This is a genomic window from Janthinobacterium sp. MP5059B, assembly GCF_001758645.1.
Classification (GTDB): domain Bacteria; phylum Pseudomonadota; class Gammaproteobacteria; order Burkholderiales; family Burkholderiaceae_D; genus Janthinobacterium; species Janthinobacterium lividum.
Map to the genome: position 1 here is coordinate 1 of NZ_LRHX01000007.1, position 56,951 is coordinate 56,951.

Below are 56,951 nucleotides of genomic sequence, written 5' to 3' on the forward strand. Positions count from 1 at the left end.
ACCGACCAACGTCACGGCCGACATCGGCAAGGCCAGCGTCACCGTCGCTGGCGTGGCTGCGGCAAACAAAGTGTATGACGCCACCACGGCCGCCACACTGACAGGAAAGGCCAGCGTGCTGGCGCTGGGCGACGATGAACTGCGCGTGACGGGAGGCAATGCCCGCTTTGCCGACAAGAACGCCGGAACAGGCAAAACCGTCACCGTCGACGGCTTTGTCTTGCAAGGCGCGGATGCGTCCAACTATGTACTGGTGCAGCCGAGCAACGTCACGGCCGACATCGGCAAGGCCAGCGTCACCGTCGCTGGCGTGGGTGCGGCAAACAAAGTGTATGACGCCACCACGGCCGCCACCCTGACGGGCACGGCCAAAGTAACGGCGCTGGGCGATGACCAGCTTGGTGTGACGGGCGGCAATGCCCGCTTTGCCGACAAGAACGCCGGAACAGGCAAAACCGTCACCGTCGACGGCTTTGTCTTGCAAGGCGCGGATGCGGCCAACTATGAGCTCGTGCAACCGGGCAAGGTCACGGCCGACATCGGCAAGGCCAGCGTGGTCATCACTGGCGTGGCTGCGGCGAATAAAGTCTACGACGCCACGACGGGCGCCACCCTGACGGGCACGGCCAAAGTAACGGCGCTGGGCGACGACCAGCTCGGCGTGACGGGCGGCAATGCCCGCTTTGCCGACAAGAATGCCGGAACAGGCAAAACCGTCACCGTCGACGGCTTTGTCTTGCAAGGCGCGGACGCGGGCAACTATGAGCTCGTGCAACCGGGCAAGGTCACGGCCGACATCGGCAAGGCCAGCGTGGTCATCACTGGCGTGGCTGCGGCGAATAAAGTCTACGACGCCACGACGGGCGCCACCCTGACAGGCACGGCCAAAGTAACGGCACTGGGCGGCGACGAATTGCGCGTGACGGGCGGCACGGCGTCCTTTGCCGACAAGCATGCCGGCAGCGCCAAGACCGTCATCATCGATGGCTACAGCTTGCAAGGCGCGGACGCGGCTAACTACACCATCGTCCAGCCCGGCAACATCACGGCCGATATCGCCAAGGCCGGCTTGCTGTACACGGCCACGGCTACCAGCCTGACGGGCGGCCGCACGCCCGATGGCTTGAGCGGCAAGGTCAGCGGCTTGCTGGGCGGCGATACCCTGGCCGATGCCACCAGCGGCACCCTGGCCTGGACCAGCCCGGCCACGGCCAGCAGTCCGGCTGGCAATTACGCCATCAGCGGCAGCGGCCTGGCTTCGAACGACTATGCCTTCGTACAAGCCGAGGGCAATGCCGGCGCCCTGACCCTGACGTCGGCCAGCCTGCCGCCGCCGGCCCAGGCAGCCGTGGTGCAACTGCAAGCGCAAGTGCTGGGCAGCTTTGCCGATACGCGTCCCGGCACGCTGGCTGCCGCGCCCACCATCACCGTCACGCAGACGGATGCCCCGGCCGGCACGGCTGCCGCCAGCAATGCCTCGCCAAACACCACCATGCAGATCGGCAGCCGCGGCCCGGCCCTGCAAGTCGTCCTGGGCGGCGTCAAGCTGCCCGCCAACATGCTCAACGTAAATCAATAACACCATGACTCATTCATCGACTCCGCGACACCTGCTGCAACAACCGTTGCTGTCCCTGCTGCTGCTGGCCTTCGCGCCATGCGCCGCCGCCCAGACCACCCCGGTCGTGCCCGACGCGGGTGCCATCCTGCGCCAGTTGCAACCGGCCACGCCCGCCAACGCCCCCCCCGGCGCGCCGGCGCTGCGCATCGAACAGAAAGAGGGCGCGCCGCTGCCCGCCAGCGTGCCATTTCTCGTCACGCAGATCGACATCAGCGGCAATAGCGCGTTCGACACGGCCACCTTGCAGGCGCTCGTCGCCAGCGCCCAAGGCACGACCCTGTCCCTGGAGCAACTGGGCGAACTGGCGGCCCGCATCACCGGCTACTACCGCGCCCATGGCTATCCGCTGGCACGCGCCATCGTGCCTGCCCAGACCATCCGCCAGGGCATCGTGCGCATCGAGGTACTCGAAGCGCGCTATGGCCAGGTGGGCATCGCCAACCAGAGCGACGTCAGCGACGCCTTGCTGAATGCCACGCTGGCGCCGCTGCAAGCGGGCCAGACCATCAACCAGGCGGAACTCGACCGCAGCTTGCTGTTGCTGTCCGACATACCGAACGTGGCCATCACGGCCACGCTCAAGCCCGGCGCCGAGGTCGGCAGCTCCGACCTGCTGGTCGATGCCTGGTCCGGCCCTGGCGTGACCGGCAATGCTTTCCTCGACAACAATGGCAACCGTTACACGGGCCGCGCCCGCCTTGGCGCCACCGTGTACCTGTACAACCCGCTGCACCAGGGCGACGTGGCCAGCGCCAGCGTGCTCAGCTCGGGCAAGGGCATGTCGTATGCGCGTCTCGGCTATGACCTGCTGCTGAACGGCGCCGGCACGCGCGCCGGGGTCGCCATGTCCGCCTTGCGCTACCGCCTGCAAGGCGCCATGCGCCCGCTGGAGGCGCATGGCACGGCCCAGGTCGCCAGTGGCTGGCTGCGCCATCCGCTGCTGCGCAGCCGCGATGCGAACATATCCATCCAGCTGCAATATGATCAGGTGCACTTGCGCGACCGCATCGACGCCAGCGCCATGCGCAGCGACCGCCGCCTGGACAACTTGAGCGCGACCCTCGGCGGCGACGTCCGCGATGCTGCCCTGGCCGGCGCCATCACCAGCTGGAGCGTGGCCGCGACAGCCGGCAAGCTCGACATCACCGACCCGCTGGCGCGCCTGAACGACGCGTTCAGCGCACGCAGCCATGGCAATTACGCGAAATGGAACGTCAACCTGTCGCGCCTGCAAAACCTGGACCAGCGCAATGCCGTGTATCTGACCGTCGCCGGGCAGTGGGCGGACGGCAACCTCGACTCGTCCGAAAAGATGAGCGTGGGCGGGCCGTACACGGTGCGCGCCTATGACGTGGGCGCGGCAGCTGGCGACCTCGGCTATTTTGGCAGCGCGGAATGGCGGCATGAACTCAGCGCCAGCGAAGCGGGACAATGGCAAGCCGTGGCCTTCCTCGACAGCGCGCGCTTGACGGTGAACCAGCAGCGCTGGTCGGCAGGCCCGAACAGCGCGCGCCTGCACGGCGCCGGGCTGGGCGTGAACTGGGCGGGCGGGCAGCAGTGGAATGCCCGCGCGTACGTCGCCAAGCCCATCGGTGGCACGCCAGTCCTGCTGGCGGCGCGCAGTTCGGCCCGCCTGTGGGTCGAACTGAATCGCCGCTTCTGATGCGGCAGCAACAGCCGCAAGCCGGGCTTGCGGCTGTTGCTTGATCCAATACACGACTTACCCAGCAGCTATTCACCGTCTGTGCACGGTTTTTCCACAGGCTTACCCACAGCAATATCCGGGGAGTGAGTGGTAAAAATGCAGTTATCCCCACTTGTACCCACGCTATCCAGCGCTTATCCGCAGACTTACGCACAGAGTTATCCACAATACGCAGAAAAAGGCGATTGCATCGCTAGTAAGCCGCTGGAATCAGCGGGAAAGGCAGCGACAAGCGCATGGCGGGCCAGATTGAAAAACTTGCCAACAGCTTATGCGCAGGCTTGCACACAGGCTTATGCCCCACTTGTGCAGTGGCTTGCCCACAGAGTTATCCACACATAAAAAAAGGCAGGCCGGGCGGCCTGCCTGTGTGCAAGGGCTGACTGCGCCGCTTACTTCTTGATTTTCACGGGACGCGTCCAGCCGTCGATGGTCACTTGCCGCGCGCGCGAAACGGTCAGCTTGCCGGCCGGCGCATCTTTCGACAAGGTCGTGCCGGCGCCCAGGGTGGCGCCCTTGCCGACGGTGACGGGGGCGATCAGCTGGCTGTCGCTGCCAATGAAGGCATCGTCTTCAATCACCGTGCGGAACTTGTTTACGCCATCGTAGTTGCAGGTAATCGTGCCGGCGCCGATGTTGACCTTGGAGCCGATGGTGGCGTCGCCGATGTAGGCCAGGTGGTTGGCCTTGCTGTGCGCGGCGATCTGGCTGTTTTTCACTTCGACGAAGTTACCGATGTGCACGTCTTCCGCCAGGACCGTGCCCGGGCGCAGGCGCGCGTACGGGCCGATGATGGAAGCGGCGCCGACGACGGCGTCCTCGATATGGCAGAAGGGCTTGATGTGCGCGCCAGCGGCCACCGTGGCATTGATGAAGACGTTGTTGGCGCCCACGCGCACGCCATCGCCCAGTTCGACTCTGCCTTCGAACACGCAGCCGACATCGATGGTGACATCGCGGCCGCAAATCAGTTCACCGCGCACGTCGATGCGGGCCGGATCGAGCAGGGTCACGCCCCGTTCCAGCAGCGCTTGCGCGATATTGTTCTGGTGGATGCGTTCGAGCTGGGCCAGCTGCACCTTGCTGTTGACGCCCGCCACTTCCCACACGGCGGCCGGGTGGGCCGAAGTGACGGCCACGCCATCGGCGACAGCCTGGGCAACGATATCGGTCAGATAGTATTCCCCTTGGGCATTGTCGTTCGACAAGGCCGACAGCCATTGTTTCAGCTGTACGGTGGGCGCGACCATGATGCCGCTGTTGATTTCCTTGATGGCGCGCTCTTCTGGCGTGGCATCCTTTTCCTCGACGATGCGCACGATGGCGCCGTGCTCGCGCACGATGCGGCCCAGGCCAAAGGGATCGTCCTGTTCCACGGTCAGAATGGCCAGCTTGTCCTGGCCCGCCGCCTGCACCAGCTGCTGCAGGGAAACGGCGCTGGTCAGCGGTACGTCGCCGTACAGGATCAGGGTCGGCACGCTGTCATCGAGCAAAGGCAGCGCTTGTTGCACGGCATGACCGGTGCCCAGTTGCTGCGCCTGCTCGGCGGCGTCGATCTGCACGCCATGGTTCACCTTGTAGCCGTCGAGCAACTTCAGCACCGCTGCGCCCCCATGCCCGTAAATCACGCATAATCGGGACGGCGCCAGGCCACGCGCCGTGTCGATGACGTGCGACAACAGCGGCTTGCCCGCCAACGGGTGCAATACCTTGGGCAGTGCCGACTGCATGCGTTTGCCCATACCGGCAGCGAGAATGACAACGTTCATAGACCGTCTTTTATAAGTTAAGAATATGAAAAAGTTTAACACGCAGGCCCCGTTTTCCACGCCTTCCAGCCGCTTTATGTATGCCATGCTGGCCATCGTGCTCGTCGTCATGGCCGGCTGCAGCGGCTTGCGTCTGGCCTACAACAATGGCGATACCGTACTGTACTGGTGGCTGAACGCGTATGTCGACCTGGACCGCGACCAGAAGGGCTGGGTGCGCGACGATATCGACAAGCTGTTCGACTGGCACCGCAAGACGCAATTGAAGGATTACGTGGAAATCCTGCGCACGGGCCAGAAGCAGCTGCAAGGCAATACCACGCAGGCAGACCTGATGACGGACTACAGCGAGATCAAGCAGCGCACCCAGGCACTGCTGCTGAAAGCAGCGCCCGAGCTGGCCGACCTGGCGCGCTCGCTCAAGCCCGAGCAGATTGCGCAGATGGAAAAGAAGTTCAAGTCGAACAATGATGATTACCGCAAGAAATACCTGAGCGGTGACCAGGAAAAGCGCCAGAAACTGCGCTACAAGAAAGCCATGGAGCAATTCGAACTGTGGTTCGGCAGCTTCAGCAGCGAACAGGAAGCCATCATCCGCAAGGCATCCGACGCGCGTCCTCTGAACAATGAGATCTGGCTCGACGAACGCATGCGGCGCCAGCAGAATGTGTTGAACTTGGTCAAGAAAGTCCACCAGGAAAAACTCGGCAAGGAAGCCAGCGCAGCCCTGATCACGACCCTGATCAAGGACAGTTTCGAGCGCCTGGAACATTCGGAGCGCAAGGCCTTCTTCGATGCCTACGAAAGCAGCACGGCGCAGATGGTTTTGACAGTGATCAAGATCTCCACGCCGGCGCAAAAGGCCCACGCCGTCAAGCGCATGCAGGGCTGGATCGACGATTTCAATTCCCTGGCCACGCAACCCAAATAGAGCGGCAGCGCCAGCAGGGGGGAGGGGGCCATATGCTATAGTGGCCGCCACCGAATTGAAGAAATCCCCATGCAAAAGAAAATAAAAAAACCCGCCAAAGTCCCCGTCCACCACGCACCGCCACCGAACCAGGTACGCATCATCGGCGGCCAGTGGAAGCGCTCCGTGCTGCCTGTTTTGCAGGCACTGGGCTTGCGCCCGACGCCAGACCGCGTGCGCGAAACCGTGTTCAACTGGATCAACCACTTGCGCGACGGCGACTGGGCCAACGCCCAGGTGCTGGACCTGTTCGCCGGCAGCGGCGCGCTGGGTTTTGAAGCGGCCAGCCGCGGCGCCGCGTCCGTCACCATGGTCGATACGCATACGCCCGTGATCCGCCAGCTGGAAGAGAACAAGGTGAAATTGCGCGCCGACAACGTGCAACTGCTGCGCGGCGACGCCCTGCTGACGGCGCAAGGCCTGGCATCGCGCGGCCAGCGTTTCGACCTGATCTTCCTCGATCCGCCCTACCAGCAGGATTTCCTGGCGAAAGTGCTGCCCTTGTGCGCCAACCTGCTCAAGAAAGGCGGCATGGTGTACGCGGAATCGGGCTTGCCGCTGGTCTTCGATGCAGCCAGCGCACTGGAAAAACCGGAGTGGATGGCGCCGTGGGAAGTCATCCGCGCCGACAAGGCGGGCACCGTCTATTATCATTTGCTAACTTACAACAAAGTGCCGGCAACTGCCTGAATCTGCCTATAAATGAGGCAAAAAGGCTCCCTGGCCCGAGGCGCAGCACCAAGGTGGTCACCAATTTCAGGCATAATGCGCGTCTATATTGGTGCATCGTCAGGGAGCCGCAATGGTTGTAGCCGTTTATCCAGGAACATTCGATCCGCTCACGCGCGGTCATGAAGATTTGGTGCGCCGCGCATCGGGTCTGTTTGACAAGCTGATCGTCGGTGTGGCCGACAGCAAGAACAAGCAGCCGTTTTTTTCGCTCGACGAACGCCTGGAAATCGCTAACGAAGTGCTTGGCCATTACCCAAATGTGCAAGTGGAAAGCTTTTCCGGCCTGCTCAAGGATTTCGTGCGCAAGCATGAAGCGCGAGTCATCGTGCGCGGCTTGCGCGCCGTCTCCGATTTCGAATACGAATTCCAGATGGCGGGCATGAACCGCTACCTGCTGCCCGATGTCGAAACCATGTTCCTGACACCGTCCGACCAGTACCAATTCATTTCGGGCACCATCGTGCGCGAAATCGCGGCGCTGGGCGGCGACGTCTCCAAGTTTGTCTTCCCCTCGGTGAACCGCTGGCTGCAAAACAAGATTGCCGCCAACGCTGCATCATCGCAATAAGTAAGAGTGAAATCATGGCATTACTGATCACCGACGAATGCATCAATTGCGACATTTGCGAGCCCGAGTGCCCGAATGACGCGATCTACATGGGCGCGGAAATCTACGAAATCGATCCCAACAAATGCACCGAATGCGTGGGCCACTTTGACGAGCCGCAATGCCAGCAAGTGTGCCCCGTCAGCTGCATCCCCTTCAATCCCGCCTGGCGCGAAAGCCCGGAGCAATTGATGGCCAAGTACGAACGCCTGCAGGCGGAACTCCCCGCCGCAAAAACCTGAGCATTTCTCCCGCGCCACTTCTGGGCCACTTCTGCGTGGCGCCAGCTTCTGCCAACTGTTCTACACTGTGTGCTGACTTATCCACAGCCCATGGTTTCCACGGAGGTAGAAGATGCAAATATGCACATCGCGTTTGGGCCGCTCCCTCGCTGCCGTCGGCCTGTGCGCCGCCCTGGCACAAGCAGCGCTGGCCGTCGAGATCGGCGGCGTCAAGCTGGACGACACGGTGCAGCTGGCCAGCCGCGAGTTGAAACTCAACGGCGCCGGCGTGCGCTACAAGGTCATCTTCAAGGTCTACACGATTGCGCTGTACCTGCCGGAAAAGAAAACCCAGCTGGCCGACATCCTGGCGCTGCCCGGGCCGCGCCGCCTGGAAATCGTCATGCTGCGCGACATCACCTCGGACGAGCTGGGACAAGCCTTCATGCAGGGCTTGAAGCGCAGCTCCGACCAGGCCGACCGCACGCGCCTGCTGAGCCAGACGATGCAGTTCGGCGCCATGTTCGAAATGGTGCCCGGCCTGAAAAAGGGCGACATTCTCACCGTGGACTGGCTGCCGGAAGAGGGCACGTTGTGCAAGCTGAACGGCAAACAGGTGGGCGACATGGTGCCGGACCTGGCCTTCTATAATGCGCTGCTGAAAATCTGGATCGGCGCCCACCCGGCCGACACCTTGTTGCGCGCGCATTTGCTGGGCGACATGGCCTGAAGCGGTCTGAACGAAAACGCGGGCGTAAAAAAGCCGGCTCGCGCCGGCTTGTCATCTGCAACAGTTGATCGCTCAGGCGCGCGTCGACAGGGCACGCAGCTCGGCGGCATTGCTTGGCGACACGCCATCCATCTTGCCCAGGGTGCGTTTCAAGGCTTGCGCTTCGCGCATCTGCTGGCGCGCCAGGCGCTCTTCGCGGCTCAGCTTGGGACGCACCAGCAGCACCATGGCGCGGGCGATCCCCACCAGCAAAGGCTTGAACAGCAGGGCGAAGGCGCCCACGGCCACGATCACCAGCACGAGTTGCAGGGCATTCAGCAGGGAAATCTCCAGCACGGGTGCGGATACTGCGTACAGGGCGGAGGCGAAGGTAGACATAGTGTTCCAGTGCATTATAGAATTTGCCAGTACTATAGTGCAGTGCAACATATAAATCTAATTCCATTTCTTGATACCAATTATATGAATCATGAATGGAAAACTGTAATATTTTTTTACGAGTGAAAATATTCGTGCCCGGCGCGGTTTACACTCTTAAGTAATCAATTCAACTTTTATCTTGGGCTTTCCATGAGTTTTCTGACGCTGGATCTGAACTTGCTGCGTGTTTTCGACGCCGTCATGACGGAACAAAACCTGACGCGCGCAGCCGGCCACCTGGCGATGACGCAGCCGGCGGTATCGAACGCCATCAAACGCCTGCGCGAGAGCCTCGGTGACGAATTGCTGATCCGCACGGCGTACGGCGTGAAACCCACGCCCCGCGCCGAAGCGCTGTGGCCATCCGTGCGCTCGGCCCTGGCCAGCCTGGAAGCGGCCGTCACGCCGGAAACCTTCGACGTGTCGAAAACCCACGCCACCTTCCGCATGGCCATGGCCGATGCGACGGCAGCGTTCTGGCTGCCTTCGCTGATGCGCTCGATCGAACGGGAAGCGCCCGGCGTCAACGTGCGCATGATGCCGCTGACCACGCGCGAACCGCGCCCGATGCTGCTGCGCGGCGACATCGACCTGGCCGTAGGCTTCTTTCCCGGCGTGGCGGCGCAACTGTCGAGCGAAACGGGTTCGCCCATCCGCCATGAACGCCTGTATTCCGGCAAATATGTGTGCGTGATGCGGCGTGGCCATCCGCTGGCCGACAAGGAATTGACCCTGGATAACTACTGCGCGGCGAACCATTTATTGGTGAGCTTTTCAGGCCGCGCGCATGGCTTGATCGACGAGGCGCTGTCGCAGATCCACCGCGAACGGCGCATCCTGTTGACGGTCAACCAGTTCTTTACCGCTGGGCGGGTCGTCGCCAATTCCGACCTGATCACGGTCTTGCCGCGCCACCTGATCGCCTCGACAGGCATGACGGAATCGCTGCTGTACAAGGATTTGCCATTGACCCTGCCAGCCGTCCACCTGGACATGCTGTGGCACGAGCGCGACGCCCGCAGCCCCGCCCACAAATGGCTGCGCAACCATCTGGAAAGCATGAACACGCCCACCCTGCGCACGGCCACGGCAGCCGGCGGCGGCGTGGCGCCCAAGCCGCATATTGAATAAGTGTTCTACCGGCACAAAAAAACGCCTGATGAAACATCAGGCGTTTTTTTTATGCGTGACTGCTGGAGCGGTAACCGATTCTGAAACCGCCCCAGTGCTTGCCATCGACGTGGATGGGCACGGATAAATCGTGCATGACTTCGCCCGTGTCGCGTTTATAGGTCTGCAACAGGAACGCCCTGGTGTTGCTGCCGCAGCGCTTGCCCGTGCGGTCGCTGAAGATGCGTTTGGTGCGGTTATTCACGATATCGGTGGCGTAGTCTCCCGTCAGCGGCTGGGAAAACTTCTTGTTGTGCGTCGGGAAATATCCATTGTTGTCAACGGCACCCGCGTAGGCCAGGTGCGGCAGGGCGGCCAGCACGCCTTCCTGCACATCCGGCAGCACTTTGTCCGTAAACGCGTCGAACTTCGTGTTGTGCTTGGGCGGATTGGTATTCGGGATGGGGCGGTAGTGGCGGTCGAACAGGGCTTCGCGCGTGATGCGCCCCGACGCGATGGCTTGCTCGAAAAGTTTGCCCACGTCGCGCGCGGCGCGCTGGGCCGCCTCGCGGATCTCGTCGTGCGGCGTGGCCACGCTCGATTCGCCGAGGGCGCCGGCGATCACTTCGGCCCGCTCGGCCAGGGCCATGGCCGACTGTGTGGCGCGCGGCAATTCGGCGTTCGTCGACAGCATGCTGTCGCGGATTTGCAGGATGGCATCGGCGATCACTTGCGTCGTGTCGACGTGTTCGCGCGAGGCGCGGGCGATTTGCCCGATCTCGTCTTCCGACACGCCCGACGATTCCTCGATATGGCTGAGCGATGCATGCACGCTTTCCACATTGCGCGCCGCTTCCGTGACGCCGGCCGCCAGCGAACTCATGCCACGCGCAGCTTTTTCCGACTGTTCATTGATTTCGCGCACCATCACGCTGATTTCATCGGAGGCTTCCTTGGTGCGCTGCGCCAGTTGCCGCACTTCCCCGGCCACGACGGCAAAACCGCGTCCATGTTCGCCGGCACGCGCCGCCTCGATGGCGGCGTTCAGCGCCAGCAAGTTGGTGCGCGCGGAAATATCGGAAATGGCTTCCGTGAAACCTGTGATGCGTTTGGATTTTTCCTGCAAGCTCAGCATGGTACTGGAAGCGCCTTGCGCTTCTTCGCGTGCCTTATTGATGCGCTGCAAGCCCTGGTCCACTTCGGCGCGCGCCGCCACGCTTTCCACGCGCACGCCGGCGGCCACCTTGGCGGCCCGCTCCGCATTGGCGGCGATCTTTTCCGTCATTACGGCATTTTGTACGGAACTGTCGGCGATGTCGCTGGCCGTGCGCACATCGAGTTCCACCTTCTGTTTGACGGAATCGACAAAATACGAGGTTTCCGCCGCGCCGATCATGATGGCATCGATGGCGTTGCCCACCGTGTCGGCGAACTGATGCAAGCCTGGCTCGCCGCGCGCACGGCCGGCAAACGCCAGCAGCCCCGCGCCGATGGCGGCGGCCACGCAGGCGATCAGATACGGATGGTCGCCGCCCGAGAGCAGCAGCAGATAGGCCAGGCAACAGGCCACGGCCATGGCCAGGATCGTGAATACAAAGAAACGCACCAGCTGATGCTGCAACTGCTTCATTTGTCCCCCGCTGCGCGAACCCGTCACGTCCCGTTGAGGGGACGTGCCGTAACCGTATGCGGGTGGGCACGATTGCCCACCTTGCACCCTGAACGTAACGTCTGCGCGGCGTTTCAGGCGGCTACCGGGTAGCAGAATTGTAGTTCTACCCTACAACATTTGTTCCGATAGCTCAATCAGAAAAGTAGGGCGGCTACACCAAGGTCACTTAATTGGCAATTTGGTGGTGTTTTTGACCTCTTCCATGACGGCATAAGTGTGGGTTTCCCGCACACCTTTCTGCAACAGCGTCTTGCCCAGGAATTCGCGGTAGGCAGCCATATCCTTGACGCGCGCCTTGACCAGGTAATCGAAACCGCCGGCCACCATATGACATTCCAGTACCTCTGGAATGATTTGTACGCTATGCTTGAAGGCATCGAACACTTCCGGTGTCGTACGATCAAGCACGACTTCGATGAACACCAGCAGCGACACGTCGAGCAGCTGCGGGTTCAACTGCGCCGTATAGCCCATGATGTAACCGGATTCGTGCAACTTGCGCACGCGCTCCAGGCAGGCGGCAGGCGACAGGTTCACGCGCGCGGCCAGCTCCACATTGCTGATGCGTCCATCGCTCTGCAATTCCATCAAGATTTTCTTACTGATCTTGTCCAGCATTCCTATCACCCCCCAAATTAATATTATTTGGTTAAATTGTCGCATCAAAAACTATCTATTGCTAGTCCCCTGTATTACCAGAATTAATCCATAAGAATCCCCTTTACAATCGAATCATCTTAACGTCCGACTTTCTGTATTTTTTTGCACCAAAAAAGAGCAAGAATTACGTCAGTTTTCGTCCCTTTTTCCTTGTAAAGAGCACTTATGCACCCTGCAGGCCCCTCGGCTTTTACCCCGATTCCTTTTGCTGCGTTCCAGGCAGAAATCCTGCCCGAAGCGACACCACAACGCGCCGCCATCACCTCCGCCTATAGGCGCGATGAGGTTTCCGCCGTGCAGTGGCTGTTGCAACAAGTCCGCCCCAGCAGCACCGAAACGACAGCCGAAGGACAAGCGCTGGCGCACCGCCTGGTCTCGAACGTGCGCCAAAAACGCACACGCGCCTCGGGCGTCGATGCACTGATGCACGAGTTCTCGCTATCGTCGGAAGAAGGTGTTGCATTGATGTGTCTGGCTGAAGCGCTGTTGCGTATACCCGACAGTCAAACGGCCGATCGCCTGATCGCCGACAAAATCAGCAAGGGCGACTGGAAGAAGCACCTGGGTGAATCGCCATCGCTGTTCGTCAATGCCGCCACCTGGGGCTTGCTGATTACGGGCAAACTGGTCAGCACCAGCAGCGAATCGGGCCTCGGTTCGGCCATGAGCAAGCTCATCGCCAAAGGCGGCGAGCCGCTGATCCGCAAGGGCGTCGACCTGGCCATGCGCATGCTGGGCAACCAGTTCGTGACGGGCCAGACCATCGAAGAAGCGTTGAAGAACAGCCGCGAGAATGAAACGCGCGGCTACCGCTACTCGTACGACATGCTGGGCGAGGCGGCACTGACGCAGCAGGACGCGGCCAGCTACTACGCCTCGTACGAAACGGCGATCCATGCCATCGGCAAGGCGTCGAACGGGCGCGGCATCAAGAACGGCCCCGGCATTTCCGTGAAACTGTCGGCCCTGCACGCGCGCTACAGCCGCGCCCAGCGTGCCCGTGTCATGGAAGAATTACTGCCGAAAGTCAAAGCGTTGCTGTTGCTGGCAAAACAGTACAACATCGGCTTCAACATCGATGCGGAAGAAACAGACCGCCTGGAACTGTCGCTCGACCTGATGGAAGCACTTGCCTTTGATACCGATTTGGCCGGCTTCGACGGCATCGGCTATGTGGTGCAGGCGTATCAGAAGCGCTGCCCGTTCGCCATCGATTACCTGATCGACCTGGCGCACCGCAGCGGCCGCAAGTTCATGGTGCGCCTGGTGAAGGGCGCGTATTGGGATGCGGAAATCAAACGCGCGCAAGTCGATGGCCAGGAAGGCTATCCCGTCTACACGCGCAAGGTCTACACGGACGTCTCCTACCTCGTGTGTGCGCAAAAACTGCTGGCCGCCAGCAGCCTGATCTATCCACAATTTGCCACCCACAACGCGCAAACCCTGTCGACCATTTATACCTGGGCGAAACGCGACGGCATTACCGACTACGAATTCCAGTGCCTGCACGGCATGGGCGAGACCCTGTACGACCAGGTCGTCGGCCCCGACAACCTCGACAAGCCGTGCCGCATCTACGCGCCCGTCGGTTCGCATGAAACCCTGCTGGCCTACCTGGTGCGCCGCCTGCTGGAAAACGGCGCCAACTCGTCGTTCGTCAACCAGATCGTCGACGAAAACGTGGCCATCGATAGCCTGATCCGCGATCCCCTGGAACAGGCGCGCCTGCAGGGCGGCTTGCCGCACCCGTCGATTCCGCTGCCGCTGGACATGTTTGGCAGTGAACGCAAGAACTCGGCCGGCCTGGACCTGTCGAATGAAGACACCTTGCGTACCCTGGCCACCGGCCTGGCGCAGCAACAGTCATGGCAGGCTGCGCCGCTGATCGATGGCGCCGTCAGCCTGAATGGCCCCACGCACATGCTGCACAACCCGGCCCAGCATGACGATGTCGTGGGCAAGGTCATGGAGGCCGGTCCGGCCGACGTGGAAACGGCCCTGGCCAGCGCCAGCGCGTACGCCATGGATTGGCAAACGACAGAGCCGTCGCTCCGCGCGCAAGCTTTGCAGCGCGCGGCCGACCTGTTCGAAGAACACCACATCGAGCTGATGGCCCTGGCCGTGCGCGAAGCGGGCAAGTCCCTCCCGAATGCGATCGCGGAAATCCGCGAAGCCGTCGACTTCCTGCGCTACTACGCGGCGCAGGTGGAACACGCGCCGAACACCCTGGCGCTCGGTCCCGTCACCTGCATCAGTCCGTGGAACTTCCCGCTGGCCATCTTTACGGGCCAGCTGGCCGCCGCCCTGGCCGCAGGCAACGTGGTGCTGGCCAAGCCGGCCGAGCAGACGCCGCTGATCGCCCACCGCGCCGTGCAATTGCTGCATGCGGCAGGTGTGCCACGGGGCGCGCTGCAATTCTTGCCTGGCAGCGGAGAGATCGTCGGTGCCGGCCTGTGCAACGACGCGCGCGTGAAAGGCGTGATTTTCACGGGTTCGACGGAAGTGGCGCAATTGATCAACCGCAACCTGGCCGCCCGCGCCGTGGCCGAAGGCATCGACATCCCCCTGATCGCCGAAACGGGTGGCCAGAACGCCCTGATCGTCGATTCGTCCGCCTTGCCGGAGCAAGTGGTGCAGGACGTGATGTCGTCCGCTTTCGACAGCGCCGGCCAGCGCTGCTCGGCCTTGCGCGTGCTGTTCCTGCAAACGGAAATCGCCGACAAGACCATCCATATGCTCAAGGGCGCCATGCAGGAATTGCGCGTTGGCAATCCTGACCGCCTGGCGACCGATATCGGTCCCGTCATCGATGCGGAAGCGCAAGGTAATCTGCTGGCGCACATCAACAAGATGAAAACCATGGCCATCGACCACTATTCGCTCGATTTGCCGACCGTCAAAGGCACGTTTGTCGCCCCGACCGTGCTGGAAATCAAGTCGCTGGCGCAATTGACGCAGGAAGTCTTCGGCCCCGTGCTGCATGTGATCCGCTACAAGCGGGCCGACTTGCCGCAACTGGTGCAATCGATCAACGACAGCGGTTACGGTTTGACCCTGGGCATCCATACGCGCATCGATGAAACCATCGATTTCATCACCAAGCGCGCGCATGTGGGCAATATTTATGTGAACCGCAATATCGTCGGCGCCGTCGTCGGCGTGCAACCCTTCGGCGGCGAAGGCAAATCGGGCACGGGACCGAAAGCCGGTGGCCCCCTGTACCTGAAACGCCTGCAGCGCAATGCGCCTGCCGGCGCGCAGCACCAGCGCCAGGCGCCACCGGCCCTGGATGCGCTGACCGTCTGGGCGAAGATGCATGGCCACGACAAGGTCGGGCAACTGGCACAGGACTATGCGCGCACCACCTTGCTGGGCAGCAGCACCGTCTTGCCAGGCCCGACCGGCGAGCGCAATACCCTGAGCTTTGCCGCGCGGGGCACGATTCTGTGCGCGGCGGCAACGTCCGGCACCTTGATGAACCAGCTGGCCGCCGTGCTGGCCACCGGTAACCAAGCCCTCGTGCTGGCGCAAGCGCCGGATCTGATTCCCGGCGATTTGCCGGCCGCGCTGAAGGACCGCATCCAGGTCGTCAGCAGCCTGGATGCGGTCAAGCATGATTTCCAGATCGCCATGATCGAGCCTAGCCTCGATGGCCAGCTCAAACCGTTGCTGGCGGCACGGGAAGGGGCCCTGGTGGCCACTATCGCCACCACGCAGGAGGGTGCCATCCCCCTGTGGCGCCTGGTCGCTGAGCGGGCGCTGTGCGTGAATACGACGGCAGCAGGTGGAAATGCCAGCTTGATGATGTTAAGTGTCTAAATTTTAAGCAGATAGTTAACGCGGAAGGGCAGAACCAGTGGTTCTGCCCTTTTTTTATGCACGCTAGCTGAAAAATCAGCAAGCCAGGCGCTGGCACAATTGCTGGATCACCGTAAACGCATACGGCGAGGCGACGGTCTGCACGAAACGCATGAAGTCGACGGCCGCCTCTTCGTTGGCATTGTCGGAAATGGTGCGCATGACGGTAAACGGCACGCCCAGTTCAAAACACACTTGCGCCACGGCGGCGCCTTCCATTTCGACGGCCAGCAGGTCGGGGATATCTTCTTTCAGCTGGTTCACATGCGCGGCGCTGCTGATGAACTGGTCGCCGCTGGCGATCAGGCCGCGGTGCACCTGTGCGTGCTGCAAGCCAAATTCCACGATATGCGCTGCCTTGAGCACGCTGGAGACATCGTCACGCAAGAAATCTTCGGCTGCACCAGCCAGTTGCGTGCTCAATTCCAGGTCCGTGGCAAAACGCTGCAAGCCTGTCAGCGGCACTTCGAAGCGGGGAAACAGGGGACGGGCGTCCATATCGTGCTGCAACAGCGCTTCGGCCACCACGATATCGCCGACTTTCACGCGTTTATCCCCGCTGCCGGCCACGCCGGTGAAGACGATGTGGGTAACTCCGTACTTTTCCACAAGGATAGAAGCTGTCATGGCAGCGGCAACCTTGCCCAGACGCGACAGGACGCACACAGCGTCGATATTCCACAGGGTTCCCAGGGTGTAGTCGCGCATGCCGTGTGAACGCCTCTGGGGGCCTTGCATGGCTTCTACGAGCCCCTGCTGTTCTTCGTGCAAGGCACTGATGATGCCTAAACGCATTTTTTTGTGTGAATTCATGCTGTTTTTACAGGTTTTTGGGGATTGCAAAACGGTTTACACGGTGAAAACAGCCGTTTCGGCAACTTTTCCACCGTTCGCGTTTGTCTCTGTGTTTTAAATAAAGATGTATACATAAAAATAGTAGTGATAGTAAACGGCCATTTTTTTGTGGATAAGTCGGTATACCGTATAAGAATCATCGACTTGGCGCTCAAAAAAGTAGGCGCACAAGCATTGTATCCAGCAAGGACTTGTTTGGGATAAAAATCGGGCTGTGGACAAAGATTGACTTTTCCCACATCTCATCCTGTGGATATGCAGGCACTTATCCACAGCAGCAAGCAAAAATCATGGTTTTTCTTGCTGTAGTGGCATGGTTGACGTGCTTCGTCTGCCTTGATCCTTGCCTGGCAATCCAGGTTGAGCAACCACGAACGTTGTTCTTTCACGGACCTTCGCATCCAGGTGATTCCTGGAAGACGGTTTTGCAGTGGGTCGCGATGTCGCCGTTGGCTTTTTTTTTTGACGTTTTTTGCATGCTTTTGGGAAATATCCCCGGACTTCCGCTTTTTTTATCGGTTTACAATAGATCTATATATAAAAATAGTAGTAATAGTAAACGCGTTTTTTTCTGTGGATAAGTCGCTTTTTTTCAACAGGATCAACCGTTTACGCGCAAAATAAAGCGTGCATAATCGCTGTATCACGCGAGGAGCAAAATTGTATAAAATGCGGGCCTGCGCATAACTTCGTGTTTACTCACAAGTCATCCTGTGGATATCAAGTGACTTATCCACAACCGTCTCAAATTTCCCCTCTCTTTCATATCGAACCGCTTGCTGGCACTGTGCCCGCTCAAGCCTGTTGACGTTCCCATTTTGCAAAACGGTTTGGCAGTGCTGTGCGCGTGATGTTGGCCACGCCGGTTTTCGTCGCGCAGTTGTTGGCTCGAATTTTTTTTGTCAGCAAAGCCGCTCGTCGGCTTTTTTTTTGAAGACAAGCTTGCGAACCCTTTCAAAGACGAAGGGCAGGCAAAGCGCGCGTTGTCGGGTTTACCTTAACAAGTTCATATACAAGAATAGTAATAGTAGTTAACGGGCACATCTTCTGTGGATAAGTCCCGATTTATCCTTGTAAACAATCGCTTGGCGTGCGGATAAGCGCTGAGTAAGGGGTGTATCTGCCTGGGACGGTTTCTGGACAAAAAAAAGCCGCTGAAAAAATTTTTCGTTTACGCACATATCGTACCTGTGGATATCCATACGGTTATCCACAGCTTGATGACCCTGTTTTTGAGCTTGCCGTGACGCTCGCGCATATCGCTGGCCACGATTAATGTCGCCCTTGCCCAGCACTGGTGGTAATCTCAAGGCGGCTCAGCAGCCATGCATGCATGAAGAAAGACAGACTCTGGTAAAGGGACGCGGTGGGGAGACACGCCGCGCGACAGCTTGATGGCATACCGAAAGGAGCTTCATTGGAATCGGCAGGCGAATACGACTACATCATCGTGGGCGGCGGCACGGCAGGTTGCGTGCTGGCCAACCGGCTCACGCGCGACAAGGATGCCAACGTTTTACTCGTGGAAGCGGGCGGCAAGGATGATTACGTGTGGATCCATATCCCCGTCGGCTATCTGCATTGCATCGGCAATCCCCGCACGGATTGGCTGTATTCCACGCAGGCGGACGCGGGCCTGGGCGGGCGCAGCCTGATCTATCCACGCGGAAAAGTGCTGGGCGGCAGCTCTTCCATCAATGGCATGATCTATATGCGCGGCCAGGCCGGCGATTACGACCACTGGGCCGATTTGACGGACGACGCTTCCTGGCGCTGGGACAAGGTCTTGCCGCTCTTTAAAAAAAGCGAGGATTACTACGGCGGCGCGTCGGAAAACCATGGCGTCGGTGGTGAATGGCGCGTGGAAAAACAGCGCTTGTCGTGGGATATCCTGAACGCGTTCCGCGATGCGGCGCAGCAGGTCGGCATCCCGAAAACCAGCGATTTCAATGGCGGCGACAATAGCGGCAGCGCATATTTCGACGTCAACCAGCGCCGCGGCATCCGCTGGAATACCTCGAAAGCGTTCCTGAAACCGGCATCGCGCCGCCCGAACCTGACGATCATGACGGGCTGCCACGTGGAACGATTGCTGCTGGAAACGACGGAGTCGGGGCCGCGCTGCACGGGCATTGTATTTACGGGCGGCGGCACGCAGTGGCAGGCGACGGCCCGGCGGGAAACCTTGCTGACGGCGGGCGCCATCGGTTCGCCGCAATTGCTGCAATTGTCCGGCATTGGCCCGGCCAGCTTGCTGCAGCAACATGGTATTGCGCCCGTGCTGGACGCTGTTGGCGTGGGCGGCAACCTGCAAGATCATTTGCAGCTGCGCATGGTCTTTAAGGTGCAGGGCGTAAAAACCTTGAATGTGATGGCCAGCAATATCGTTGGAAAAATGCAGATCGGCTTGCAGTATGCGCTGTTCCAGAGCGGGCCCATGTCGATGGCACCGTCGCAGCTGGGGGCGTTCGCCAAGTCCGATCCGCAGCAAGCCACGCCGAATCTGCAATACCACGTGCAGCCGCTCTCCCTGGACAAATTCGGCGAACCCTTGCATGCGTTTCCCGCGTTTACGGCCAGCGTCTGCAATTTGCGACCCACTTCGCGCGGCCATGTGCAGATCGCCTCGGCCGACAGCTATGCGGCGCCGAAGATCGTGCCCAATTACCTGAGTACGGAGCAGGACCGTACAGTGGCGGCCCACGCCTTGCGGCTGACGCGGGCCATCGTGGCCGCGCCGGCGTTAAGTAAGTTTGCGCCGCAGGAATACAAGCCCGGCGTGCAATTCCAGAGCCAGGAAGAGCTGGCGCAGGCGGCCAGCCAGATCGGTACCACCATCTTCCACCCGGTGGGTACTTGCCGCATGGGCCTGGCCAGCGATGGATCTAGCGTGGTCGACAGTCAGTTGCGCGTGATCGGCGTGGCTGGCTTGCGCGTTGTCGATGCATCGATCATGCCCTACATTACTTCTGGTAACACGAACTCGCCCACTGTGATGATCGCGGAAAAAGCGGCGCAAATGATACACGCGGCCTGGAAATAGCAGGAAATAGCTGGGTAAAGGCGCGAGTTTGCGCCATTCGGGCTGGCGCAAAATCCCCGTAGTTATACTGTATTGTGCGTTAAATTTAAGTTGTGTATTATAAAAATGACTAAGTAGTACAAAAAGTACAACTAGGAGACACGATGTCAAACGTAATCTTGGAAACAAGAAATTTGACCAAGGAATTCAAGGGTTTCACCGCTGTGAGCGAGGTGAACCTGAAGGTAGAGCGGGGCCATATCCACGCCTTGATCGGTCCGAACGGCGCCGGCAAGACCACGTGTTTTAACTTGCTCACCAAATTCCTGGTCCCCACTTCAGGACAGATCCTGTTCAATGGGAAAGATATCACTGCCGCCAAACCCGCCCAGATCGCGCGTATGGGCGTGATCCGTTCCTTCCAGATTTCCGCCGTCTTCCCGCATTTGTCGGTGCTGCAAAATGTGCGCATCGGCTTGCAGCGCCAGCTGGGCACGTCGTTCCACTTCTGGCAAAGCGAACGTTCCCTGAATCAGCTCAACGACCGCGCCATGGCCTTGCTGGCCGAGGTCGACCTGACGGAATTTGCCGACACCATCACGGTCGACATGCCGTACGGACGCAAGCGGGCGCTGGAAATTGCCACCACCCTGGCGATGGAGCCGGAAATGATGCTGCTCGACGAACCGACGCAAGGCATGGGTCATGAAGACGTGCATCGCGTGACGGAACTGATCAAAAAGGTGTCGGCTGGCCGGACGATTCTGATGGTGGAACACAATATGAGCGTGGTCTCGGGCATCTGCGACAAGATTTCCGTCCTGCAGCGCGGCGCCATGCTGGCCGAAGGCAGTTACGCGGAAGTGTCGCGCAATCCGCACGTGATGGAAGCGTACATGGGCACCACCCACGCGGAACTGGAAGGGGCGCATTGATGGCGACACAAGCGAATCGCGGCGCACCCGCGCTGGAAATTGCACAGCTGCACACCTGGTATGGCGAATCGCACATCCTGCATGACGTGAACTTGAAAGTGGAGCAGGGTGAAGTGGTGACTTTGCTGGGCCGCAACGGCGCCGGCCGCACCACCACCTTGCGCGCCATCATGGGACTGACGGGGGCGCGCACGGGCTCGATCAAGGTCAACGGTGTCGAAGCGATAGGTTTGGCCACGCACAAAATCGCCCACCTGGGCATCGGGTATTGTCCTGAAGAGCGCGGCATTTTTTCCTCGCTGTCGACGGAAGAAAACCTGCTGCTGCCGCCGACCCTGGCCAGCGGAGAGAAGGGCATGTCGGTGGAAGAAATCTACGCCATGTTCCCGAACTTGCAGGAACGCCGCCACAGCCAGGGCACGCGCCTGTCGGGCGGGGAACAGCAGATGCTGGCCGTGGCGCGCATCCTGCGCACGGGCGCGCGCCTGCTGCTGCTCGATGAAATTTCCGAAGGCCTGGCGCCCGTCATCGTGCAAGGGCTGGCGCGCATGATCACCACCCTGAAAGCGAAGGGCTACACCATTGTCATGGTGGAACAGAATTTCCGGTTTGCCGCGCCACTGGCGGACCGGTTTTATGTGATGGAGCACGGTCAGATCGTCGAGACTTTTGCTGCATCCGAACTGGAGGCCAAGATGCCGGTATTGACCGAGCTGCTTGGCGTGTAGTCCCCATGTAGTACGCGTACATCTGGTACGCGTTATCGTCCAGCAATCGACTGAATAGCAAACAATAATCCCAACGGAGACACTATGAAACGTAACGCTATCGCCATTGCCACCGCCACTCTTTGCGCCCTGGGCTTTTCCGCCGCTGTGCACGCCCAGGTATCGGGCGACACGATCAAGATCGGTTTTATTTCCGACATGTCGGGCGTGTACTCCGACGTCGACGGCCTCGGCGGCGCGGAAGCCATAAAGATGGCGATCGCCGATGCCGGCGTCGTGCTGGCCGGCAAAAAGGTGGAATTCATTTCTGCCGACCATCAAAACAAGGCCGACATCGCCGCCTCGAAGGCGCGCGAATGGTTCGACCAGCAGGGCGTCGACATGCTGATCGGCGGCACCAATTCCGGCGCCAGCCTGGCCATGGCCAAGGTCGCGGCGGAAAAGAAAAAAATCTTCATTGCCATCGGCGCCGGTTCCTCGCGCCTGACGAATGAAGAGTGCACGCCTTACACCGTGCATTACGCCTACGACACGGTGGCGCTGGCGCGCGGTACGGGCGGCACCATCGTCAAGCAGGGCGGCAAGAACTGGTACTTCATGACGGCCGACTACGCGTTTGGCCATTCGCTGGAAAAAGACACGGCCGAGGTCGTCAAGGCGGCCGGCGGCAAGGTGCTGGGCAGCGTCAAGCATCCGCTGGGCGCTTCGGATTTCTCTTCCTTCCTGCTGCAGGCGCAATCGTCCAAGCCGCAAATCCTCGGTCTGGCCAATGCGGGCGGCGACGCCATCAACAGCATCAAGGCGGCCAACGAGTTCGGCCTGACGAAATCGATGAAACTGGCCGGCTTGCTGATCTTCATCAATGACATCCATTCGCTGGGCCTGAACCTGACGCAAGGCATGTACCTGACGGATGGCTGGTACTGGGACTTGAATGCGGACACGCGCGCCTGGTCGAAACGCTATTTCGCCAAGATGAAGAAAGAGCCGTCGATGCTGCAGGCGGCCGACTATTCGGCCGCGGCGAACTACCTGAAAGCCGTCAAGGCGCTGGGGACGGATGACACCGAGAAAGTCATGGCTTACCTGAAAAAGACCAAGATCAACGACATGTTTACCCAGAATGGCGAAGTGCGTCCCGATGGCCGCATGGTGCACGATATGTATTTGATGGAAGTCAAGAAGCCATCCGAGTCGAAGTATCCATGGGATTACTACAAGGTGGTCGCCACCGTGCCCGGTGCGCAAGCGTATGTGACCAAGGCCGAATCGAAGTGTTCGTTGTGGAAGTAACGCTGTAGCAACCTCCACAGAGTACCCGCCGCTGCGCGGGCGCTCTGTCCTGCACGCTTCGCCCGCAGGGTACGCCTTGCGCCGCCGCACCCGTTTGTGGCGGCGTGTTTCCCTTGATACCACACCGTCGTCCGGCGGTGCTTTTTATACTGTGATGCCATGGAAATTTTCGGCGTTCCAATACAAGCGATGATGAGCCAGCTGCTGCTGGGTCTCGTCAACGGCTCGTTCTATGCCATGTTGTCCCTCGGTCTGGCCGTTATCTTCGGCTTGCTTAATGTGATTAATTTCTCGCACGGCGCCATGTACATGATGGGCGCCTTCCTGGCCTGGATGGGCCTCAGTTATTTCGACATCAGTTACTGGGCCATGCTGGTCATCGCCCCGATCCTGGTCGGCCTGGTTGGCATCCTGATCGAAAAGACCATGCTGCGCTGGTTATATAAACTCGACCACCTGTATGGCTTGCTGCTGACCTTTGGCATCACCCTGATCATGGAAGGCGTGTTCCGCTCCTTCTATGGCGTCTCGGGACAGCCGTATGCCGTGCCTGAAGCGCTGGCTGGCGCGACGGACCTGGGTTTCATGATCCTGCCGAACTACCGCGCCTGGGTGGTGATCGCCTCGCTCACCGTGTGCCTGGCTACCTGGTTCTTCATCGAAAAAACCAAGCTCGGTGCCTACCTGCGGGCCGGCACGGAAAACCCGAAACTGGTGGAGGCGTTCGGCATCAACGTGCCGCTGATGGTAACCCTGACGTTCGGCTTCGGCGTGGCGCTGGCCGGTTTCGCCGGCGTGCTGGCGGCGCCGATCATCCAGGTCTCGCCGCTGATGGGCTCGAACCTGATCATCGTCGTGTTTGCCGTGGTGGTGATTGGCGGCATGGGTTCCATCATGGGCTCCATCCTGACGGGCCTGGGCCTGGGCGTGATCGAGGGCCTGACCCGCGTGTTCTACCCGGAAGGCTCTGCCACCGTGGTGTTCGTCGTGATGGTCATCGTGCTGCTGCTGCGTCCCGCCGGCCTGTTCGGCAAAGAAAAGTAATCCTCATCAGTCATGTATTGGAGCTACCACGATGAATAAAAATGTAGGTTACGCCATTGCCTTGCTGCTGGCGTTGGCGGCCCCGTTTTACGGCTATCCCGTCTTCCTGATGAAGTTGCTGTGCTTTGCCCTGTTTGCCTGTGCTTTCAACTTGCTGATCGGCTACACCGGCTTGCTGTCGTTCGGCCATGCGGCCTTCTTCGGCGGCGCCGGCTATGTCACCGGCTACGCGCTACGCACCTGGGGCTGGCCAACGGAACTGGGCTTGCTGGCCGGCGTCGCCACGGGCGCCTTGCTGGGCCTGGTGATCGGCGGCCTGGCGATCCGCCGCCAGGGCATCTACTTTACGATGATCACCCTGGCGCTGGCGCAGATGGTGTACTTCCTGGCCTTGCGTCTGCCCTTTACGGGGGGCGAGGATGGTTTGCAGGGTGTTCCACGTGGAACCTTGCTGGGCACGATAGACCTGGGCAATGACACCGTCTTGTACTACGTCGTGCTGGCCATTTTTGTCGCCGGCTTCGCCCTGATCGTGCGCACCATCCACTCGCCATTCGGTCAGGTCCTCAAGGCGATCAAGGAAAACGAACCGCGCGCCATCTCGCTGGGCTACGACGTCAACAAGTACAAGCTGATGGCCATCGTGCTGTCCGCTTCGCTGGCCGCGCTGGCCGGCGCCACCAAGACCCTGGTGCTGGGCTTTGAAACCCTGACCGACGTGTACTGGGGCATGTCGGGCCTGGTCGTGCTGATGACTTTGGTAGGCGGCATGGGCACCTTGTCCGGTCCCATCCTCGGCGCCGTCTTGATCATCGCGCTGGAAAACAAGCTGGGCGATGTCGGTACCTATCTGGCCACGCACACGGGCATCGAGTGGTTCGGCACCCTGGGCGAATCGGTCGGCATGGTCACCGGCGTGATCTTCGTTATCTGCGTACTGATGTTCCGGCGCGGCATTGTCGGCGAAGCCATCGCGCGCTTCGGCGGCAGGGCTGCCAAGGCCGCGGTCTGATTTTCAAGCAACGCCGGACGGATCGTCCGGCGTTTTTCATTGTGCGTCCACTGTTACTTCAACGGAGAGAACCACCATGCAAACGACGATCACGCGCGCGGGGAGCAGCCTGTGCACCTTGCTGGCGTTGGCAGCCTGCGGCAGCAACCATGCGCCGGAAGAGCTGAACCAGATGCCCGGCTACCTGGGCACCATCACGCGGGCCGACTACGACGGCAAGAGCAATGATCTGCTGACGGCCGGCCTGGGCAAGACGGGGCTGGCGGGAGCAACGCCCGCGTATGCAAACGTGGAACAACCGACGCCGCTCGAACTGCGCCGCAATGCCATCTACGCCAATTACCGCGCCGTACTCGACATTGCCGCCAACAGTGGCTACGGCACCCTGTACGGACCGAACGTGGATGCGTCCGGGAACGTGGGCACGGGCGAGGGCCTGGTCGCGGGCAGTGAATACATCGCCTATGCCGACGATGGCTCGGGAAAGAAGAATGTCACCTTGATGGTGCAGGTGCCGGCCAGCTTCGATCCCGACCATGCCTGCATCGTCACGGGCACGTCCAGCGGCTCGCGCGGCATCTACGGCGCCATCGGCAGCTCGGGTGAATGGGGCTTGAAAAAAGGCTGCGCCGTGGCGTATGCCGACAAGGGCTCCGGCACGGGCTTGTACGTGTTCGAGGACGACAGCGTCAACCTGCAGAACGGCGTGCGCGCGGGCAGGGTGGCCGCCGGCAAGAATGCGCTCTTCGCGCCCGACTTGAGCGACGCCGACCGCCTGGCCTGGTCCGGCGCGAACCCGAATCGCATCGCCTTCAAGCACGCGCACTCGCAGCAGAATCCCGAGAAGGATTGGGGCAAGGTGACCTTGCAGGCGGTCGAGATGGCGTATTACGTCTTGAACGAGCGCTACGGCGTGCTGGCCCGCGACGGCAGTGCGCGCATCGTGCGCCTGACGCCGAAGAACACCATCACGATTGCCTCGAGTATTTCCAACGGCGCCGGCTCGGCCTTGCTGGCGGCGGAACAGGATACCAAGGGCTTGATCAGCGGCGTGGCGGCCAGTGAGCCGCAGATCCAGCCGACGGCGTCAAGCGCCTACAGCGTGCGCCAGGGCGGGGCGGTGGTCGCCAATCCCGGCCGTGCGCTGTTCGACTACGCCACCTATGCGGCCTTGTATCAGCCGTGCATCGCTTCCGTGGCCGGCAATGCGGGACGCTGCACGGCGCTGGTCAGCAAGGGTTTATTGAACGGCGCTGACCTGGCCGCCCAGCAGGCGGACGCGAAGCAGCGCTTGCGCGCGTATGGCTGGCTGCTTGATTCCGATCCGCTGCAGGCGGCACACGCGGGCACGAATATCCTCGTGGCTGTCACGTATGCGTATGCCTACGGCAAATTCTCCGTCACGGACAAGGTGTGCGGTTTCACGTTTGCGCAGACCGATCTCAGCGGCAATCCGGTCGCATTCACGTCGGCGCAAAAGGCGGCCAGCTTTGCCGCGCAAAACGGCATCCTCGGCAATGTCGTGTATGAAAACAGCGTGGGCGGCGCCAGGGTGTACACGGCCGGCGTGTCGTCTTCCAGCGGCCTGGCGGACCAGTCGCTCGACGGCTTCCTGTGCCTGCGCAGCCTGGCGACGGGGCGCGATACCGTCAGTGGCGCCAACTTGCAAGGCACGCTGGCCGGGCAAAGCGTGCGCGTGCGGGCAGGCATGGCGGAGGTCGCTGCCAGCGGCAAATTGAATGGCAAGCCGGCCATCATCGTGCACGGCCGCAGCGATACCCTGATTCCCGTCAATCACGCTTCGCGCGCCTATCTTGGCCTGAACGCCGCCGTGGAAGGGAGCAATAGCCGCCTGCGCTATATCGAGGTGACGAACGCCAACCATTTCGATTCCTTCAGCAGCGCTTTGCCGACCCTGATCGTGCCCCTGCACGTGTACCTGAACCGGGCGCTCGATGCCATGTATGTGCACTTGAATGCCAAGCAAGCCTTGCCGCCATCGCAGGTGGTGCGCACGGTGACGCGCGCCGATGCGTCAACCCTGATCACGAATGTCAACGTGCCAGCGATCGCCACGGCGCCGGCGCCCGGCAATGCCATCAGCGTGACGGGGACGGTCGTCGACATTCCCAACTAGGCGGTATCGCTTGTGGAACTTGCGGCCACGTTTCACGTGGCCGTTTTTATTCCCAGGCCGTATCGGGGATGTTGCCCAGCCCCTGGAAGACAGGCTTGGAAAACCAGTAGCCCTGCATCAGGGAAATGCCGCAGCTGGCCAGGAAATCGCGCTCGGCGCGTGTCTCGATGCCTTCGGCCAGTACGCGGATACCGAGCTCGCGGCACAGGCTGGCGATGGCCCGCACGATCGCCTGGCGTGGCGCGTGCATATCGATCCCGCGCACCAGATCCATGTCGATCTTGATGATGTCGGGCTGGTATTCGGCCAGCAGGTTCAAGCCCGCATAGCCGGCGCCGAAATCATCGATGGCCGTCTGGAAACCGAAGCGCCGATAGGCGCGGAAGATCTCGACCAGATGGGGACGGTCCTGCACCCGTTCGCCTTCCGTCACTTCAAAGATGATTTTATGGGTGGGGAAGCGGTGCAAGGTGGCCGCTTCCAGGGTGCTGCGGATGCACACTTCGGGACGGTAGACGGCGTTGGGCAAGAAGTTGATCGACAGAAAGCCCGGCATATCCAGCTTTGCTGCGCCGGCCACGGCCTTGACGCGGCAAGCCTGGTCGAAGCGGTAGCGGTTGGCGTCGTTGACTTGCGCCAGCACGCTGGCCGCGCTTTCGCCGTTGGGCCCGCGCACCAGCGCCTCGTGCGCATAGATACTGCGCGTGGCCAGGTCGACGATGGGCTGATAGGCATACTCGAAAGCAAACGGCAGCGGCGCGCTGTCGTGGCAGCCTGCACAGGCACCGTGTGGAAAGCTGGTGGCGTCAGGATGAATCGGGATGTCGAGAGGTGTCATGGTGCTAGTTTAGGCGGACGGGTTGGCTGATTCCGTCTGCTGTCTCACAGTGCGGCAGCATAGATGGCGCGCGCATCGCTGTGCGTGACGGGCCGGGGGTTGTTCCCCAGCAAGCGCGTCTGCAGCATGGCTTCATCGGCCAGACGGTCCAGGTCGCTGGCCGCGATGCCCACTTCGCGCAGGGTGCGCGCGATGCCCGTCGCCAGGGCAATCTCCTGCAGGGCGTCGATCAGGACCATGGCGCGCGCTTCCTCGCTGCCCGTGATGCCCGGTTGCAGGACGGCTGCCAGTTGCGCATACAGGGGCGCCGCGTGGGATAGATTGAAACGCAGCACGTGCGGCAGCACCAGCGCATTCGACAAGCCATGCGGCACGTGGAACAGACCTCCGATGGGATAGGCGAGCGCATGCACGGCGGCCACGGGCGCATTGGCAAACGCCTGGCCGGCCAGCATGGCGCCCAGCAGCATGGCCTGGCGCGCCGGCAAGTTGCTGCCATCGCGGCAGGCGGTGACCAGGTTGCTGGAGAGCAGTGACAAGGCTTGCGTGGCCAGCATGTCGGACAATGGGTTTTTCAACAGGCGGCTGGTGTACGCTTCGATCGCATGCACCATGGCATCGATGCCGGTGGCGGCCGTCACGGCGGGTGGCAAGCCCAGGGTCAGGCTGGCGTCGAGGATGGCCAGATCCGCATACAGTTGCGGTGCGACCACGCCCATCTTGCTGGTGGCGCCCGTGGTGACGATGGCGATGTGCGTGACTTCCGAGCCCGTGCCGGCCGTGGTCGGTAATAGCACCAGGGGCAGGCGCTGGCCGTGGACATTGCCGATGCCATACAGTTGGGCCAGTTCCTGGTGGCCCGGTGCCAGCACGGCGATGAGCTTGGCCACATCCAGCGAGCTGCCCCCACCGAGGCCGATAATCAGTTCCACGTGAAACATCCGGGCCTGGGCCACACCGGCCAGCACGATGGCTTCCGGCGGATCGGCTTGCACTTCGGAAAAGACGTGGACCTCGATGCCGGCCGCCTGCAGGTTGTGCAAGGAGGCATCGGCCAGACCCGTGCGCAAAAAGCCTGCATCGGTGACGAGCAGGGCGCGGCGCACGGTGGGGAAGTGATGGGCGATATGCGCACCCAGCTGGGCGGCGGTGCCCGGTTCAACGATCAGGTGCGGCACGGTGCGGAACTGGAAGGCGGACATGCAGACTCCTGACAGTGATGGCAGAAGCCCAGCTTACTCCGCTTTCCCGCCCCGCGCCTGTTTCACGTGGAACAAAAAGCGGGGACTACTCCCACTCCAGCGCGCCGCGTTTCCATTCATAGGCCAGGCCGATGGCCAGTATGCTCAAGAAACCCATGACGGCCCAGAAACCGGGCAAGCCGAGTTCATTCACGTTGGCCGCCCACGGCATCAGGAAGATCACCTCGATATCGAACAGGATGAAGAGAATGGCGACCAGGTAGAAACGGATGTCGAACTTCATGCGCGCGTCGCCGAACGCTTCGAAGCCGCATTCGTACGGCGACAGTTTTTGCGGATCCGGTTTGTGCGGGCCCAGCGTGCGCCCCAGCAGCATGGGCACGATGCCGACCAGGATGCCGATCAGAATGAACAGGAGGACGGGGAAATAGTTTTCGAGAAGCATGGGGATTCCTCTCAGTGGCTGGACGACAGTTTCATCAGCACGATGCCGCACACGATGAGGATGGCGGCGCATACGCGCATGGTATTGAGCTGCTCGCCCAGAAAAACGATGCCGACGATAAAGGCGCCGACGGCGCCGATGCCGGTCCAGATCGTATAAGCCGTACCAAGGGGCAGGGTGCGCATGGCCAGCGACAGCAAGCCGAAGCTGGCGATCATCATGACGATGGTGACAACGGAGGGGGTGAGTTTGGTGAAACCCTCGGAGAGTTTCATCGAGTATGCCCACACGACTTCAAACATGCCGGCAATGAGTAAAAGTATCCAGGCCATGGCGGCTCCTTATACAGAGCGGGCCGTCCCGGTGTGTTCCCATGATGGGGGAGGCCGTCCTCCTGGATGATCGTCCCGCAGGCCACTGGCGTGGTCACGTTGGCGGACGATGCGGCAATTGTAGCAAACATTTCACGCCACCGCAGCCCTCCGCTTGCCCACGCTGCGTGTTCCACGTGAAACAGAAATCGTCGTTGACTTGCTCCTGCTGAGTAAAAATTAAGCAAAAAATGGGCTGCGCAAGGTTGCGCTTGCAAAAAGACTCTATAATCGGAGCTCTCATCCCGCATTTTTACTTGCACTGTTACCTATTTATCATGTTATTTCCTACAGAATTCGACGTCATCGTTGTCGGTGGTGGTCACGCCGGTACCGAGGCGGCCCTCGCTTCCGCCCGCATGGGGCAGAAGACGCTATTGCTCACGCATAATATTGAGACATTGGGCCAGATGTCGTGCAACCCTTCCATCGGTGGCATCGGCAAGGGCCACCTGGTCAAGGAAGTCGATGCCATGGGTGGCGCGATGGCGATTGCCACCGACGAATCCGGCATCCAGTTCCGCATCCTGAACTCCTCGAAAGGCCCGGCAGTCCGCGCCACGCGCGCCCAGGCCGACCGTATTTTGTATAAGGCCGCCATCCGTACGCGCCTGGAAAACCAGACTAACCTGTGGCTGTTCCAGCAAGCCGTCGATGATCTGATCGTCGAAGGCGACCGTGTCGTCGGCGCCGTGACGCAGATCGGCTTGAAGTTTCTCGCGCGCGCCGTGGTGCTGACGGCTGGCACTTTCCTCGACGGCAAGATCCACGTGGGCTTGAATAACTACTCGGCCGGCCGCGCCGGCGACCCGCCCGCCATCTCGCTGTCGGCCCGCCTGAAAGAGCTGAAACTGCCGCAGGGCCGCCTGAAAACCGGTACGCCGCCGCGCATCGATGGCCGCACGATCGACTTTTCCGTGATGCAAGAACAGCCGGGCGACCTCGATCCCGTGCCCGTGTTTTCCGTGATGGGCAACACGTCCATGCATCCGCGCCAGGTACCGTGCTGGGTCACGCACACGAATAGCCAGACGCACGACATCATCCGCGCCGGCCTCGACCGCAGCCCCATGTACACGGGCGTGATCGAGGGCGTGGGCCCCCGTTATTGCCCGTCGATCGAAGACAAGATCCACCGTTTCTCGGGCAAGGAATCGCACCAGATCTTCCTCGAGCCGGAAGGCTTGACGACGCATGAATTCTATCCGAACGGCATCTCCACCAGCCTGCCGTTCGACGTGCAGATCGCCCTCGTGCAATCGATGAAGGGCATGGAAAATGCTCACATCCTGCGCCCCGGCTACGCCATCGAATACGATTACTTCGACCCGCGCGGCTTGAAGGCCTCGCTGGAAACGAAGGCTGTCGCCGGCCTGTTCTTTGCCGGCCAGATCAACGGCACCACGGGCTACGAGGAAGCGGCCGCGCAAGGCATGCTGGCGGGCCTGAATGCGGCCTTGCTGACGCAGGACAAGGAAGCCTGGGTACCGGGCCGCTCCGAGGCCTATCTGGGCGTGCTGGTCGACGATCTGATCACCCAGGGCGTGCAGGAACCGTACCGCATGTTTACCAGCCGCGCCGAGTACCGCCTGAGCCTGCGCGAAGACAATGCCGACATGCGCCTGACGGAAATCGGCCGCGCCCTGGGCTGCGTGGGCGACGCCCAATGGCAAGCGTTTGAAACGAAGCGCGAAGCGGTGGCGCTGGAGCTCGAGCGTCTGCGTTCCACGTGGGTCAACCCGCGCATCCTGGCGGCTGCCGAATCGGAACGCATCGTTGGCCAGGCTATCGAACGCGAGTATTCGCTGGCGGACTTGCTGCGCCGCCCGAACGTGGCCTACGACACCCTGATGAGCATGACGGGCATGGAAGGCCAGGCCCTGGCGGGTCCCGGCGTGGAAGACCCCGCCGTGCGCGAGCAGGTGGAAATCCAGCTCAAATATGCGGGCTACATCGAGCGCCAGAGCAAGGAAATCGAGCGCCACGAACACTATGAAACCCTGGCCTTGCCGGAAGGTTTCAATTATCTGGATATCGGCGCGCTGTCCGTCGAAGTGCGGCAAAAACTCGACAAGCAGCGCCCTGAAACCCTGGGCCAGGCATCGCGCATTTCCGGTGTGACGCCGGCGGCGATTTCACTGCTGCTGGTGCACCTGAAAAAGCGCGGTTTTGGTGCCGCGCAGACCACCACTTTAAAGGACGAGGTTGTTGAATGAAGCAGTTTGACCGGGCCGCACTGGCCCAGATTTTGAATGAAGGCATCGCCGCGCTGGGGCTCGACCTGAGCGCGGATCAGACGGAAAAACTGCTCGATTACCTGGCCTTGCTGGCCAAATGGAACAGCGTGTACAACCTGACGTCGGTGCGCGATCCCATGCAGATGCTGACCCTGCACGTACTCGATTCGCTGGCCGCCGTGCCGGCGTTCGCGGATGCAAAGAATGTGCTCGACGTGGGCGCCGGCGGCGGCTTGCCGGGCATGGTCCTGGCCATCGCGCGCCCCGATGTGAAGGTGTCGATGATCGACACGGTGCATAAGAAGACGGCATTCTTGACGCAAGTGAAAGCGGAACTGGGCCTTGCCAACGTGACCGTGTACACGAAACGGGTGGAACAGCTGGAAGTGCAGCAGAAATTCGACGTGATCACCTCGCGCGCCTTTGCCGACCTGTCCGACTTCGTCAACTGGTCGAACCATGTGCTGGCCGAGGGCGGGCAATTCATCGCCTTGAAAGGGGTGGCACCGCCAGACGAGCGCGAGCGACTGCCAGCGGAATGGCAAGTAACCGAGCTACGCGCAATCGCGGTGCCAGGGCTAAATGCAGAGCGTCATCTGGTCTTTATAGCAAGCATTTAAACGCCAGAAAATTAAACGATATAAATCATATAAATGGTTTATACGGTATAAATAATATAAACCGTATAAACGATTTATATCGTATAAATGAAATAAACAGTATAAATCGTTTCGGCCAGATGCCGGGGCGCACGATGAAGTTTGCATCTCTTTACAACTAGAAGATACATGGCCAAAATTTTTTGTGTAGCAAATCAAAAGGGTGGTGTTGGTAAAACCACAACAAGTGTCAACCTCTCCGCCGGTCTGGCCAAGTTGAACCAGCGCGTGCTGCTGGTCGACCTCGACCCGCAGGGCAATGCGACCATGGGCGCCGGCATCAACAAGGCCGGCCTGAAGGCATCGACGTATGAAGTCATGCTGGGCGAGTCCGATGTCAAAACGGCACGCCAGCGTTCGGAAGCGGGGCGCTTCGATGTCTTGCCGTCGAACCGCGAGCTGGCCGGCGCGGAAGTGGAGATGGTCGAGCTGGACAACCGCGAACGCCGCCTGAAGGATGCGCTGGCCGAAGTGGACGGCGAATACGACTTCATATTAGTAGATTGCCCACCGGCATTATCGATGCTGACCCTGAACGGCCTGTGCGCCGCGCATGGCGTGATTATCCCGATGCAGTGCGAGTACTACGCGCTGGAAGGCTTGTCCGACCTGGTCAACACCATCAAGAAGGTGCATGCGAACCTGAACCCGGACTTGAAGATCATTGGGCTCTTGCGCGTGATGTTCGATCCACGCATGACATTATCGCAACAAGTGTCGGCGCAGCTGGAACAGCACTTCGGCGACAAGGTTTTCAATACCATTATCCCGCGCAATGTCCGCCTGGCCGAAGCGCCATCGTACGGCTTGCCCGGCGTGACCTTCGACCCCAGCTCGAAAGGTGCCCAGGCATATATCGCCTTCGGCGCCGAGATGGTCGAACGCATCAAACATATGTAAACAAGGGGCGAGCGTCTGCACGATTCGATGTAAGCGCTTACTCTGAAAACACGATTAGGACAGCATGGCTACGAAAAAATTAAAAGGACTGGGTCGCGGACTCGACGCTCTGTTGGGCGGCGGGGGCGGCGACTTTGCCAGTCCGGACACGCATCAACCGTCGAACTTGCCCGTGTCGCAAATGCAAGCCGGCAAATACCAGCCGCGCACGCGCATGGACGAGGGGGCCTTGAATGAACTGGCCGCCTCGATCAAGGCGCAAGGGCTGATGCAGCCTATCCTGGTGCGCCCGATCGGGCAAGACACCTTGAGCGGCTTGATCAAATATGAAATCATCGCTGGCGAACGCCGTTTCCGCGCGTCGCAACTGGCCGGTCTGACGGAAGTGCCGGTGCTGGTGCGCGACGTGGACGACCTGGCCGCCGCGGCCATGGCGCTGATCGAGAACATCCAGCGCGAAGACTTGAATCCCCTGGAAGAAGCGCAGGGCATCCACCGCCTGATCGCCGACTTCAGTTTTACGCATGAGCAAGCGGCCACTGCGCTGGGACGCTCGCGCAGCGCCGTGTCGAACCTGTTGCGTTTGATGAACCTGGCCGCTCCCGTGCAGACCATGCTGATGGCCGGCGATATCGACATGGGCCATGCGCGCGCGCTGCTGGCCGTCGATGCGGCCAGCCAGATCACCTTGGCCAACCAGGTCGTGGCCAAGCGCCTGTCGGTGCGCGAAACGGAAAAGCTCGTGACGCGCTCGGTCGAGGAAGCGGCCAACCCGGTCGAGCCGCGGCAAAAGGAAAAGTCCGGCGACATCGCGCGCCTGGAAGAAGAGCTGTCCGATGCGCTGGCCACGCCCGTGGTATTCAAGATGGGCAACAAGGGCCGTGGCCAATTGGTGATTGATTTTGCCGATCTTGACGTGCTCGATGGTTTGTTGACCCGCTTGCGTGGTTAAATAGCAAGCTGCAAAGGCAGGGATCATGCGGGTGTGGACAATCCGGCCATGCTTTCCAGATGCACCACGTGATTCCTTGATAACACGGCTGGAAGCGGCCAGACAAGCGACTTTGCCATATAGTGGTGCAAATGGCGGCGAATAGTCGGTAAAGCGTCAGTTTCACGCAGCAATTGCCCTGCTGCGGTGCAGCAACGTTTGACTCTATAGATCAAAGCCAACTATAATCCCGTGTCTTTGCGTGTGTAGATTTTTCTGGGAACTTGGCAATTGAGTGATTCACAACAAAGTATTGCCAAACCAGTCTACAAAGTAGTTGCATTGCAGCTAGCAATCGCTATCAGCTTTGCCACGGTCACCCTGTTTTTCGGTGGCAGTGTCAGAGGCTGGTCCGCCGCATACGGCGGCGCTATCGCAGTCATCGGTAGCCTGGTGTATGCCCTGCTGGTGGTTCGCGGTTCTAGCGACGCCAACAAGGCATTCCGGGCGCATTTGCGCGCAGAAGTGGTGAAAATATTTATCACAGCGGTGCTGTTTATATTGGCACTGGTGTTGTTTCAGTCGGCCGCCTGGTTATGGCTGATCTTGGGTTTCGCGGTGGCAACCTTAGCATACTGGTTTTCATTGCTCGCTGTTTAATCATTGGTTTTGGGGCCTGTTGTGCTCTGAAACGACAAATCTAAATTCATTATGACCACAGAACACGCTATTGAAGCGGGCCATGCTGCCCCGGCCAACGCCACAGAATACATCAGTCACCATCTGGCCCACCTGAGAAGTGCCGACGGCATGATCAATCTGGATACGTTCTGGATTTCGGCCATTCTGGGCTTTGTTTTCCTGGCTGTTTTCTATATGGCGTCGCGCCGCGCGACGGCTGGTGTCCCTGGCAAGTTGCAAAACTTCGTCGAAATGGTCATGGAAATCGTCAATGACACTATTAATGGGGCCTTCCACGCGAAAAGCAAGGTCATCGCGCCGCTGGCCATCACTATTTTTGTGTGGGTCTGGTTGCTCAACGCGATGGACTTCCTGCCGGTTGACCTGTTGCCGAAGATTCTGAGCTGGTTTGGCGTGCATAAACTGCGCGCCGTGCCGACCGCCGACGTCAACCACACCTTCGCCATGTCGCTGTCGGTCGTGCTGTGCGTGATCGCCTTCTCGATCAAGGCCAAGGGCCTGGGCGGCTGGATCAAGGAACTGTTCACGGCACCGTTCCATGCGAGCGGCCTGATCGGCACGATCGCCCTGGCACCTGTCAATTTCCTGCTGCAAATGGTTGAGCTGGTTGCAAAACTGATCTCCCTGTCGCTGCGACTGTTCGGCAATATGTACGCCGGCGAACTGATTTTCATCTTGATCGCGTTGTTGCCTTGGTGGGCACAGTGGGCGTTGGGTGGTCCATGGGCAATTTTCCATATCTTGATTGTAACTTTGCAAGCTTTTGTGTTTATGGCGTTGACGGTTGTGTATCTGAGCCTTGCGGTTGAGAAACATTAATCATTAACTTTATATTTTGTTTTTTTAGTATCTTTCGTTTTTAAATTTAGGAGAATTTTATGCAAGCTCTGATCGCACAAGTACAAAGCATGACCGTTCTGGCAGCAGCAATCATCATCGGCCTGGCCGCAATCGGCACCGCTCTGGGCTTCGCTATCTTGGGTGGCAAATTCCTGGAAGCTTCGGCACGTCAACCAGAACTGATGCCACAACTGCAAACCAAACTGTTCGTTATCGCTGGTCTGCTGGATGCTATCTCGATGATCGGCGTTGGTGTTGCTCTGCTGTACACGTTCGCTAACCCGTTCCTGTCCGCTCTGACGGCTGTTGCTCAGTAATTCGCTCCAACCCTAGGAGAAACTTTTAGTTAGGAGCAAAGGTATGGACATCAATATGTCGCTCATCGGCCAGATGATCACCTTCGCGGTGTTGGTCTGGTTCTCGATGAAGTTCGTATTTCCAGCGCTGAACAATGCGCTGGATGAGCGTGCCAAACGAATCGCGGATGGATTGGCTGCGGCCGATCAAGGTCAAGCTTCGATGGCTGTCGCTGAAAAGCGTGCGCAAGAGGCATTGAACAGTGCACGTGAAGAAGCGTCGCAACGCGTTGCGGACGCTGAAAAGCGCGCGCAGCTGGTTGCTGAAGAGATCAAGCAAAATGCACAAGCTGAAGCTGCGCGTATCATTGCGCAAGCCCAGTCGGACGCCGAACAGCAACTGTCGAAAGCACGCGAACAATTGCGCGCTCAGGTGGCTGACCTGGCTGTCAAGGGTGCCGAGCAGATCTTGAAGCGTGAAGTTAACGCTACGGCTCACGCCGAAATGTTGCAGCGTCTTGCTGTCGAGCTGTAATCATGGCAGAACTCGCAACCGTCGCCCGTCCCTACGCGGAAGCTTTGTTCCGCGTAGCCCAAGCTGGTAAGGAGTCAAGCAACCTCGCGGCGTGGTCCGAGCTGGTGTCCGAACTGGCACAGATCGGTAGCCACCCCGAGGTACAGGCGTACGCGCGCAATCCGAAAGTTTCGGAAAGCGACGTCGCCGCCACCATCCTGTCGTTGTTGAAATCGCCGCTCAATGAGGAAGTGAAAAACTTCGTCACGATGTTGATCGAAAATGGCCGCATCAGCCTGCTGCCGGAAATCGGCGCGCAATTCCATACGTTGAAAAACGGTCTGGAAGGTGCGGCTGACGCCGAGATCACGAGCGCTTTCGATCTGAGCGAAGGCCAAACGGCCGAGCTGGTCGCAACGCTGGAAAAGAAATTCAGTCGTAAGCTCAACCCTGCCGTCACAGTGGATCCATCGCTGCTCGGCGGCGTGCGCGTGGTCGTTGGCGACCAAGTGCTCGATACCTCGGTGCGCGCCAAGCTGCAGCAACTGCACGCTGCACTGGTGTCGTAAGACACGCGCTTCGGCAGGCCAGCTAAGACAGACCCTTACCCCTCGCGCAAGCTGAGAGAAACACTTTTAGGAGTTAGTATGCAACTCAACCCATCTGAAATCAGCGAGTTGATCAAGAGCCGGATCCAAGGTCTTGACGGCGGCGCTGAAGTGCGTAATCAAGGCACGGTTATTTCCGTCGCCGACGGTATCTGCCGCATCCACGGTTTGTCGGACGTGATGCAAGGCGAGATGCTGGAATTCCCAGGCAATACGTTTGGCCTGGCAATGAATCTGGAACGCGACTCCGTCGGCTCCGTGATTCTGGGTGCCTACGAGCACATCTCCGAAGGCGACACGGTGAAATGCACCGGCCGCATTCTGGAAGTGCCAGTCGGTCCTGAGCTGCTCGGCCGCGTTGTCAACGCGCTGGGTCAGCCAATCGACGGCAAAGGCGCCATCGAGACGAAACTGACGGCCGCGATTGAAAAAATCGCTCCGGGCGTGATCGCCCGTGAGTCCGTTTCGCAACCAATGCAAACCGGCCTGAAGTCGATCGATGCGATGGTTCCAGTTGGCCGCGGCCAGCGCGAACTGATCATCGGCGACCGTCAAACCGGCAAGTCGGCTGTGGCGATTGATGCGATCATCAATCAAAAAGGCCAGGGCATGAAATGTATCTACGTCGCGATTGGCCAAAAAGCCTCGTCGATCAAGAACATCGTGCGCTCGCTGGAACAGCACGGCGCGATGGAATACACCATCGTTGTCGCCGCTTCCGCTTCGGAATCGGCCGCCATGCAATACATCTCGCCGTACTCCGGTTGCGCCATGGGCGAATACTTCCGTGACCGCGGTGAAGATGCACTGATCGTCTACGATGATCTGTCCAAACAAGCTGTTGCATACCGTCAAATCTCGCTGCTGCTGCGCCGTCCACCAGGTCGCGAAGCGTACCCAGGCGACGTGTTCTACCTGCACAGCCGCCTGCTGGAACGCGCAGCACGCGTGAACGCCGACTACGTCGAGAAGTTCACCGACGGCGCCGTCAAAGGCAAGACCGGTTCCCTGACGGCGCTGCCGATCATTGAAACGCAAGCTGGCGACGTGTCCGCATTCGTTCCAACCAACGTGATTTCGATTACCGACGGTCAGATCTTCCTGGAAACCTCGCTGTTCAACGCCGGTATCCGTCCTGCCATTAACGCCGGTATTTCCGTATCGCGCGTCGGTGGCGCCGCCCAGACCAAGGTCATCAAAAACCTGTCCGGCGGTATCCGTACCGACTTGGCGCAGTACCGTGAACTGGCTGCGTTTGCGCAGTTCGCTTCGGACCTGGATGAATCGACCCGCAAGCAGCTGGACCGCGGCGCGCGCGTAACGGAATTGCTCAAGCAAGCCCAATACTCGCCACTGTCGATCTCGCTGATGGCCGTATCGCTGTTCTCGGTGAACAAAGGCTTCATGGACGACGTGCCAGTCAAGCAAGTGCTGTCGTTCGAAGCTGGTGTCCACGCTTACATGAAGACCAAGCAAGCTGCTCTGCTGGCCAAGATCGAAGAAACCAAGCAACTCGACAAAGACAGCGAAGCAACTCTGTCGGCGGCCATTGCTGATTTCAAGAAATCCGGCGCATATTAAGCGGCCAGGCGGCGCCCACTTCGAGTGAGGCGCCGCCCTACGCGCAGAAGGAGTAAGGACTCATGGCATCAAGCAAAGAGATACGAGGCAAGATCAAGAGCGTAGAGAATACGAAGAAGATCACCAAGGCGATGGAAATGGTCGCCGCGTCCAAAATGCGCAAGGCGCAAGACCGGATGCGGGCCGCTCGTCCCTACAGTGACAAGATTCGGAATATCGCCGCCAATCTGGCGACCGCCAATCCGGAATACACGCACCCGTTCCTGGCAGCTGCCCAGGGTACGCAAGCGAAGGCAGTGGGTTTCATCGTTGTCACGACCGACAAGGGTCTGTGCGGCGGCATGAACACCAACATCCTGCGCCAGGTGACGTCGAAGTCGCGCGAGCTGGAAGCAGCTGGCAACCGGGTTGAAGCAGTTGCCATCGGTAACAAGGGTTTGGGTTTTTTGAATCGCATCGGCGTCAAGATCATTGCGCACGCCATTCAAACCGGCGATACGCCCCACCTGGACAAACTGATCGGACCTGTCAAGGTCATGCTCGAAGAGTTCCAGGCAGGCAAGATCGATGCAGTGTACCTGTGCTACACCAAATTCATCAACACGATGAAACAGGAACCAGTCGTGGAGCAATTGCTGCCCCTGACGGCCGACAAGATGGTCGCCGACAAGGGTGCCCACTCGTGGGATTACATCTACGAGCCGGACGCGCAAAGCGTGATCGACGAATTGCTGGAGCGCTATGTAGAAGCGCTGGTGTACCAGGCAGTCGCGGAGAATCTGGCGTCCGAGCAATCGGCACGGATGGTCGCGATGAAAGCTGCAAGCGACAACGCGGGTAGTGTGATCGGCGAATTGAAGCTGATCTACAACAAGACCCGCCAAGCTGCGATTACCAAAGAACTCTCCGAAATCGTCGCCGGTGCGGCTGCGGTTTAAACGAATTTAACTATATTGAAGGAACGAACATGGCTGATGGCAAAATCGTTCAGTGTATCGGCGCTGTGGTGGACGTTGAGTTTCCCCGCAACGCGATGCCTAAGGTATTTGATGCCTTGAAGATGGCAGGCTCGGAACTGACCCTGGAAGTACAACAGCAGTTGGGCGACGGCATTGTCCGTACCATTGCACTCGGTTCGTCCGATGGCTTGCGTCGCGGCATGATGATTCAAAACACCGGCAAACCTATCATGGTGCCAGTCGGTAAAGCAACCCTGGGTCGCATCATGGACGTGCTGGGCAACCCGATCGACGAATGCGGCCCAGTGTCGCACGAGCAGATCGCGTCGATCCACCGCACCGCTCCTGCATACGACGAACTGTCGCCATCGCAAGAACTGCTGGAAACCGGCATCAAGGTGATCGACCTGGTGTGCCCGTTTGCAAAAGGCGGTAAAGTTGGTCTGTTCGGCGGCGCTGGCGTAGGCAAGACCGTCAACATGATGGAACTGATTAACAACATCGCCAAGGCGCACAGCGGCGTGTCCGTGTTCGCCGGCGTGGGTGAGCGTACCCGTGAAGGTAACGACTTCTACCACGAGATGGCTGACGCGAAAGTGGTCGATCTGGAAAACCCGGAGAACTCCAAAGTCGCGATGGTCTACGGTCAGATGAATGAACCGCCAGGTAACCGTCTGCGCGTCGCGCTGACCGGCCTGACGATCGCTGAATCGTTCCGTGATGAAGGCAAGGACGTTCTGTTCTTCGTCGACAACATCTACCGCTTCACGCTGGCTGGTACCGAAGTATCGGCACTCCTGGGCCGTATGCCGTCGGCTGTGGGTTACCAACCGACCCTGGCTGAAGAAATGGGCCGTCTGCAAGAGCGTATCACGTCGACCAAGACCGGTTCGATCACCTCGATCCAGGCCGTCTACGTTCCAGCCGATGATTACACCGATCCGTCGCCTGCTACCACGTTTGCTCACTTGGATTCGACCGTTGCGCTGTCGCGTGACATCGCTTCCCTGGGTATCTACCCAGCCGTGGACCCACTGGATTCGACCTCGCGTCAGCTGGATCCGTTGATCGTTGGTCAAGAGCACTATGACACCGCGCGTGCCGTGCAAACGACCCTGCAACGCTACAAGGAATTGCGCGACATTATCGCGATTCTGGGTATGGACGAGCTGGCACCGGAAGACAAACTGCTGGTCGCCCGCGCACGTAAGATGCAGCGTTTCCTGTCGCAGCCTTTCCACGTCGCTGAAGTCTTTACCGGCGCGCCTGGTAAATACGTTTCGCTCAAAGACACGATCAAGGGCTTCAAAATGATCGCTTCGGGCGAACTCGATCACCTGCCGGAACAAGCGTTCTACATGGTCGGCACGATCGAAGAAGCAATCGAAAAAGCCAAGAAACTTAACTAAGTTAAGTCTGGGCCTAACCCCGCCCCTTACATGGCGGGGTTCTTCAACCCGATAGGACACACATGGCACACACAATTCACGTTGACGTGGTTTCCGCTGAAGAACTGATTTTTTCAGGCGAAGCAGAATTCGTCGCGTTGCCGGGTGAACAGGGCGAGCTGGGTATCTACCCACGCCACACGCCTTTGATTACCCGCATCCGTCCGGGCGCGGTCCGCATCAAGGTAGTCGGCCAGGCTGAAGAAGAGTTCGTCTTCGTTGCCGGCGGCCTGCTGGAAGTGCAACCGGATACCGTGACCGTCCTGGCCGATACCGCGATCCGCGGTCACGACCTCGACGAAGCGAAAGCGCTGGAAGCGAAGAAGTTGGCGGAAGAAAATATCCACAACAAGGATTCGGGCATCGACTACGCGCAAGCGCAAGCCGAGCTGGCCAGCGCGATTGCGCAGCTGGCAGCGATCCAGAAGCTGCGCAAGATGTAATCCATCTGCGCCGCACAAGAAAGGCAGCCTGCGGGCTGCCTTTTTTTCAGCAAAAATTAGCGGCGCTTGTCCTTTCCCCTTTCCAGCCCCGCCTTCAATATCGTCTTCCACTTGGCGCGCGCGGCAATGCGTTCGAGCGGCGTTTCCTCGCTGCGGCGCGCGTCGCGCAGCAGCTTGTGATAATTACGCAGGCGGTCCCCATCGACGGCGCCGCGCACGGCGCAACCGGGCTCGCTGGCATGCTGGCAATCGCGGAACTGGCATGTCGCTGCCAGCGCCGCGATATCGTCGAACGTGGCAGCCAGCGTTTCCGCATCGGCGTCCGCGCGCCAGCTGCGCAAGCCCGGCGTGTCGATGATGCAGGCGCCGCTGGCGCACAGGTGCAGCGAGCGCGCCGTCGTCGTGTGCCGGCCACGGCCGTCGCCATGGCGCACGCCGTTGGTTGCCTGCTGCGCCGCAGCCAGGGTGTTGGTCAGGCTGGACTTGCCCGCGCCCGATGAACCTAGCAGTACCAGGGTCTGGCCGGCATCCAGCCAGGGTTCCAGGATGGCCACGTCATACGCATGGCGCGTATCGATGGCAAACAGCGGCACGTGGGGCGGCAGGCGCAGTTTGAGCTGCGCCAGCTTGCCCGGCACGTCATCGGCCACGTCGGCCTTGCTCAGCACCACCACGGGGCTGACCTGGGCCGCCAGCACGATGGCCAGATAGCGTTCCAGCCGGCGCGGGTTGAAGTCTTCGTCCAGTCCCATCACCAGCAGGGCCGTATCGACATTGCTGGCGAGCACTTGCCGCCGGCCGTCATTGCCGCGCCGGCCGATCTGCGTGACTGGGGATAAGTGCGCCGTTATCCACAGCATGCCGTAACCATCGTGTTCGGCGGCGACCCAGTCGCCAACGGCAAGGATGGTGTCTTGCGCCTGCAGCTCGTGCAGCAGGCGCGGCAGGACCTGCGCCCCGTGTTCCAGGATGCCATCGTGCACACCGATGCTGTCGCGGTGCACGGCGCTCACGCGCAGCAGCTGCGCGGCGGGGGAAGAGATGTCGAGTTGGGTGGCTGCGCTGGCGATGGCCTGCTGCAGCCCGATAAGGCGTAGTTGCGCAAAATCGAATGTGATCATGGTAGCGTGATTCCAGATTCTGTCGTCCGCGTGCGGACATGTAGCCTGCGCGTGCAGGCACCGCCAGTCGCCATGACTGGCACGAAAGAAGAGGGAAGTCGGCTACGCGATCACGCGTATGGGGAAGGGCGTGCTAAGGGAGTTAGCGGGGAAAACAGTGATCAGGCAGCCGACAGCACGGCAGTATCCGAATGGCGCATGTTGTCTACTCCTGAGGTGTGATGGAAAACGCCAGTGTGCCAGCGGCGCGCGCCGCCGTCAATGGAAGGTGTGGCTCAGCTGCACATGCCGTAGGTCGGATTAGTCCGCAGGGCGTAATCCGACACATTGTTGGTGCGATTGTTGAATTAGCTGCACATGCCGTAAGCGCTGCGCTCGGGGAAATAGCGGTAGGTAAACGTGCGCACCGGGTAGCGCTTGCCGGCGACGAGCATGTCGGGCATGGACAGGTCGAAACGCTGCGGCAGCTGGCGCGGCAGTTGCAGGCGCAGCCGCCACTGGGTTTCTTTGCTGTTGCCGACGCGGCAAACATGATGGGCAGCTTTTCGATGACGTCGACGATTTCCGCCTTCTGGTTCATGCCGCGCTGGTAGATGGTCAGCACTTTCGCCTCGGCGAACGGCTGCTGTTTCGGCTCTTCCAGCAGGAAGGACAGGCGCGTAAAACTGGCTTGCGTGCCGACGGGTAAAGTAAAAATCAGTGCCAGCTCCGTGCCGCCTTCCTTCAGCGTGACGGGTGGCGTGGCATACACGCTGATACCGCGCGGCAGCTCGAAGCGCGAGCCCTCCGTCCACGTCTTGCACTCGGGCGTGGTGGCCTGGTACAGGCTGGGCGCCGTGTAGTCATCGCAGGCGGAAACCAGCAGCAGCAGGGGCAGGGCAAGGAGGGCGGAACGGCGCATGGGAGTCACGGTAGGGGGAATGAGCCGACAGTGTAAGCGATCCCCACGCGATCCACCAGCGACGCTAGGCTTGCTCGGGCGGCGCGCGCCGCACGGATTGCAGCTGGCAGTGCGCCGCCTGCAAGGCATCCTTGATGGCATCGAGCGCCAGTTGCGGCCGGGCCGCGCCGCACATGAAGATATCGACGGCGGCAAAGCTGCATTCCGGCCAGGTGTGGATGGAGATGTGCGATTCAGCCAGCAGCACCACGCCGGTGACGCCCTGGCCGGCGCCAAAGCTGTGGAAATGGCTGTGCAGCACCTGCGCGCCAGCCGTGATGGCAGCGTCGCGCAGCAGGCGCTCGAGCGTGGCGCCGTCGCGCAGGCGTGCCGGCGCGATGCCCGACAAATCGGCCAGCAAGTGGGTGCCCAGGGGCAGATGCGGTGTGGCTGCCATGCCTATTTGTGGCTGCCGCCGCTGGAGCCGCCGCCATAGCTGCCGCCGCCGCTGCCCGTGCGCGAACTCCAGCTGCTGCCGCTGCTGCTGCCGGCCACCTTGAACATGCGCACCCAGTTGGCGGCCGTGACACTGAAGGTCACCATCAGGGCATAGATCACGTATTTACTCATGGGGGATTCTTTGCATTCTTGTCGAGAAAAGCGGCAGGCAGGAACAGCGCCAGGCAGCCCAGCAAACTCCACATCAAGGTGCTGGAGAACGAGACAAACATGGGAATCGCATTCAAGACCAGCACGATGATGATGAAGACCTTGGCGATGCCGCGATGGCTCAGCTGGATATTCTGCACTTTGGCGCCGCCATGGAAGGCGCTGCCGAACCAGGCGGCCATCTGGTCATAGGCGACGGGTACGGAGCGCGACCAGGTCATTTCCTCGCCGGTGAGCTCCGCCGCCAGCTTGGTCTGCCCCTGCTCGAACTCAAACACGCGCGTGCTGTCGCCGACGGCCACCTTCCAGTTGAAGGCGCCCGCCGCATACACGACCTGTGAGCCGTAGTCATACAGTTTGCGGTAGGTGGCGCCATCGAGCGTGCAGGTATCGGCGTCCAGCGACGCCCAGTTGGGCCAGTTCGGCAGCACGTTCGAGCGCGACCAGCCATCGTCCGTCTCCACCAGCCAGAAGAAGCCGGCGCGCGCGTTGTACAGCAGGTATTCATTCCACTCGCTGCCTTCGTCGTCGGCGCGGCGCATCATGCCGATCACCGTGAAGTCCACATTGCTGATCTTCGCGCTGGCGCCCAGCTCCAGCGTGATGTCGGCGTTGTCGTGCACCTGCTTGCCGATGGCCAGCACCTGCGCTTCCGGGCCGCTGGCGTCGAGCTGCGCATGGCAGGCGGGACACACCAGCTGCGCCGCCGCGCCGGGTACATAGCCGATGCCGCTGCCGCAGGACGGGCAGTCGAGCGCGTCGAGCTTGCCGCGGTACTTGCCAGCGCTCCTGGCGATGGCGTCGTCGTCGCGCAGCAGCTGGCACTGCAAGCCCTCCAGGGTGACGGCAACGCCCTGGTAGACGACGGGTTGCGGGCCATCCGTGTAGTCGAGCGTGACAAAGCTGGCGTAGTTGCGGAAGTCCGCCACTTGGATGCGCCAGCCGGCGCCCACCTTGAACGGCAATTCTCCCTGGCCGGCGATGCATTCGGCGCTGCGGATCTCGGCCGCCGTGTACGGTTCGCCGCAGATCGTGTAGCGCCTGCCCGGCGTCAGCTCGGCAAAGGCGGGCAGGGCGTCTTGCGTGCTGCGTACGCGCGTCAGCGTGTACAGGCCGGACGAGTCGCCCAGCCACGCCGTGCTGGCGTCGTCGAACAGCAGATACCACTCGTTCCACGTGCCGGCGCTGTAGCGCTGCTGGATGCGGCCGACGACGGTGAAGTGCACGCCATCGTGCACGCCGGCCGTGCCGATCTGGATCGGCGAATAGTCTTCCAGGACGGCCGACATCTTGCCCACGTCCTTGACGGAATCGGCGTCCTTGAGGATGGTGCTGTGGCAGTATTCGCACACGGCGAGTACGGAAGCGTGCGAGCGGAAGTGGACTTCCGCGCCGCAGCTGGGACAGGAAACAGTTTGCATGCAGTCGCGCTTAGCCGATCAGTTTTTTCAGCAGTTCAGCCTTGGCGCCGTCGTAGTCGGCCGGCGAGATGAGCCCCTTGTCGAGCAAGCCCTTGAGTTTTTCCAGGCGCGCCTCGATCGGTTCTTCCACGGGGGCCGGTGGCGCCGCAGGCGGCGCGGCCGGGGCAGGCGCCGGCTGCTGCAGCGCACCGCCCATGCTTTGCGCCATCACCTGGCCGATCGACAGCCCGGCACCCAGTCCCGCGCCGATGCCGGCCATGCCGCCTTCGTTCTGCGCCGCCAGCGGGATCGCATTGGCCACCTGGAATTTCGTAAAGCCGCTCATCTTGTCGGCGCCCAGGCCGCCCTTCATGCCGGCCGAGATGCGCTCGTCCAGCGCCGCCTGCAATTCCTCGGGCAGGCTGATGCTGGCCACATTGAATTCATCGAGACCCACGCCATAGCGTGCAAAGGCCTGCGCCAGGCCATCCTTGACCTCTTGCGCCATCAGCGCCTGGTTGGCCGCCATGTCGAGGAAGGGGACATTCGCGCCGCCCAGTGAGCTGGCCATGCTCGACATCAGAATGCCGCGCAATTGATCTTCCACTTCGTCGCGCGTATAGACTTCGCGCGTGCCGCTGATCTCGGTGAAGAAGGTGCGGGCGTCGGCGATGCGGTACGAGTACATGCCGAAGGCGCGCACGCGGATCATGTCGAAATCCTTGTCGCGGATGGTGATCGGCTGCGGCGTGCCCCATTTGCGGCCCGTCTGCACGCGGGTGCTGAAGTAATACACGTCCGACTTGAAGGGCGAATCGAACAGCTTGTCCCAGTTTTTCAGGTTGGTCAGCAACGGCAAGGTCTGCGTCGTCAGCTTGTGCGTGCCGGGACCGAAGACATCGGCGATCTTGCCTTCATTGACGAAGACGGCCACCTGCGATTCGCGCACATTCAGGATGGCGCCGTTCTGGATCTCGAAATCCTGCATGGGAAAACGCCAGGCCAGTACGCCTTCCGTTTCTTCGTTCCACTGCAGTACGTCGATAAACTGCTTCTTGATAAAGCTGCCGAGGCTCATGATGGTGTCCTTGAATGAGGTAAAACGTCAGGAAATGCAGGCGGCGTTGATGGCGCCGATCGACAGGGAAATGGCGGCCAGCAGGCCGCCGAAGGCGCTGTTGTTCGATTCGATCTGGTCTTTCGACATGCGCAGCAGGCGCGTGGTGACCACATAGGCGAGCAATTGCACCACCATGGCGCCAAAGGCCCAGGCGAAGAACTGCTGGTAGTCGGCCGTGTGCATCAGGGACGAGGCGATGGTGGCGGAAAAGCCCAGCATGGCGCCGCCCAGCGACAGGGCCGCTGCCTGGTTGCCCTGGCGAATCAGCAGCACTTCGTTATACGGCGTGACGCGCGTGTAGATGATAAAAAATACAATCAGCAGCCCGGCGGCCAGTAAAAGATGGATCAGATAGTTTAGGATGGCGGGCACGGCATTCCTCACAATGAGTATTTGATAACGTCAACGCATATTAGAACAAAAAAAGTCCAATGAACAAAAAGATTCTGATTTTGTCCGTCTTCGTGGTCGCTTCCTGCGGCCTAGCGTATGAGCTGATTGCCGGCGCCATGTCCAGCTACCTGCTCGGCGACTCCATCCTGCAGTTTTCCACCATCATTGGCTGCTACCTGTTCGCGATGGGTGTGGGCGCTCACTTTTCCAAGTATGTAAAGGACGACGACGTGCTTTCGCGCTTCGTCGACATCGAACTGGCCGTGGGCTTGATCGGTGGCCTGTCGGCGGCCATCCTGTTCATGACCTTTTCGTGGATGGCCGCGCCATTTCGCACCTTATTGTATGTGATGGTGTTCCTGATCGGCGCACTGGTCGGCATGGAAGTGCCGCTGGTGATGCGCGCCCTGAACACGCGCCAGACGGAATTTTCTGAACTGGTCAGCCGCGTGCTGACATTCGATTACCTGGGCGCGCTGGCCGTGTCCCTGCTGTTCCCGCTGGTGCTGTCGCCGTACCTGGGCCTGGTGCGCACGGGCTTCCTGTTCGGCATGCTCAATGTGGGCGTGGGCCTGTGGAGCATTTATGTGTTCCGCGCTGAGCTGAAAAATCTCACAGGACGTTTGCTGCGCGCCTGTGCCGTGATGCTGTTGCTGATCGCCGGCTTTGCCATGTCGGACCGCATGGTGGCCTGGGGCGAACACGGCCTGTTCGGCGACCAGATCGTGTATTCCACCACCACGCCCTACCAGCGCCTGGTGATCACGCGCTGGAAGGACGATACGCGGCTGTACATCAATGGCAACCTGCAGTTTTCCTCGCGCGACGAGTACCGCTACCACGAAGCGCTAGTGCACCCCGTGCTGGAAGCGTTGCCGTGGGCGCGACGGGTGCTGGTGCTGGGTGGCGGCGATGGCCTGGCCCTGCGCGAAATCCTGCGTTATCCACAGATCGAACACGTCACCGTCGTCGACCTCGACCCGGCCATGACGGCCGCGTTTACCACGCGCCCGGAACTGGCAAAGCTGAATAACAATTCGTTCTCGGACAAGCGGGTTACGGTCGTCAATGCCGATGCCGCCGTCTGGCTGCGCAACAACGGCGACATGTTCGACGCGGCCATCGTCGATTTCCCCGACCCGTCCAGCTTCGCGCTTGGCAAACTGTATTCGGTGCCGTTCTACGACCTGGTGAAAAAGCACCTGGCGGCCAAGGGCCTGATGGTGGTGCAATCGACGTCGCCATTCTTTGCGCCGCACGCCTACTGGACCATCAATTCGACCCTGCGCGAAGTGGGCATGCGCACCTGGCCCTATCACGCCTACGTGCCCTCGTTCGGCGAATGGGGTTTTATCCTGGCCTCGCCCCAGCTCGACTATAAACCGCCCACCAGCTATCGCCTGCCGATGCGCTACCTGAATGCGGACACCACGCGCGAGATGTTCATCTTCCCGCCCGACATGCAGCCGCTGCCCATGGCGCCGAATCGCTTGAATACCCAGTCGCTCGTGCATGAATTCGAGCAGGACTGGAACCGGGTGATCCGCTGATGCAGCGCCGCTCCTTCATGCTGTGGGCCGCCGGCGGCACGGCAGCGGCAGCCGCTGGCATCGGCAGCATCGCCGCGTATCTGCGCTGGCAGGAAATCACGCCCAAGGTGCTGTATCCGGGCCGCAGCGAGGGGCATTACTTGCGCAAGCTGCTGCGCGAGCGCACGGCGCTGCCGGCGCCTTCGGCAACCGTCACCACGGATGTCGCCATCCTCGGCTCCGGCATCGCCGGCCTGACGGCGGCCTGGCGCTTGAATAAACTGGGGCACAAGGATTTCCTCATGATCGATGGGCCGCAGCCGTATGGCAACGCGGCCGGCGGGCAGTTCGGCGACCTGGCCTATCCGACCGGCGGCCATTACCTGCCGCTGCCTTCGCCCGAATCGACCCATGTGCGCGAGATCCTGTTCGATTTGGGGATCATCCAGCGCGATCCGCAGGCGGAAAAGCCGACTTATGACGAGCGCTACATCCTGCACGCGCCGGAAGAGCGCCTGTTGTTCAACGGTCACTGGCAGGATGGCTTCATTCCCACCGAAGGCGTTTCCGCCGAAGAACTGGCGCAGCACGAGCGCTTCTTTGCCGACGTGCGGCGCCTGCGCCAGGCGCATGGCAACGATGGCAAGCGCGTCTTCGTTTTCCCTACCGTGGAGTCTTCGCAAGACCCGGCCTGGCAGGCGCTCGACACCATCACCTTGAAGCAGTGGATGGAGCGCGAAGGCTATACCTCGCCCACCCTGCACTGGTATTTGAATTACTGCTGCCGCGACGACTACGGCACGCGCTACGACCAGGTCTCGGCCTGGGCGGGCCTGCATTACTACTGCAGCCGCTGGGGACAGGCGGCCAATGCCGGCAATGGCGCGTGGCTGACCTGGCCGGGCGGCATGCAACCGGTCGCCACGGCCATGGAGCAGGCCTCAGGTGTCAAGCGTCATGCGGGCACGGTGGTTTCCGTGCGGACGACGGACAAGGGCGTGGAAGCGCTGTGCCTGGAACTGGTCGATGGCCAGCCGCGCACCTACCTGGTCAAGGCGCGCAAGGCCATCTGCGCCATGCCTTTGTTCGTGGCCGCGCGCGTGGTAAACAATATCGCCGAGTATGGCTTTGACGCGCAGCGCGATACGCCCGCGTATGCGCCGTGGCTGGTGGCGAATTTTTTACTGAAACGCTTTCCCGACGAACTGCCGCATGCGCCCCTATGCTGGGACAACGTGGTGTACCAGGAACCGGGCCTCGGCTATGTCGTTTCCACGCACCAGGATATCCGCGTGCGTCCGCCCGAGAAAACCGTCTTCAGCGCCTATGTGGCCCTGTCCGACCGCACGCCGCAGGAAGCGCGCAAGTGGTTAGATGTAGCCACTCCCGAGGAATTGCTGGCGCTGGCCAGCGTCGATTTGAAGACGGCATATGGACGCGATTTTGCCAGCTGCGTCGAACGGGTCGACATCACCGTGCGCGGCCACGCCATGGCCGCGCCCTTGCCCGGCTTTCGCAGCAATGCGGGCTTGAAGGCGCTGCGCGAGCACGATGGCGCCATCCTGTTCGCGCATGCCGATCTGTCGGGCTTTTCCGTGTTCGAGGAAGCGGCGTGGTGGGGTGACAGGGCGGCGCGCCTGGCTTCCACATGAGGATATCAATGAAAAAGGCCGGCGCAAGCGCCGGCCAGAGCCCCCTAAGGCTCGAACCGATCTACTTGTTCTTGTTGATCACGTCGATGAAGACGGCCGCCAGCAGCACCAGGCCCTTGATCACCTGCTGGTAGTCGATGCCGATGCCCATGATGGACATGCCGTTGTTCATCACGCCCATGATGAAGGCGCCGATCACGGCCCCCATCACCTTGCCCACGCCGCCCGAAGCCGAGGCGCCGCCGATGAAGCAGGCGGCGATCACGTCCAGCTCGAAACCCGTGCCGGCCTTTGGCGTTGCCGTGTTCAGGCGCGCCGCGAAGATCAGGCCGGCCAGCGCGGCCAGCATGCCCATGTTGACGAAGGTGTAGAAGCTGACCCGCTCCGTCTTGATGCCGGACAGGCGCGCCGCCTTCTCGTTGCCGCCCACGGCATATACGCGCCGGCCCAGCACGGTGCGGTTGGTAATGAAGGTGTAGGCGACGATGAGCAGCGACATCACGGCCAGCACGTTGGGAAAGCCGCGGTACGACGCCAGCAGGTAGCTGAAATACACCATCACGGCGGCGAAGATGGCGTTTTTCAGCAGGAAGAAGGCGCGCGGTTCGTTTTCCATGCCGTGCTTCAGTTGCTTGGCGCGGCTGCGCAGCGAGGTGATAATCAGCGCCGCGGCGGCGATCACGCCCAGCAGCAATGACAGGCCGCGCAGGTTTTCGCCGCCGAACGGGTCGGGCAGGAAGCCCGAACTGAGCATCTGGAAGCCTTCCGGGAAGGGGCCGACCGACTGGCCCGCCAGCAGGGCCAGGGTCAGGCCCTTGAACACCAGCATGCCGGCCAGGGTGACGATGAAGGACGGGATTTTAAAGAAGGCGACAAAATAGCCTTGCGCGCCGCCGATGACGGCGCCGGCCAGCAGGCAGATGATGCTGGCGGCGACAAAATTCATGTTGTAGTTGACGATCAGGACGGCCGCCAGCGCGCCGACGAAGCCGACCACCGAGCCGACGGACAAATCGATATGGCCGGCCACGATGACCATCAGCATGCCCAGCGCCATGATGACGATGTAGCTGTTTTGCAGCACCAGGTTGGTCAGGTTGAGCGGCTGCATCAGGGTGCCGTCGGTCATGTACTGGAAAAAGCCCATGATGACGATCAGGGAAAGCAGCATGCCGTAGTCGCGCATATTGTTCTTCAAAAAGCCGGCATAGCTTTTCGCTTGCGGCGCCGCGGCTGGCGTTGCTGGCGCGCCTGCTGTCAATTTATTGTCCATTGTTTTCTCCGTGTGTAACGATCGCGCGCATGATTCGCTCCTGCGATGCTTCTGCCGCGCTCAGTTCTGCCGCGAAGCGGCCTTCGTTCATGACATAGATCCGGTCGCACATGCCCAGCAATTCCGGCATTTCCGAGGAAATCATGATGATGCATTTGCCTTCGGCGGCCAGCTCGCTGATGATGCTGTAGATCTCGTACTTGGCGCCCACGTCGATGCCGCGGCTCGGTTCATCGAGGATCAGGATGTCGGGGCGCGAAAACAGCCATTTCGCCAGCACCACTTTCTGCTGGTTGCCGCCGGACAGGTTGACCACCTTCTGCGCCACGCTCGAGCAACGGGTCTTGAGCTTGCGGCGGAACTCCTCGGCCACGCCGAATTCACGCTGCTCGTCGATCACCATGTGCTTTGAAATCGCGTCCAGGTTGGCCAGGCTGGTGTTCTTCTGGATGTCTTCCTCGAGGATCAGGCCCAGGCCCTTGCGGTCTTCCGTGACATACGCGAGGCCGTGGGCGATCGCCTTGCCGATGGTGCTGACGTCGATTTCCTGGCCATTCTTGAGCACCGTGCCGCTGATGCGCTGGCCGTAGGCGCGGCCGAAAATGCTCATCGCCAGTTCCGTGCGCCCGGAGCCCATCAAGCCGGCGATGCCGATGATCTCGCCCTTTTTGGCATGCATGTTGATGCCCTTGATGACGGGGCGGTCGGCATGCTCGGGATGGAACACGCGCCATTCGCGCACTTCGAAAATGGTCTCGCCGATGGTGGGCGTGCGCGGCGGATAGCGGTCGGCCATCTCGCGCCCGACCATTTTTTCGATGATGCGGTCTTCGCTGACGGCTTCGATGCGGCAGTCGAAACTGTCGACCGTGTTCCCGTCGCGCAGCACCGTGATGGCATCGGCGACCCGTGAAATTTCATTGAGCTTGTGCGAGATCAGGATCGAGGCGATGCCCTGGGCTTTCAGGCCCAGCAGCAGGTCGAGCAGGGCCGCGCTGTCGCTTTCGTTCAGGCTGGCCGTCGGCTCGTCGAGGATCAGCAGCTTGACGTCCTTGCACAGCGCCTTGGCGATTTCGATCAGCTGCTGCTTGCCCACGCCCAGGTTGGTGATCAGGGTGTCCGGGGACTCTTTCAGGCCGACTTTGTGCAGCAGTTCGCGTGTCTTCGCTTGCGCGTATTCCCAGTCGATGACGCCCATGTGGGCCGGCTCGTTGCCGAGGAAGATATTCTCGGCGATCGACAACTGGGGCACCAGCGCCAGTTCCTGGTGGATGATGATGATGCCGATTTCTTCGCTGTCCTTGATGCCGCGGAAGTGCCGCGTCTGGCCCATGTAATCGATGTCGCCCGTATAGCTGCCATGGCCGTAGACGCCGCTCAGCACTTTCATCAGTGTGGATTTGCCGGCGCCGTTTTCGCCGACGATGGCGTGGATCTCGCCGCTGCGTACCCGCAGGTTGACATTGTCGAGCGCAACGACGCCCGGGAATGTTTTGCGTATCCCGCGCATTTCCAGGATAGTGTTCGTCATATAACCTCTCTGGCACGGCCGCGCTGGTCGGCATCGGTCGTGCGGCAGTCTTGTTCTTGATCGTGCATGAAGCGAAAGGCCCGGCAGCGCCGGGCCTTCAGTACCTTGGATGCTTATTTCACTTGCGCTTCCGTGTAGTAGCCGCTGCCGGTGACGAGCACCTGCTTCCAGTTCGCCTTGTCGACGGTGACGGGTTTGAGCAGATAGGACGGCACGACTTTCACGCCGTTGTTATAGGTCTTGGTATCGTTGACGGTCGGCGTCTTGCCGCTCATCATCGCGTCGACCATGTTCGCCGTCACCTTGGCCAGTTCGCGCGTGTCCTTGAACACGGTCGATGCCTGTTCGCCGCGGATGATGGATTTCACCGACGGGATTTCCGCATCCTGGCCCGTCACGACGGGGAAGGGCTGTTTCGGCGTGCCGTAGCCGACGCCCTTGAGCGACGACAGGATGCCGATGCTCAAGCCGTCATACGGCGACAGCACCGCGTCGACGCGCGCATTGCCGTAGTAGGCGCTGAGCAGGTTGTCCATGCGCGCCTGCGCCACGGCGCCGTCCCAGCGCAGGGTGGCGACCTTTTCCATGCCCATCTGCTTCGAGCGCACCACCAGCTTGCCGCTGTCGATGTACGGTTTCAGCACCGACAGTGCGCCGTTGTAGAAGAAGTGCGCGTTGTTGTCGTCGGCCGAGCCGCCGAACAGTTCAATGTTGAACGGACCCTTGCCTTCCTTGAGTTTCAACGCCGATTCGATATAGCCCGCCTGCAGCACGCCGACCTGGAAGTTGTCGAAGGTGGCGTAGTAATCGATGTTTTTCGTGCCGCGGATCAAACGGTCATACGAGATGACCTTGATGCCCTTGTCGGCTGCCTTTTGCAGCACGTTCGACAAGGTGGTGCCGTCGATGGCGGCGATCACCAGCACCTTGGCGCCCTTGGTGATCATGTTTTCCACCTGTGCCAGCTGGTTCGGGATATCGTCGTCCGCAAACTGCAAGTCCGTCTTGTAGCCGCGCTCCTTGAATACCTTGACCATGTTGTCGCCATCGGCGATCCAGCGCATGGACGACTTGGTTGGCATCGAGATGCCGATCGCGCCCTTGTCGGCGGCGCTTGCCACGGGTATTACCGCCATGCCGGAGATGGCCAGCGCCAGGCTCGCGGTCAGCATTTTCATTGTTGTTTTCATTTCAGGTCTCCACCGTCTTCGATAGTTGAATGTGCCAGGGCCGTCGTCCAGTGGGCGGGCTCCGTGCGGATGGCCGATTGCAGGCCACGGCTGATACTAGTTTGTCCATCCATCCCTCACCAATCACTTTTTTCGCATTGGCGATATCCAAAACGGTATCGATAAGCCAATTGATGCAATGCGCCATTGCGCGCCTTCCCGCCTGCTGGCAGGGCGGAAACGGGGGCCGGTCGGCGGCTTTTTTTGGTGCACTGCAATACCAATAATCATCATTCAATTTGGTGATTTTCGTAATTGCGGCGACACAGGGCGGCGCGCAGAATCGGTCCGAACTTGAAGACCAGCAATCCCGTCACGACCTTTTGAAAGCATGCCATGCAGCCGATTTCTCCCGCCTCCCTGTTGCCCGCCGACCTGGCGCAGGCTCTCCTCATCGGCCGCATCTGGCGTGACGGCCCCTGCGTCGTCGCCGTGCGTGGCGGCGAGGTGGTCGACATCACGCAGACGGTGGCGACGGTGGCCGAGCTGTTCGAGCGCAGCGATGCGCTCGATATCGCCCGCCATGCACCCGGAATCGCGCTTGGCTCCGTGCAGGCCCTGCTGGAGCAGGCGCTGGCCGCACCGGCAGGCGAGCTGCTGCTGGCGCCGTGCGACCTGCAGGCCGTCAAGGCCTGCGGCGTGACCTTTGCCGTCAGCCTGCTCGAACGGGTGATCGAGGAACAGGCGGGCGGCGACGCGGCGCGCGCGGCGAGCTTGCGCGCTGCACTGCAAATGACCCTGGGCGGCGACTTGTCGGCGTTGAAGCCCGGCTCGGACGCGGCGCAGCGCCTGAAACAGCAGTTGCAGCAGCGCGGCGCCTGGTCGCAATACATGGAAGTGGGCATCGGCCCCGATGCGGAAGTGTTTACCAAGGCGCAGCCGATGTCGTCGGTGGGCTGTGGCGCGCAGGTGGGCTTGCTGCCATCGTCCGCCTGGAACAACCCGGAGCCGGAGATCGTCCTGGGCGTCAACAGCCGCGGCGAGGTGCTGGGGGCGACCTTGGGCAACGACGTCAACCTGCGCGACATCGAAGGGCGCAGCGCCCTCTTGCTGGGCAAGGCCAAGGACAACAACGGTTCCTGCGCCATCGGCCCCTTCATCCGCCTGTTCGACGAACACTTCACGCTCGACACCGTGCGCCAGGCGGAAGTGTCGCTGCTGATCGAGGGCGCGGACGACGGCTTTGTGCTCGAAGGCGCCAGCTTCATGCGCGAGATCAGCCGCGACCCGCTGGACCTGGTGCGCCAGACGGCAGGCCAGTACCACCAGTACCCGGACGGTTTCATGCTGTTCCTGGGGACCATGTTCTCGCCCGTGAAGGACCGCGGCGCGCAAGGCGGCGGCTTTACGCACCACCTGGGCGACCGCGTCACCATCGCCAGCGCCGCGCTGGGCGCGCTGGTCAACGAAGTGCAGCGCTGCGATGCGATTGCCCCCTGGACGTTCGGCGTGCGCGCGCTGTACCGGAGCCTGGCGCAGCGCGGCCTGATCTGATTTCCCAATTCCTATAACGAGAGACACCATGCAACATGCAATCTATCCCAGCCTGGCAGGTCAGCGCGTCGTCATCACGGGCGGCGGCACCGGCATCGGCGTGGCCATCGTCGAAGCGTTCGCGCGCCAGGGCGCCCACGTCACCTTTCTCGATATCGCCCGCGAGGCGTCGCTGGCGCTGCAGGAAAAGCTGGCCGACCTGCCGCAGCCGCCCGTGTTCCGTTATTGCGACCTGACGGACCTGGGCGCCCTGGCCGCCACCTTCGCCGAGATTGAACACAGCGCGGGCGCCACGGATATCCTCATCAACAACGCGGCCAATGACGACCGCCACCAGTTGCAGGACGTCACGCCCGCCTACTGGGACGAGCGCATCGCCGTCAACCTGCGCCACCAGTATTTCTGCGCTCAGGCAGTGGCGCCGGCCATGCGCGCCAAGGGGGGCGGCGTGATCCTCAACCTGGGTTCGATTTCCTGGCACCTGGCGCAAGCGAGGCTGTCGATCTACATGACGGCGAAAGCCGGCATCGAGGGCTTGACGCGCGGCCTGGCGCGCGACCTGGGTGTCGACGGCATCCGCGTCAA

The 56,951-nt window shown here is 60.8% G+C and carries 52 protein-coding genes (1 of these 52 running past the window's edge); 33 read left to right on the forward strand and 19 right to left on the reverse strand.

The window, feature by feature from the left end:
• Window positions 1-1,579 (forward strand): YDG domain-containing protein (locus JAB1_RS29875; protein WP_254672049.1); only part of this gene is annotated, 1,579 nt, incomplete at its 5' end.
• Window positions 1,580-1,583: 4 nt separating this feature from the next.
• Entirely contained in the window at window positions 1,584-3,284 is a 1,701-nt protein-coding gene (locus JAB1_RS10480; protein ID WP_070279912.1) for a POTRA domain-containing protein, read from the forward strand.
• Between the two features lie 434 nt (window positions 3,285-3,718).
• On the opposite strand, the gene glmU is transcribed toward JAB1_RS10480, so the two are convergent.
• Window positions 3,719-5,095 carry a bifunctional UDP-N-acetylglucosamine diphosphorylase/glucosamine-1-phosphate N-acetyltransferase GlmU gene (glmU, locus tag JAB1_RS10485; protein ID WP_070279913.1) on the reverse strand — a complete coding sequence of 459 codons (1,377 nt, stop codon included), beginning with the start codon at window positions 5,093-5,095 and terminating at the stop codon, window positions 3,719-3,721.
• A gap of 25 nt (window positions 5,096-5,120) precedes the next feature.
• Between glmU and JAB1_RS10490 the strand changes: the two genes are divergently transcribed.
• The 5 genes from JAB1_RS10490 to JAB1_RS10510 all read left to right on the forward strand — a co-directional run bounded on the left by JAB1_RS10490 (window position 5,121) and on the right by JAB1_RS10510 (window position 8,355).
• Window positions 5,121-6,026 (forward strand): DUF6279 family lipoprotein, encoded by a 906-nt coding sequence (locus JAB1_RS10490; RefSeq protein WP_070279914.1) that lies wholly within the window; start codon window positions 5,121-5,123, stop codon window positions 6,024-6,026.
• 69 nt (window positions 6,027-6,095) lie between these two features.
• The gene (rsmD, locus tag JAB1_RS10495) at window positions 6,096-6,755 is read left to right on the forward strand and encodes a 16S rRNA (guanine(966)-N(2))-methyltransferase RsmD (protein ID WP_139144524.1); all 660 of its coding nucleotides are present in this window, start codon (window positions 6,096-6,098) and stop codon (window positions 6,753-6,755) included.
• A gap of 112 nt (window positions 6,756-6,867) precedes the next feature.
• Window positions 6,868-7,365 (forward strand): pantetheine-phosphate adenylyltransferase, encoded by a 498-nt coding sequence (gene coaD / locus JAB1_RS10500; RefSeq protein ID WP_034752633.1) that lies wholly within the window; start codon window positions 6,868-6,870, stop codon window positions 7,363-7,365.
• 14 nt (window positions 7,366-7,379) lie between these two features.
• Window positions 7,380-7,646, forward strand: coding sequence for a YfhL family 4Fe-4S dicluster ferredoxin (locus JAB1_RS10505; protein WP_034752637.1), 267 nt, complete (start codon window positions 7,380-7,382; stop codon window positions 7,644-7,646).
• Between the two features lie 112 nt (window positions 7,647-7,758).
• On the forward strand, window positions 7,759-8,355 hold the full coding sequence (locus tag JAB1_RS10510) for a chalcone isomerase family protein (RefSeq protein WP_070279916.1): 597 nt from the start codon (window positions 7,759-7,761) through the stop codon (window positions 8,353-8,355).
• A gap of 72 nt (window positions 8,356-8,427) precedes the next feature.
• On the opposite strand, the gene JAB1_RS10515 is transcribed toward JAB1_RS10510, so the two are convergent.
• Entirely contained in the window at window positions 8,428-8,733 is a 306-nt protein-coding gene (locus JAB1_RS10515; RefSeq protein ID WP_034783860.1) for a hypothetical protein, read from the reverse strand.
• A 192-nt stretch (window positions 8,734-8,925) separates the two neighbouring features.
• Between JAB1_RS10515 and JAB1_RS10520 the strand changes: the two genes are divergently transcribed.
• Window positions 8,926-9,906, forward strand: a complete 981-nt coding sequence (locus tag JAB1_RS10520; protein ID WP_034752642.1) for a LysR family transcriptional regulator — start codon at window positions 8,926-8,928, stop codon at window positions 9,904-9,906.
• 49 nt (window positions 9,907-9,955) lie between these two features.
• Here JAB1_RS10520 and JAB1_RS10525 read toward each other — a convergent pair whose 3' ends face one another.
• Together JAB1_RS10525 and JAB1_RS10530 are read right to left on the reverse strand one after the other, a co-directional pair.
• Window positions 9,956-11,515: a methyl-accepting chemotaxis protein gene (locus JAB1_RS10525; RefSeq protein ID WP_070279917.1), complete on the reverse strand. Its 1,560-nt coding sequence runs from the start codon at window positions 11,513-11,515 to the stop codon at window positions 9,956-9,958.
• Between the two features lie 204 nt (window positions 11,516-11,719).
• The gene (locus JAB1_RS10530; RefSeq protein WP_010393827.1) at window positions 11,720-12,175 is read right to left on the reverse strand and encodes an Lrp/AsnC ligand binding domain-containing protein; all 456 of its coding nucleotides are present in this window, start codon (window positions 12,173-12,175) and stop codon (window positions 11,720-11,722) included.
• Window positions 12,176-12,382: 207 nt separating this feature from the next.
• Here JAB1_RS10530 and putA point away from each other — a divergent pair, with 207 nt between their 5' ends.
• On the forward strand, window positions 12,383-16,036 hold the full coding sequence (gene putA, locus JAB1_RS10535) for a trifunctional transcriptional regulator/proline dehydrogenase/L-glutamate gamma-semialdehyde dehydrogenase (protein WP_070279918.1): 3,654 nt from the start codon (window positions 12,383-12,385) through the stop codon (window positions 16,034-16,036).
• A gap of 75 nt (window positions 16,037-16,111) precedes the next feature.
• Here putA and JAB1_RS10540 read toward each other — a convergent pair whose 3' ends face one another.
• Window positions 16,112-16,870 carry a 5'-methylthioadenosine/adenosylhomocysteine nucleosidase gene (locus JAB1_RS10540; protein WP_070279919.1) on the reverse strand — a complete coding sequence of 253 codons (759 nt, stop codon included), beginning with the start codon at window positions 16,868-16,870 and terminating at the stop codon, window positions 16,112-16,114.
• 1,477 nt (window positions 16,871-18,347) lie between these two features.
• Between JAB1_RS10540 and JAB1_RS10545 the strand changes: the two genes are divergently transcribed.
• The 7 genes from JAB1_RS10545 to JAB1_RS10575 all read left to right on the forward strand — a co-directional run bounded on the left by JAB1_RS10545 (window position 18,348) and on the right by JAB1_RS10575 (window position 27,101).
• The gene (locus JAB1_RS10545; RefSeq protein ID WP_070279920.1) at window positions 18,348-19,973 is read left to right on the forward strand and encodes a GMC family oxidoreductase N-terminal domain-containing protein; all 1,626 of its coding nucleotides are present in this window, start codon (window positions 18,348-18,350) and stop codon (window positions 19,971-19,973) included.
• Between the two features lie 143 nt (window positions 19,974-20,116).
• Window positions 20,117-20,887, forward strand: a complete 771-nt coding sequence (locus tag JAB1_RS10550) for an ABC transporter ATP-binding protein (protein WP_070279921.1) — start codon at window positions 20,117-20,119, stop codon at window positions 20,885-20,887.
• On the forward strand, window positions 20,887-21,615 hold the full coding sequence (locus JAB1_RS10555; RefSeq protein WP_034783852.1) for an ABC transporter ATP-binding protein: 729 nt from the start codon (window positions 20,887-20,889) through the stop codon (window positions 21,613-21,615). The genes JAB1_RS10550 and JAB1_RS10555 overlap by 1 nt, the downstream gene beginning before the upstream one ends.
• A gap of 84 nt (window positions 21,616-21,699) precedes the next feature.
• Entirely contained in the window at window positions 21,700-22,908 is a 1,209-nt protein-coding gene (locus JAB1_RS10560; RefSeq protein ID WP_070279922.1) for an ABC transporter substrate-binding protein, read from the forward strand.
• 159 nt (window positions 22,909-23,067) lie between these two features.
• Window positions 23,068-23,952: a branched-chain amino acid ABC transporter permease gene (locus tag JAB1_RS10565; protein ID WP_070279923.1), complete on the forward strand. Its 885-nt coding sequence runs from the start codon at window positions 23,068-23,070 to the stop codon at window positions 23,950-23,952.
• 31 nt (window positions 23,953-23,983) lie between these two features.
• Window positions 23,984-24,964 (forward strand): branched-chain amino acid ABC transporter permease, encoded by a 981-nt coding sequence (locus tag JAB1_RS10570; protein ID WP_034752665.1) that lies wholly within the window; start codon window positions 23,984-23,986, stop codon window positions 24,962-24,964.
• Window positions 24,965-25,040: 76 nt separating this feature from the next.
• Window positions 25,041-27,101, forward strand: a complete 2,061-nt coding sequence (locus tag JAB1_RS10575; RefSeq protein WP_070279924.1) for a 3-hydroxybutyrate oligomer hydrolase family protein — start codon at window positions 25,041-25,043, stop codon at window positions 27,099-27,101.
• Window positions 27,102-27,147: 46 nt separating this feature from the next.
• Here JAB1_RS10575 and JAB1_RS10580 read toward each other — a convergent pair whose 3' ends face one another.
• The 4 genes from JAB1_RS10580 to sugE form a co-directional block, all read right to left on the reverse strand.
• Window positions 27,148-27,939, reverse strand: a complete 792-nt coding sequence (locus tag JAB1_RS10580; protein WP_070279925.1) for an EAL domain-containing protein — start codon at window positions 27,937-27,939, stop codon at window positions 27,148-27,150.
• 44 nt (window positions 27,940-27,983) lie between these two features.
• The gene (locus JAB1_RS10585) at window positions 27,984-29,141 is read right to left on the reverse strand and encodes an iron-containing alcohol dehydrogenase (RefSeq protein ID WP_070279926.1); all 1,158 of its coding nucleotides are present in this window, start codon (window positions 29,139-29,141) and stop codon (window positions 27,984-27,986) included.
• Window positions 29,142-29,226: 85 nt separating this feature from the next.
• Window positions 29,227-29,586: an NADH-quinone oxidoreductase subunit A gene (locus JAB1_RS10590; protein ID WP_034783844.1), complete on the reverse strand. Its 360-nt coding sequence runs from the start codon at window positions 29,584-29,586 to the stop codon at window positions 29,227-29,229.
• Between the two features lie 11 nt (window positions 29,587-29,597).
• A complete protein-coding gene (sugE, locus tag JAB1_RS10595) occupies window positions 29,598-29,918 on the reverse strand; it encodes a quaternary ammonium compound efflux SMR transporter SugE (protein WP_070279927.1) in 321 nt (106 codons plus the stop codon).
• 317 nt (window positions 29,919-30,235) lie between these two features.
• Between sugE and mnmG the strand changes: the two genes are divergently transcribed.
• From mnmG to JAB1_RS10660, 13 genes are all read left to right on the forward strand, one after another.
• Window positions 30,236-32,173: a tRNA uridine-5-carboxymethylaminomethyl(34) synthesis enzyme MnmG gene (mnmG, locus tag JAB1_RS10600; protein ID WP_070279928.1), complete on the forward strand. Its 1,938-nt coding sequence runs from the start codon at window positions 30,236-30,238 to the stop codon at window positions 32,171-32,173.
• Window positions 32,170-32,814 carry a 16S rRNA (guanine(527)-N(7))-methyltransferase RsmG gene (gene rsmG, locus JAB1_RS10605; protein WP_070279929.1) on the forward strand — a complete coding sequence of 215 codons (645 nt, stop codon included), beginning with the start codon at window positions 32,170-32,172 and terminating at the stop codon, window positions 32,812-32,814. The genes mnmG and rsmG overlap by 4 nt, the downstream gene beginning before the upstream one ends.
• A gap of 168 nt (window positions 32,815-32,982) precedes the next feature.
• On the forward strand, window positions 32,983-33,753 hold the full coding sequence (locus tag JAB1_RS10610; protein ID WP_034752687.1) for an AAA family ATPase: 771 nt from the start codon (window positions 32,983-32,985) through the stop codon (window positions 33,751-33,753).
• A 64-nt stretch (window positions 33,754-33,817) separates the two neighbouring features.
• Window positions 33,818-34,705: a ParB/RepB/Spo0J family partition protein gene (locus JAB1_RS10615; protein ID WP_034783839.1), complete on the forward strand. Its 888-nt coding sequence runs from the start codon at window positions 33,818-33,820 to the stop codon at window positions 34,703-34,705.
• A gap of 270 nt (window positions 34,706-34,975) precedes the next feature.
• Entirely contained in the window at window positions 34,976-35,344 is a 369-nt protein-coding gene (locus JAB1_RS10620; protein ID WP_034752692.1) for an ATP synthase subunit I, read from the forward strand.
• A 51-nt stretch (window positions 35,345-35,395) separates the two neighbouring features.
• A complete protein-coding gene (gene atpB, locus JAB1_RS10625; protein WP_046681851.1) occupies window positions 35,396-36,205 on the forward strand; it encodes a F0F1 ATP synthase subunit A in 810 nt (269 codons plus the stop codon).
• A gap of 59 nt (window positions 36,206-36,264) precedes the next feature.
• Complete coding sequence (gene atpE, locus JAB1_RS10630; protein WP_034752695.1) at window positions 36,265-36,543, forward strand: F0F1 ATP synthase subunit C; 279 nt, start codon at window positions 36,265-36,267, stop codon at window positions 36,541-36,543.
• Window positions 36,544-36,586: 43 nt separating this feature from the next.
• Window positions 36,587-37,057 (forward strand): F0F1 ATP synthase subunit B, encoded by a 471-nt coding sequence (locus JAB1_RS10635; RefSeq protein ID WP_034752697.1) that lies wholly within the window; start codon window positions 36,587-36,589, stop codon window positions 37,055-37,057.
• A gap of 2 nt (window positions 37,058-37,059) precedes the next feature.
• Complete coding sequence (locus JAB1_RS10640; RefSeq protein WP_034783838.1) at window positions 37,060-37,605, forward strand: F0F1 ATP synthase subunit delta; 546 nt, start codon at window positions 37,060-37,062, stop codon at window positions 37,603-37,605.
• A 78-nt stretch (window positions 37,606-37,683) separates the two neighbouring features.
• The gene (gene atpA / locus JAB1_RS10645) at window positions 37,684-39,225 is read left to right on the forward strand and encodes a F0F1 ATP synthase subunit alpha (RefSeq protein WP_034752701.1); all 1,542 of its coding nucleotides are present in this window, start codon (window positions 37,684-37,686) and stop codon (window positions 39,223-39,225) included.
• Window positions 39,226-39,287: 62 nt separating this feature from the next.
• Window positions 39,288-40,163 (forward strand): F0F1 ATP synthase subunit gamma, encoded by an 876-nt coding sequence (gene atpG, locus JAB1_RS10650; RefSeq protein ID WP_034783836.1) that lies wholly within the window; start codon window positions 39,288-39,290, stop codon window positions 40,161-40,163.
• Between the two features lie 29 nt (window positions 40,164-40,192).
• A complete protein-coding gene (gene atpD, locus JAB1_RS10655) occupies window positions 40,193-41,593 on the forward strand; it encodes a F0F1 ATP synthase subunit beta (protein WP_034752705.1) in 1,401 nt (466 codons plus the stop codon).
• 62 nt (window positions 41,594-41,655) lie between these two features.
• Window positions 41,656-42,075, forward strand: coding sequence for a F0F1 ATP synthase subunit epsilon (locus JAB1_RS10660; RefSeq protein WP_034752707.1), 420 nt, complete (start codon window positions 41,656-41,658; stop codon window positions 42,073-42,075).
• A gap of 56 nt (window positions 42,076-42,131) precedes the next feature.
• Here JAB1_RS10660 and rsgA read toward each other — a convergent pair whose 3' ends face one another.
• The 7 genes from rsgA to JAB1_RS10690 form a co-directional block, all read right to left on the reverse strand.
• Window positions 42,132-43,196 (reverse strand): ribosome small subunit-dependent GTPase A, encoded by a 1,065-nt coding sequence (rsgA, locus tag JAB1_RS10665; protein ID WP_070279930.1) that lies wholly within the window; start codon window positions 43,194-43,196, stop codon window positions 42,132-42,134.
• A 205-nt stretch (window positions 43,197-43,401) separates the two neighbouring features.
• A complete protein-coding gene (locus tag JAB1_RS10670; protein ID WP_254672050.1) occupies window positions 43,402-44,097 on the reverse strand; it encodes a hypothetical protein in 696 nt (231 codons plus the stop codon).
• Window positions 44,098-44,161: 64 nt separating this feature from the next.
• Entirely contained in the window at window positions 44,162-44,533 is a 372-nt protein-coding gene (speD, locus tag JAB1_RS10675) for an adenosylmethionine decarboxylase (protein WP_070279931.1), read from the reverse strand.
• A gap of 2 nt (window positions 44,534-44,535) precedes the next feature.
• On the reverse strand, window positions 44,536-44,706 hold the full coding sequence (locus JAB1_RS29880) for a hypothetical protein (protein WP_157814714.1): 171 nt from the start codon (window positions 44,704-44,706) through the stop codon (window positions 44,536-44,538).
• Complete coding sequence (locus tag JAB1_RS10680) at window positions 44,703-46,166, reverse strand: DUF4178 domain-containing protein (RefSeq protein WP_070279932.1); 1,464 nt, start codon at window positions 46,164-46,166, stop codon at window positions 44,703-44,705. Before JAB1_RS10680 ends, JAB1_RS29880 begins: the two co-directional genes overlap by 4 nt.
• A 10-nt stretch (window positions 46,167-46,176) precedes the next feature.
• Window positions 46,177-47,223, reverse strand: a complete 1,047-nt coding sequence (locus tag JAB1_RS10685) for an SPFH domain-containing protein (protein WP_070279933.1) — start codon at window positions 47,221-47,223, stop codon at window positions 46,177-46,179.
• A gap of 27 nt (window positions 47,224-47,250) precedes the next feature.
• Complete coding sequence (locus JAB1_RS10690; protein ID WP_034783828.1) at window positions 47,251-47,637, reverse strand: DUF350 domain-containing protein; 387 nt, start codon at window positions 47,635-47,637, stop codon at window positions 47,251-47,253.
• Window positions 47,638-47,696: 59 nt separating this feature from the next.
• Between JAB1_RS10690 and JAB1_RS10695 the strand changes: the two genes are divergently transcribed.
• Both JAB1_RS10695 and JAB1_RS10700 read left to right on the forward strand, forming a co-directional pair.
• Entirely contained in the window at window positions 47,697-49,208 is a 1,512-nt protein-coding gene (locus JAB1_RS10695) for a polyamine aminopropyltransferase (protein ID WP_034783827.1), read from the forward strand.
• Window positions 49,208-50,839, forward strand: a complete 1,632-nt coding sequence (locus JAB1_RS10700) for an NAD(P)/FAD-dependent oxidoreductase (RefSeq protein WP_070279934.1) — start codon at window positions 49,208-49,210, stop codon at window positions 50,837-50,839. The genes JAB1_RS10695 and JAB1_RS10700 overlap by 1 nt, the downstream gene beginning before the upstream one ends.
• Window positions 50,840-50,900: 61 nt before the next feature.
• Here JAB1_RS10700 and mmsB read toward each other — a convergent pair whose 3' ends face one another.
• The 3 genes from mmsB to chvE all read right to left on the reverse strand — a co-directional run bounded on the left by mmsB (window position 50,901) and on the right by chvE (window position 54,833).
• A complete protein-coding gene (gene mmsB / locus JAB1_RS10705; protein ID WP_034783824.1) occupies window positions 50,901-52,112 on the reverse strand; it encodes a multiple monosaccharide ABC transporter permease in 1,212 nt (403 codons plus the stop codon).
• Window positions 52,102-53,643, reverse strand: a complete 1,542-nt coding sequence (mmsA, locus tag JAB1_RS10710; protein WP_070279935.1) for a multiple monosaccharide ABC transporter ATP-binding protein — start codon at window positions 53,641-53,643, stop codon at window positions 52,102-52,104. Before mmsA ends, mmsB begins: the two co-directional genes overlap by 11 nt.
• A 113-nt stretch (window positions 53,644-53,756) precedes the next feature.
• Window positions 53,757-54,833: a multiple monosaccharide ABC transporter substrate-binding protein gene (gene chvE / locus JAB1_RS10715; protein ID WP_070279936.1), complete on the reverse strand. Its 1,077-nt coding sequence runs from the start codon at window positions 54,831-54,833 to the stop codon at window positions 53,757-53,759.
• Between the two features lie 375 nt (window positions 54,834-55,208).
• Between chvE and JAB1_RS10720 the strand changes: the two genes are divergently transcribed.
• Window positions 55,209-56,366 carry a fumarylacetoacetate hydrolase family protein gene (locus tag JAB1_RS10720; protein WP_070279937.1) on the forward strand — a complete coding sequence of 386 codons (1,158 nt, stop codon included), beginning with the start codon at window positions 55,209-55,211 and terminating at the stop codon, window positions 56,364-56,366.
• A 28-nt stretch (window positions 56,367-56,394) separates the two neighbouring features.
• Window positions 56,395-56,951: the 5' portion of an SDR family oxidoreductase gene (locus tag JAB1_RS10725; protein WP_034783816.1), read on the forward strand. 211 nt of this gene lie beyond the right edge of the window; the window shows 557 of its 768 coding nt (coding positions 1-557); its start codon is at window positions 56,395-56,397; its stop codon lies beyond the right edge, outside the window.

Bases quoted from the DNA above. Each gene is read 5' to 3' on its own strand.
- JAB1_RS10555 (WP_034783852.1), top strand. From the start codon at position 20,887: ATGGCGACACAAGCGAATCGCGGCGCACCCGCGCTGGAAATTGCACAG.
- JAB1_RS10505 (WP_034752637.1), top strand. From the start codon at position 7,380: ATGGCATTACTGATCACCGACGAATGCATCAATTGCGACATTTGCGAG.
- JAB1_RS10575 (WP_070279924.1), top strand. From the start codon at position 25,041: ATGCAAACGACGATCACGCGCGCGGGGAGCAGCCTGTGCACCTTGCTG.
- mmsA (WP_070279935.1), bottom strand. From the start codon at position 53,643: ATGACGAACACTATCCTGGAAATGCGCGGGATACGCAAAACATTCCCG.
- JAB1_RS10525 (WP_070279917.1), bottom strand. From the start codon at position 11,515: ATGAAGCAGTTGCAGCATCAGCTGGTGCGTTTCTTTGTATTCACGATC.
- atpB (WP_046681851.1), top strand. From the start codon at position 35,396: ATGACCACAGAACACGCTATTGAAGCGGGCCATGCTGCCCCGGCCAAC.
- atpG (WP_034783836.1), top strand. From the start codon at position 39,288: ATGGCATCAAGCAAAGAGATACGAGGCAAGATCAAGAGCGTAGAGAAT.
- JAB1_RS10695 (WP_034783827.1), top strand. From the start codon at position 47,697: ATGAACAAAAAGATTCTGATTTTGTCCGTCTTCGTGGTCGCTTCCTGC.
- atpE (WP_034752695.1), top strand. From the start codon at position 36,265: ATGCAAGCTCTGATCGCACAAGTACAAAGCATGACCGTTCTGGCAGCA.
- chvE (WP_070279936.1), bottom strand. From the start codon at position 54,833: ATGAAAACAACAATGAAAATGCTGACCGCGAGCCTGGCGCTGGCCATC.
- JAB1_RS10480 (WP_070279912.1), top strand. From the start codon at position 1,584: ATGACTCATTCATCGACTCCGCGACACCTGCTGCAACAACCGTTGCTG.
- JAB1_RS10585 (WP_070279926.1), bottom strand. From the start codon at position 29,141: ATGTCCGCCTTCCAGTTCCGCACCGTGCCGCACCTGATCGTTGAACCG.
- JAB1_RS10610 (WP_034752687.1), top strand. From the start codon at position 32,983: ATGGCCAAAATTTTTTGTGTAGCAAATCAAAAGGGTGGTGTTGGTAAA.
- JAB1_RS10680 (WP_070279932.1), bottom strand. From the start codon at position 46,166: ATGCAAACTGTTTCCTGTCCCAGCTGCGGCGCGGAAGTCCACTTCCGC.
- rsmD (WP_139144524.1), top strand. From the start codon at position 6,096: ATGCAAAAGAAAATAAAAAAACCCGCCAAAGTCCCCGTCCACCACGCA.
- atpA (WP_034752701.1), top strand. From the start codon at position 37,684: ATGCAACTCAACCCATCTGAAATCAGCGAGTTGATCAAGAGCCGGATC.
- JAB1_RS10510 (WP_070279916.1), top strand. From the start codon at position 7,759: ATGCAAATATGCACATCGCGTTTGGGCCGCTCCCTCGCTGCCGTCGGC.
- mmsB (WP_034783824.1), bottom strand. From the start codon at position 52,112: ATGGACAATAAATTGACAGCAGGCGCGCCAGCAACGCCAGCCGCGGCG.
- JAB1_RS10565 (WP_070279923.1), top strand. From the start codon at position 23,068: ATGGAAATTTTCGGCGTTCCAATACAAGCGATGATGAGCCAGCTGCTG.
- rsmG (WP_070279929.1), top strand. From the start codon at position 32,170: ATGAAGCAGTTTGACCGGGCCGCACTGGCCCAGATTTTGAATGAAGGC.
- atpD (WP_034752705.1), top strand. From the start codon at position 40,193: ATGGCTGATGGCAAAATCGTTCAGTGTATCGGCGCTGTGGTGGACGTT.
- glmU (WP_070279913.1), bottom strand. From the start codon at position 5,095: ATGAACGTTGTCATTCTCGCTGCCGGTATGGGCAAACGCATGCAGTCG.
- rsgA (WP_070279930.1), bottom strand. From the start codon at position 43,196: ATGATCACATTCGATTTTGCGCAACTACGCCTTATCGGGCTGCAGCAG.
- JAB1_RS10580 (WP_070279925.1), bottom strand. From the start codon at position 27,939: ATGACACCTCTCGACATCCCGATTCATCCTGACGCCACCAGCTTTCCA.
- JAB1_RS10640 (WP_034783838.1), top strand. From the start codon at position 37,060: ATGGCAGAACTCGCAACCGTCGCCCGTCCCTACGCGGAAGCTTTGTTC.
- JAB1_RS10490 (WP_070279914.1), top strand. From the start codon at position 5,121: ATGAAAAAGTTTAACACGCAGGCCCCGTTTTCCACGCCTTCCAGCCGC.
- mnmG (WP_070279928.1), top strand. From the start codon at position 30,236: ATGTTATTTCCTACAGAATTCGACGTCATCGTTGTCGGTGGTGGTCAC.
- JAB1_RS10660 (WP_034752707.1), top strand. From the start codon at position 41,656: ATGGCACACACAATTCACGTTGACGTGGTTTCCGCTGAAGAACTGATT.
- JAB1_RS10560 (WP_070279922.1), top strand. From the start codon at position 21,700: ATGAAACGTAACGCTATCGCCATTGCCACCGCCACTCTTTGCGCCCTG.
- JAB1_RS10530 (WP_010393827.1), bottom strand. From the start codon at position 12,175: ATGCTGGACAAGATCAGTAAGAAAATCTTGATGGAATTGCAGAGCGAT.
- JAB1_RS10515 (WP_034783860.1), bottom strand. From the start codon at position 8,733: ATGTCTACCTTCGCCTCCGCCCTGTACGCAGTATCCGCACCCGTGCTG.
- JAB1_RS10520 (WP_034752642.1), top strand. From the start codon at position 8,926: ATGAGTTTTCTGACGCTGGATCTGAACTTGCTGCGTGTTTTCGACGCC.
- sugE (WP_070279927.1), bottom strand. From the start codon at position 29,918: ATGGCCTGGATACTTTTACTCATTGCCGGCATGTTTGAAGTCGTGTGG.
- JAB1_RS10670 (WP_254672050.1), bottom strand. From the start codon at position 44,097: ATGCGCCGTTCCGCCCTCCTTGCCCTGCCCCTGCTGCTGCTGGTTTCC.
- JAB1_RS10615 (WP_034783839.1), top strand. From the start codon at position 33,818: ATGGCTACGAAAAAATTAAAAGGACTGGGTCGCGGACTCGACGCTCTG.
- JAB1_RS10570 (WP_034752665.1), top strand. From the start codon at position 23,984: ATGAATAAAAATGTAGGTTACGCCATTGCCTTGCTGCTGGCGTTGGCG.
- JAB1_RS10720 (WP_070279937.1), top strand. From the start codon at position 55,209: ATGCAGCCGATTTCTCCCGCCTCCCTGTTGCCCGCCGACCTGGCGCAG.
- coaD (WP_034752633.1), top strand. From the start codon at position 6,868: ATGGTTGTAGCCGTTTATCCAGGAACATTCGATCCGCTCACGCGCGGT.
- speD (WP_070279931.1), bottom strand. From the start codon at position 44,533: ATGGCAGCCACACCGCATCTGCCCCTGGGCACCCACTTGCTGGCCGAT.
- JAB1_RS10540 (WP_070279919.1), bottom strand. From the start codon at position 16,870: ATGCGTTTAGGCATCATCAGTGCCTTGCACGAAGAACAGCAGGGGCTC.
- JAB1_RS10685 (WP_070279933.1), bottom strand. From the start codon at position 47,223: ATGAGCCTCGGCAGCTTTATCAAGAAGCAGTTTATCGACGTACTGCAG.
- JAB1_RS29880 (WP_157814714.1), bottom strand. From the start codon at position 44,706: ATGAGTAAATACGTGATCTATGCCCTGATGGTGACCTTCAGTGTCACG.
- JAB1_RS10550 (WP_070279921.1), top strand. From the start codon at position 20,117: ATGTCAAACGTAATCTTGGAAACAAGAAATTTGACCAAGGAATTCAAG.
- JAB1_RS10590 (WP_034783844.1), bottom strand. From the start codon at position 29,586: ATGCTTCTCGAAAACTATTTCCCCGTCCTCCTGTTCATTCTGATCGGC.
- JAB1_RS10700 (WP_070279934.1), top strand. From the start codon at position 49,208: ATGCAGCGCCGCTCCTTCATGCTGTGGGCCGCCGGCGGCACGGCAGCG.
- JAB1_RS10635 (WP_034752697.1), top strand. From the start codon at position 36,587: ATGGACATCAATATGTCGCTCATCGGCCAGATGATCACCTTCGCGGTG.
- putA (WP_070279918.1), top strand. From the start codon at position 12,383: ATGCACCCTGCAGGCCCCTCGGCTTTTACCCCGATTCCTTTTGCTGCG.